Genomic DNA, 57,671 nt, shown 5'->3' with positions numbered 1-57,671 from the left:
CGCGCGCCAGCGAACTGGTCATCGGCGACCGTAAGCTGGAAAACATCGTGGTCGGCGCCAGCCACTACCGCAACACCTGGCAGGCCAGCATCGATTCGACCCAGGCCAACGGCTACCTGACCTGGGCCGAGCCGTCCACCGGCGCCGGCCTCGGCAAGGTGACCGCGCGCCTGTCGTCGCTGGTGATACCGGAATCGGCCTCGAACGAAGTGCAAGACCTGTTGGACGGCAAGAGTGCGGCCGCCACCATCCCGGCGCTGGACGTGGTGGTCGAGCGCTTCGAACTGTTCAACAAACAGCTGGGCCGGCTGGAGCTGCAGGCCAACAACGTGCAACTGGCCAATGCGCGCGAGTGGCGCGTCAGCAAACTGTCGCTGGCCAATCCGGATGGCGCATTGAACGGCAACGGCAAGTGGGTCAGCAAGGACGGCGTGCACAACACCACGCTCGACTTCAACCTCGACATCGTTGACGCCGGCAAGCTGCTGGAACGCTTCGGCTTTGCCGATACGCTCAAGGGCGGCAAGGGCTCGCTCAAAGGCGAGATCGCGTGGAAAGGCGTGCCGTACTCGCTGGACTTGCCGAGCCTGTCGGGCCAGATCACCATGAGTGTGGAGAAGGGCCAGTTCCTCAAGCAGGATCCGGGGGCGGCCAAGCTGCTCGGCGTGCTGAGCCTGCAAGCCCTGCCGCGCCTGCTCAAACTGGACTTCCACGACGTGTTCTCGGAAGGCCTGGCGTTTGACGGCATCACCGCCAGCGCCAACATCAACCGTGGCATCGTCAAGACCGACAACCTGAAGATGCACGGCGTGGCCGCCACCGTGCTGATGGACGGCAGTGCCGACATCGCCAACGAAACGGCCAACCTGCACGTGGTGGTGATTCCGGAAGTGAACCTCGGCACCGCGCCGCTGGTGTATGCATTAGCCGTCAATCCTGTGATCGGTTTGGGGAGTTTTTTAGCGCAACTGTTCCTGAGTGCACCAGTGATGAAGGCCTTGACCTATCATATGCAGGTGACCGGCCCGTGGAAAGCACCGGTGGTCACCAAGCTCGACGCTCCTAAAATAGAACCGACCGCGCCACCGAAAGGATAGCCATGCACACCGTCGCCGCCGTACAAATGATTTCCTCGCCGTCCGTGCCGGACAATATCGCCACCGCGCGCCGCCTCGTGACAGAGGCCGCGCAGGACGGCGCCCAGCTGGTGCTGCTGCCGGAATACTGGGCCATCATGGGCCTGAACGATAGTGACAAGGTGAAAGTGGCGGAGCCGCTGGGCAATGGGCCGATCCAGGACTTCATGGCCGGCCTGGCGCGCGAACTGGGCATCTGGCTGATCGGCGGCACCTTGCCGCTGGCCTCGGACGATCCGGAAAAAGTCATCAACACCACGCTGGTGTACAACCCGCAGGGCGAGCACGTCGGCCGCTACGACAAGATCCACCTGTTCGGCTTCACCAAGGGCAGCGAGTCGTACAACGAATCGAAGACCATCGTGCCGGGAACGCATGTGGGCGCATTCGAGGCGCCGTTCGGCAAGGTCGGCATGTCGGTGTGCTACGACCTGCGCTTCCCGGAACTGTTCCGCGCGCTGGGACCGGTGTCCTTGATTGTGGTGCCGGCCGCCTTCACCTATACCACCGGCATGGCGCACTGGGAAATCCTGCTGCGCGCGCGGGCGATTGAAAACCAGTGCTACGTGCTGGCGGCGGCGCAGGGCGGCACCCATCCGAACGGCCGCCGCACCTGGGGCCACAGCATGCTGATCGACCCGTGGGGCGCGGTCAAGTCGGTGCTGGCCGAAGGCGAGGGCGTGGTGGCCGGCGAGATCGACCTCGGCTACATGCAAGGCGTGCGCGACAGCCTGCCGGCGCTGAAACACCGGACCATGTGATATCCACTACAATGCCGGTAATACCTAACTGAAAGCATCACCATGAAGCCATTTGAACCGAACCTGTCCACCCTGGCCGTAGCGCGCGATATCCTGCTGACGCCGTTCGGGCTGGACGAAGGCAAACTGCTCAAGACGCTGGGCAGCATGTTCACGCACAAGGTCGACTATGCAGACCTGTATTTCCAGTTCACCAAGAACGAGGGCTGGAGCCTGGAAGAGGGCATCGTCAAGACCGGCAGTTTCTCGATCGACCAAGGCGTGGGCGTGCGCGCCGTGTCGGGCGACAAGACGGCGTTTTCGTATTCGGATGAGATTTCCGAAGCTGCGCTGATGGATGCCGCTGCCGCCACCCGCACCATCGCCCGTGCTGGCGCTGGCAAGATCAAGGTAGCCGGCGCAACCAACCATGTCGGCGGCCGTTCGCTGTACCTGCCGCATGACCCGCTGGTGTCGCTCGATGCGACCGCCAAGGTCAAGCTGCTGGAGCGCATCGAGAAAATGGCGCGCGCCAAGGATCCACGCGTGGTGCAAGTAATGGCCAGCCTGGCCGGCGAGTACGACGTGGTGCTGGTGGTGCGCAGCGATGGCGTGCTGGCGGCCGATATCCGTCCGCTGGTGCGCGTGTCGCTGACCGTGATCGTGGAGCAGAATGGTCGCCGAGAAATCGGCTCGTCGGGCGGCGGTGGCCGTTACGACTACGGCTACTTCAGCGACACGCTGCTGGATCAGTACGCAACCGACGCAGTCAACTCGGCGGTGGTGAATCTGGATGCGCGTCCTGCACCGGCCGGCCCGATGACCGTGGTGCTTGGCCCTGGCTGGCCGGGCATCCTGCTGCACGAGGCGATCGGTCACGGTCTGGAGGGCGACTTCAACCGCAAAGGTTCGTCGACCTTTGCCGGCCGCATTGGCGACCGCGTGGCGGCCAAGGGCGTGACCGTGGTGGATGACGGCACGCTGGCGGATCGCCGTGGTTCGCTCAACATCGACGATGAAGGCAATCCAACCCAGTGCACCACGCTGATTGAAGACGGCATCCTGAAAGGCTACATCCAGGACACCATGAACGCGCGCCTGATGAAGATGCCGGTGACCGGCAACGCGCGCCGCGAATCGTTCGCGCACCTGCCGATGCCGCGCATGACCAACACCTACATGCTGGGTGGCGACAAGGATCCGGGCGAGATTCTGGCATCGGTGAAGAATGGTTTGTATGCGGTGAACTTTGGCGGTGGCCAGGTCGATATCACCAACGGCAAATTCGTGTTCTCGGCCAGCGAGGCTTACATGATCGAGAATGGCAAGATCACCTACCCGGTGAAAGGCGCTACGCTGATCGGCAACGGTCCGGAAGTGCTGAACCGCGTATCGATGATCGGCAACGACATGAAGCTGGACCCGGGCGTGGGCGTGTGCGGCAAGGAAGGCCAGAGCGTGCCGGTCGGCGTAGGCCAACCGACACTGCGTATCGACGGCGTCACCGTCGGCGGCACGGCATAAAAAATTCGGGGTCAGGTCCGACAATCGGACACGGCCTCTACCGTAGCGTCGCTACGGTAGAGGCCGTGTCCGATTGTCGGACCTGACCCCGAATTGGTTTAGAACTTGTAGGTCGCCTTCACGAAGAAGGTGCGGCCCAGCGGATCGGTGTAGCGTGGGTCGTAGCCGCTCTGGAAGGTCGTACCTTGGTTGGTGTACGGCGGCGCGCTGTCGAACAGGTTCTTGATGCCGGCCGTCAGGTCGACATTCTTGATGCCGCTGTAACCACCCGACAGCGAGAAGGTCGAATACGCACGCACGTGGTGGTAGTACTGCGCCGCCACGTCATTCTCATCCTCATATCCGCTCAGGTACTTGTTGGCGAAGCTCGCGCTCCATACGCCTTTCTTCCAGTTGATAGTCGCGTTGTGCTTCCAGCGGAACACCGGCGCATTGTCGCCATACACGCCGACATTCTCCACAAACTCGCCCCCCGTCTCATTCTGGTACTTGTAGCTGTGCACCCACGTACCGTCGAACTGGAACGTGAAGTCGCCATACTGGCTGCGCGGCAGCTTCCAGCGCAGGCTGGTATCAATGCCTGAAGTCTTCACCTCACCCAGATTATCCAGCACCGCATTCACGTACTGCAGCGTCTTGCCATCAGCCGAGTACACGAAGTAGCTCTTGTACTTCTCGTAGTTGTCGAAGATGGTCGACTCCGCCACCGTGCCGATCGAGTCGCGGATCTTGATGTTGAAGTAGTCGAACGACACGCTGACCGCATTGGTCGGCTCGAACACCACGCCCAGCGCGAAGGTCTTGGATTTTTCCGGCTTCAGGTTGGCGTTGCCGCCGCTGCGGATGTATTGCTGCTGGTTGCAGGACACGTTCGGATTGGCGCCCGCCGCCGCCGTGCCGCCCGGGCACAGCACCGGATCGTCATACGCATTGCTGGTGAAGGTCGAGGTGGCCGGGCCGTGCAGGTCGTACAGCGTCGGCGCGCGGAAGCCGGTGTTGTACGAGGTGCGGAACATCAGCTGCTTGCTGGCTTCCCAGCGCAGGCCAACCTTCGGATTGAAGCTGCCGCCGACGTCGTTGTAGTGGTCGTAACGCGCTGCGGCAGACAGTTCCAGCGACTTGGTCAGCGGCAGGCTCAGTTCCGAGTACAGCGCGGCGATGTTGCGCTGGCCGGACTGGTCTTTCGCGTCGGCATAGCCGGAGCTCGAGGCTTGCGAAGCCAGTTCGGTGTTCACATCGTAGGTGGCTTTGTCGTGACGGAATTCGGAGCCGATGGCGAAGCCGACGCCGCCTGCCGGCAGCTGATAAATCTCGCGGCTGATCTTGCCGTCGACGCCGACGCTGGTCATCCTGGCGGCCAGGTATTCACCGCGCAGCTGGGCCGCATCGATGTAGGCCTGGCCGGCCGCTGATTGCTCGCCGAACGGATTCAGCACACCGCTCAGTACGCCCGCCTTGATCAGCGAATCGTTGGTGTAGCCGCCGGCGAACGCGCTGGAAGCCTTGCTGACGCCATAGGTCAGGCCGACGTTGTAGTCCCAGCCGGCCACCAAACCCTCCGACGCCAGTACCAGGCGGTCGGAGATCGAGGTGTCGTAGCCCTGGCGCTTGCCGGCTGCTACGGTGCGCCAGTTGATGGTCAGGTTTTCACCGGTCAGGCCAGCCACGGCCGGTACGCCGGCGCTGCCGCCAGGGTAGTACGGGCTGGCCGAGGTCATGGTGATGCCGGTCAACGGCGATGGCGCGATTGCGCTGGCGTTGGTCGAGCGGCTGTGCAGGTACTCGATCGTGGCAATATTGTCTTCGTTGAGCTTGAAGGTGGCCTTGCCCAGCAAGGACTCCTGCTGTGTCTTCGGAATATCCTGGATGTAGGCCACGGTGTTGGTGCGGCAGGTGCCGTTGGCGCTGTTGGCGATCAGGCCTTTGCCGACGCAGCCGCTGGCGTAGTACGGGTTGCCGGTGATGCCGTTGTCCGAGTAGAAGTTGCCCGGCTGCGAGGTGCCGCTGCTGTTGTTCACGCCCTTGTCGGCGCGCACGCTGGTGCTGGAGAAGTCGCGGTCGGCCGCGTCCAGTGCGGTCTGCTTGTGGAAGTCGGCCACGCCGAACACATTCCAGCCATCCTTGTTCAGGTCGCCGTAGCCGCCCGAGATGTTGAGGCGCGATTCGGCGCCGGCGCCGCTCGCTTGCGGCTGATAGCGTTCCACGCTGACCGAGCCGCCTTGCACCGAGCGCTTGGTGATGAAGTTGATCACGCCGCCGATGGCGTCGGTGCCGTAGATGGCCGAGGCGCCGTCGCGCAGCACTTCCACGCGGTCCAGCGCCGATACCGGAATGATGTTCAGGTCAACCGAGGAGCCGTTGAACGGGTGGCTCGCCAGGCGGCGGCCGTTCAGCAGGACCAGGGTCTTGTTGCTGCCCAGGCCGCGCAGGTCGGCGGTGGCGATGCCGCCGGTGCCGGAACCGACCGACTGCGTGCTGCCGGTCGAGCTCTGGTTCATCGACAAGGTGTTCATCACCTCGGCGGCGGTGGTCAGGCCTTGCTTCTCGAAGTCGGATGCCTTGATGCTGGTGATCGGCAGCGCCGTTTCGGTGGCCAGGCGTTTGATGCTGGAACCAGTCACTTCAACGCGCTGGATAGTGCCGTCGTCGGTTTGCGCAACGGCTGCGTGCATGCCAACAACGAGGCCGCCGGCAAACATTACGCGCAGAGATCGGGTAAGAGCTCTTTCAATCATCATGGGTTGGTTACTCCTGATTTTGTTTTGGGGTTTTGGATGCCCATCAAAACATTCAAGTGGCGACTCAGACAATGAACGAAAGATAATTGTGCGGATATCCAACAGTAGCAAACAAACGCACATGTAAAGACGAGTTTTTGTGCAAATGCCCGCCTGCCGCATTTTCAGGGCGGGAAAACGTTACATCCGGTCACAATGGATAAGATGTAAAGACGACTTTGAGGATGTAAAGTTTTGTAGGGAGGCTTTCTGACCGAAAAAAAATCGCTTGCCAAGCCCGGAACTCTGGCGTTATAGTCAATCCATGACCAAATTCTTCTTTACCGGCTGGTTTTACTTTAGCTATCCAACCCTAGGCGGTGGAGTTAGCGGCCGGTGCACGTAGAAGCAAAACGAGTCCCAGCAAATTCCTAAAAAACCGCCTCACACGAGGCGGTTTTTTTTTACCTCAAACTTCTTGGAGAACAGCAATGCCCCGTACCGATGATTTGCGCATCCGCGAGATGAAGGAACTGACGCCACCGTCCCACCTGATCCGCGAGTATGCGTGCACGGAAGCAGCGGAGCAGACGGCCGCCAACGCCCGCGTGGCGCTGCACCGCATCCTGCACGGCCAGGACGACCGCCTGATGGTGGTGATCGGCCCATGCTCGATCCACGACCCGAAAGCGGCAATGGAATATGCGCGCCGCCTGATCACGCTGCGCAAGGAACTGGCCGGCGACCTGGAAATCGTGATGCGCGTGTACTTCGAGAAGCCGCGCACCACGGTGGGCTGGAAGGGCCTGATCAACGATCCGTACATGGACAACAGCTTCCGCATCAACGACGGCCTGCGCATGGCGCGCGAACTGCTGCGCGACATCAACGAGCTGGGCCTGCCGGCCGGCACCGAGTTCCTCGATGTGATCTCGCCGCAGTACATCGCCGACCTGATCTCGTGGGGCGCGATTGGCGCCCGCACCACCGAGTCGCAGGTGCACCGCGAGCTGGCTTCCGGCCTGTCGTGCCCGGTCGGCTTCAAGAACGGCACCGACGGCAATGTGCGCATCGCGGTGGACGCCATCAAGGCGGCGTCGCAGCCGCACCACTTCCTGTCGGTGACCAAGGGCGGCCACTCGGCCATCGTGTCGACCAACGGTAACGAGGATTGCCACATCATCCTGCGCGGCGGCAAGGCGCCCAACTACGACGCGGCCAGCGTGGACGAAGCCTGCAAGGCGATCGCCGCGCAAGGTTTGGCGGCGCGCCTGATGATCGACGCTTCGCACGCCAACAGCTCGAAGAAGCCGGAAAACCAGGTGCCGGTGTGCGCCGACATCGCCGGCCAGGTGGCCGGCGGCGAACAGCGCATCGTTGGTGTGATGGTGGAGTCGCACCTGGTGGCCGGCCGCCAGGACCTGGTGCCGGGCAAGGAGCTGACCTACGGCCAGTCGGTCACCGACGGCTGCATCGACTGGGACAGCAGCGTGCAAGTGCTGCAAGGCCTGGCCGCCGCCGTGCGCCAGCGCCGCATTGCCACGCAAGCGCGCGAAGCCGCCGCCAAGTAAAGGACGTCTCTTCTCGTTGAACCGAATTCCCGGCGCGCTGTCTAAACAGCCGCAGCCGGTGAATTCGAATAACAACGAGGAGATTCGTCATGATGCAAACCAGAGTATGGTCCCGTTCACTGGGACTGGTATTTTCCGTAGCGCTGCCGGCCTGGGCGCAAGATGCACCTGCAGACCAGCCCATGCAGCGGGTGGAGATCACGGGGTCGTCAATCAAGCGCATCCAGCAGGAAGGCGCGTTGCCGGTGCAGGTGCTGACCGCAGCACAGATCAAGCAGACCGGCGCCGCGTCGGCCACCGACCTGATCCAGATGCTGCCGTCGATGCAGGGCTTTGTGCCGTCATCGAGCTCGGTCAACGGCGGCGGCGGCGGCGTGACCACCGCCTCGCTGCACTCGCTGCCGTCCAAGTACACGCTGGTGCTGCTGGATGGCCAGCGCATGGCGCCGAGCGCCATCGGCAACGGGCAGGGCGGCGGCTTTGCGGTCAACCTGTCCAGCATTCCGCTGGAAGCGGTGGAGCGGGTCGAAATCCTGAGCGACGGCGCCTCGGCGCTGTACGGCTCGGACGCGATCGCCGGCGTGGTCAACTTCATACTGAAAAAAAACAAGAACGATGGCGAGGCTTACGCCACCTACGGCCAGCCGCGCAAGAACGGCGGCGCGTGGAGCAGCGCCGGCATCACCAAGGGCTGGGGCGATATCGATAGCCAGGGCTGGAACGTGCTGGCCTCGTACAGCCATGAAGAGCTGGAACGCATCACCGCCTTGCAGCGCGACTTCTCGGCGCGCGGCGCTTTTTTCCGCTTCAACAGCGGCGGCCGGCAGTATTACTTCGACCAGCGCACCGGCAATACCGAGCCGGCCAACATCACCTTCAACGCGCGCCCCATCGGCTCGAGCGGGGACACCGCCGGCTATGCGATCAATCCCTATCTGGCGGCCAACGGCAACTGCGGCAGCGCGCTGGCCGGTCCGCTCGCTACGCAGTGCCGTTTCAACTACGCGGCCACGGTGGAAGATGTGCCGGGCAGCCGGCGCGACAGCGGCCTGCTCAAGGCCAGCATCAAGCTCAACGACAGCACCACGGCCTGGGCCGAGCTGGTGTTGTCGCAGTACGCGATGACGGCGCAGTTCGCGCCGTCGGCACAGCCGATGGGGGTGAATGCGAGCACCCGCTTTCCCGGTTTGTATGCGCGCTATGTGCAACCCTATCTCGCCGCCAACGGCCTGGAGAACCCGAGCGGCAACGCCACGCTGGGCTACCGCTCGGTGCTGATCGGCGGCCGCGCCGACCAGTACCAGACCACTGCGCGCCACTTCGCCGCCGGTATTGACGGCGCGGCCTACGGCTGGACTTACAACGCGTCGCTGATCCTGTCGCAGGCCAGGCTGAAGGACACGGCGGCCGGCGGCTATTCGGACTTCAATCTGCTGAACGAGCTGGTGGCGAGCGACCAGTACGATCCCGTGATCGGGCGCGGCGCCGACCAGCTGAAAGGCGCGCTGCTGAACGGCACGGTATTCTCGCGCACCAGGTCGACCCTGAACACGCTGCACGCCGGCGCCCAGCACGACCTGTTCGCGCTGCCCGGCGGCGCCGCCATCATCTCGGCCGGCGGCGATTATTCGAAGACCAGGTACGTCATCGATTACAACCCGCTGATCCTGGCCAACTCCGGCTTCTCGACCCAGCCGGCGTCGGCCAACTATCCGGTCGGCGGCAGCTACGGCCAGGTGCCGTTCGGCGCGCGGCGCGACAGCTGGGGCGTGTTTACCGAAATGCTGTTCCCGGTGGCCAAAACGCTGGAAGCCACGCTGTCCGGCCGCTACGACAGCTACGACAAGGTGCACAGCGATTACATTTTCGCCAGCGTGCCCGACGCCAGCGGCCTGGTGCCGCAACTGCCCAGCGGCGATATCGGCAATACCGCCAGCGCCGGCACCTACAAGCTCAGCGTGAAATGGACGCCGGCCGACAGCCTGCTGCTGCGGGCTTCCTACGCCAGCGGCTTCAAGGCGCCCAACATCAGCGACATCGCCGGCGCCAACACCTTCAACGGCAGCACGGCCGGCAGCTACGCCTGTCCCTTCCCCGGTTCCACCGGCTGCCTGGTGGGGCAGGCGCAGTACGATTTGCTGATCGGCCCCAACAGCCTGGGCGGCGCCGAAGGCTTGCAGCCGGAGAAGTCGAAACAGTGGACGCTGGGCGGCCGCATCGAACCGCGGCGCGGCCTGTCGCTGGGGCTGGATGTGTGGAATGTGCGGATCCGCAACCAGGTGCTGTCGGCCGGCGTACCGGAGCAGGTCGGCTTTGCCAGTCCGCAGCAGTACCAGCACCTGTTCGTCAATCCGTATCCGGACCCGGCCGGCTACACCACCATCGCCTATCTGCTGGCGCCAATCAACGGCGGCGAGGCCAACTATCGCGGCATCGACTGGGACTTCAGCTATCGCGGCAAGAGCCGCGTTGGCGACTGGCGCGCCGGCTGGGACGGCACTTATATGCTCACGCAGAATTACACCACCACGGCGGGCGGCGCGGTGCAGTCCAACCTCGGCCGCTTCGGCCCCGACAACGGCGTGGTGTTCCGCGTGCAGAGCAACCTGAGCCTGAGCCTCACCACCGGCAAGCTGACCAACACGCTGACGGCGCACTACAAGTCCGGCTATCACGACCAGGCTTATCCGGTCGATACGGCGGTGTTTGCGGTGAACCCGGATGGCAGTGTGGGCGAGTCGGTGGCGTTCGCCGGCTTGTGGACGCCGTCGTACACCACCGTTGACTGGCAGGGCAAATATGAATTCGGCCGCTTCACGCTGACGGCCGGCATCAAGAACCTGTTCGACCGCGATCCGCCGTTCACGCTGCAGAACGCCGGCGGCGGCAACCAGATCGGCTATGACGGCCGCTACGCCGACCCGGCCGGCCGCGCGTTCTACCTGAGCGGCAATGTCAGGTTTTAACCCCCCATGAAAAAAGGGCTCCCGAAGGAGCCCTTTTGCGTCACGCCGTTAACCGATTAGAAGCGGTATTGGGCGGTCAGGTAGAAGGTACGGCCCAGTGGGTCGGCGTAACGGCCGTCGTAGCCCACTTGGTTACCACCACCCGAGTTGCGGATCGAGAACGGTGGATCGCGGTCCAGCAGGTTGCGGATGCCGGCGGTGATGGTCAGGCCTTTCACGTAGTTCAGCTTGGCTTGCCAGTCGAGCGTGGTGTACGAGCTGACGTCGTGGTCGGTCAGGTCGACCACGCCACCGATGGTGCCGTCGGCGTTGACGCTGCGCACAGCGGCGTCGTCGGCGGTCAGCGGCTTGTCGTGGTAGCCCGAACGGTAGTTCACGGTCAGCGAGTTCGACAGCTTATCCGAGCTCTTCAGGGTGAAGATCATGCGGCTGACCACGCGGAACACCACGTCATCGTAGGAGTCGAAGCGGCCGATCGATTGCTCGTTGATCATCTTGCCGGTGATTGGATCCGGGGTTGCCTGTTCAGCTTTCAGCATGTAGGTACCGGTCCAGTTGACGCTGGCCTTGCCGATCGGGGTGGCCGAGCGGAAGGTGGTGTCCCAGTCCAGACCTTGGTAGCGCGACGAAGCCAGATTCTGCGGGCTGCGGATCGCCACCAGCACGTTGCTCTTCTGGATAGGGTCAGCGTACACGGTGATGTACTGTTGGGCCAGCGACGAGTTCTGGTCAAACAGCTGATCCTGCGAGAAGGTGCGGATCTGGTTCTTCAGCTTCACATCCCACCAGTCCAGACCGAACGACAGCGACGAGGTTGGCTCGACGCGGAAGCCCAGGGTCGATTGCTTCGAGGTCTCAGCTTTCAGTGCCTTGGCGCCGGTGTTCGGGTTGCCGCTGTCCAGCAGGCCGTATTCCGACGAACCTGGACGGCACAGTTTCGAACGCGGATCGGTCGGGATGGTGATCGGGCATGGGAACGCGTTCGACGAACCGGCGTTTTTCAGCGGGTCGGCGATGTTGTTCAGGGTCGGGGCCTTGAAGCCGGTACCATACGAACCACGGACCAGTACCGACTGGACCGGGGTCCAGCGTGCAGCCAGCTTGTAGGTGGCTTTGGCGACGTCTTCGCCCAGCTTGCCTGCCTGGGAAGCCTTGCCGGCCGTATCGTAGCTGGTGTTGTGCTTCTCAACCGCGTCGTAGCTGTCGTAACGGACCGCAGCGGTGGTTTCCAGCGTCTTGGTCACTGGCATCAGCAACTCGGCGAACGCGCCCCAGTTCTGGCGGCTGGCGTCCAGCGCTTGCGAGCCGGTACCGCCACCGATTTCGGTGTCGGTGAAACCTGGATTGCCAGGGCCTGGACCCATCGCGATTTTCGATGGGGTGTCCTTGTAGGTTTGCTTGGTGAAGTCGGCGCCGGTACCCAGGGCAGCAGTGCCGCCTGGCAGCTCGAACACTTCACGCGAGGCCTTGACGCTGGCGATGTCGAGCTTCGACTTGATCTCGCCCAGGTCCTGGTGCAGCACGGCGTCAGCCAGCACGGCAGCTGCGCCGGACGCCGAGACGAACGGGTTGTACTTGCCGGTGCGGATCAGTTCTTCGAACTTGTTGCCGCTCATGTAGCCGGCGAGCGCCTTGTCGGTCTGCTTGTTCTGCGAGTGGGTGAACGATGCGCCCAGGTCCCAGCCAGCGTAGTTGCTGTCCACGCCCACCACGAAGTGCAGCGCGTCGGTGCGGTACTCGTCGGTACGGCCGCCGGCGTCGGCGCCGCGGTAGTAGAACAGCGCGTCGGTGACGTCAGCGGCGTTGATGCCCTGGCTGGCCAGCAGCGGCACGACGGCGCTGTTGTAGGCGCCGATGTAGGCCGGGTTGACGGTTTTGACGCCGGTGTCGGCATCGGTGCTGAACACGGTCAGCGGCTGTGCAGCTGGTGCGTAGCGCGCGGTGTTGGTGAACTTGGAAACCACCAGTTCGCTGTACGCGGTGGTGTCTTTGCCCAGTTTCAGCGAGCCGTTGGCGAACACGCTGTCGCGTTTCAGCTCAGGCAGCAGTTGCACGGTGGCGGCGTAGTCGAAACGGCAGGCGCCGCTGCGCGAGAAGGTGTTCTTCTGGGTGCAACCGTTTTTGGTCAGCAGGTCGGTGTTCAGCACGACGTCGTCGTCGGCGGTCACGACTTCGACGTTGGCCGGGGTCGAGTTGATCGAGGTCTGCCAGGTGGCGTACTGCTTGCCCTTGTGGCTGAATTTGTGCACGCCCGATTTGGCGAAATCACGGTCGGTGGCGTTCAGCTCTTTCTGCTCATCGTGGCTGTACGATACCTGGACGTTGAAGCCGTCCGAATCCAGGTTGCCCCAGCCTTTGCTGATCGAGAAGTTGCTCGACTTGCCGCCTTTTTCCTGTGGCGAGTTGAAGGTACCTTCCACCACCAGGTCGGTCTGGTTTTTCTTCAGGATGAAGTTGATTACGCCGGCGATGGCGTCCGAACCGTACAGGGTCGAAGCGCCGTCGGTCAGGATCTCAACGCGCTCAACGGCCGACAGCGGGATGCTGGCCAGGTTGACGGCGCTGCCGGTGCCGTACGGCGCCATGCGGCGGCCGTTCAGCAGCACCAGGGTGTACTGGGTGCCGATAGCGTGGATGGAAGCGGTTTGCACGCCGCCGCCGCCGCCGTTGACCGATGCCGACGAGGTGATGAAACCTTGCATCGATGGCAGCTGGGCGACCAGGTCGGCCACGTTTTGTACGCCGCTTTGCTCGATATCGGCGCGGGACAGGGTCTGCACTGGCAGCGAACCTTCCTTGGCGATACGTTTGATCGACGAACCGGTAATCTCGACACGGGCGACCACATCGGCTTCGGCGGCCTGTTGGGCCATCGCTGCATGCATACCCAAGGCCAGACCGCCAGCGCAGATGATGCGCACGGAACGGGCCATTACTGTTTCAACCATCATTATGTAGCTCCCATTGAAAACGATAAACACGCGAGTGTATTTTTTGTACCGGCAAAGACCGGCGAAGGAAACGTTGGTGTTTCCTTCATTTCCCCATCAAATCACTTGCTGATATTTGCTGTCAATGTGCAAACTTACGTAAAAGTATGTAAAGCGGACAGTTGCTCGGCGTGCCAAATTCGCCCGAAAAACGCTCTAATTTGGTGCAATTGGCCTTGGAGGGATATGAAACATTGATTTGCTATCAAAAAAAAAGCGAAAATATCGTGTCAATGTGGGAATCCTGTCACATTTTGGTGCGTGGCAATTTTCTGAACCTTTCTTAATGGCGATACACGGCGTTACATTTATGCGACAGAAAAACCCGGGCGCGCCAGTGGCGGGCCCGGGTTGGATGGCCTCAGGGAGGCGGGTTTAGAACTTGTACGAGCCGGTCAGGTAGAAGGTGCGGCCCAGCGGGTCGGCGTAGCGGCCATCGTAGCCCGACTGGTTGCCGCCACCAGCGTTGCGGATGGTGAACGGTGGCGCGATGTCGGCCAGGTTCTTGATGCCGGCGGTGAGCGTGAACTGCTTGCCCAGCTGCGCCTTGGTCTGCCAGTCGAAGGTGGTGTAGGAACTGACCTTGCGGCTGATCGGCACGTAGTCGCCCAGCGTACCGTCGGCCAGCACTTCGCGCACCACCGAATCATCCTCGTTGTACACCTGGTCGGTGTAGCCCGAGTGATAGTTGGCGGTCAGCGCGTGGGTGAAGCGGCCGGTGTTGAGCGAGGCGGTCAGCTTCGAGATCCAGCGGAAGGTCACTTCGGCGTAGGAGTTGAAGCGGCCGATGTTCTTTTCCAGCCCGGTGCCCGGGGTTTCCTGTTCCGCCTTGGTCATGAAGGTGCCGGTCCACTGCAGGCTGGCGCGGCCCAGCTTGGTGTTGACCTTGTAGGTGTGGTCCCAGTCGATGCCCTGGTAGTGCGAGCTGGCCAGGTTGAACGGGGTCAGCGCGGCCACCAGCACGTTTTGCTTCTGGATCGGGTCGTAGTAGGTGCGCAGCAGGCTGTCATACACGGCCGGGTTGTTGAACACCAGGTCTTCCGACAGGGTCTGGATCTGGTTGCGCAGTTTCACGTCCCAGAAGTCGAAGCCGAGCGACAGGTTGTTGAACGGCTCGACGCGGATGCCCAACGTGGCTTGTTTCGATTCCTCCGGCTTGAGCGCGCCGTCGCCGGTGGCGGCGTTGCCGCCCGACAGCAGGCCGTATTCCGACGAGCCAGGGTTGCACAGCTTGTAGCGGGCGTCGCTGGCGTTGGTGATCGGGCAGGCGTGGAACTGCGACGAACCGCCGTTCACCAGCGGCTTGACGATGTTGGTCATGCTCGGCGCCTTGAAGCCGGTGCCGTAGGAGCCGCGGATCAGCACCGATTCCACCGGATTCCAGCGCAGCGCCAGCTTGTAGGTGGCCTTGCTGGCCGCCTCGCCCTGTTTGCCCGGCGCGATCAGGTTGCCGTCGGTGTCGAAGTTCTTGTTGTTGGTGACGGCGCTGAAGTCGTCGTAGCGGCCTGACACGGTCAGGTCCATGTTTTTCAGCACTGGCAGCAGCAGCTCGCCGTAGGCGCCCCAGTTCTTGCGGTTGGCGTCGATCGGCAGGGCGCCGGCGCCGCCGCCGACGATGGCGTCGGTGAAGTCCGGCTGCTGCTTGTTCTGGCCCTGCGAGTACGCATCCGGCGCTTCCGAGTAGGCCTGGCGGGTGAAGTCGGCGCCCACGGCCAGCTGGGCGGCGCCGGCCGGCAGGTTGAACACTTCGCCCGAACCGCTGGCCTGGACCATGTCGATCTTCGACTTGGTCACGCTGAAGACATTGTGCAGCACGGCCGAGGCCAGCGCCGCCTGCGAGGTGCCCGGCGCCGCGAACGGATCGAACTTGCCGGCTGCTACCAGCGCATCGAAGGCGTTCAGGCTCATGTAGCCGCCGGCGGCGGTGTCGGTCTGCTTGTTTTCCGAGTGGGTGTAGGCGGCGCGCCAGTCGATGCCCTTGTAGGTGCCGTCGAAGCCGAAGGCGGCGTGCTTGGCGATGGTCTTGTATTCGTCGGCGCGGCCGCCGGCGTCGACCAGACGCAGGTTCATGGTCACGCTGTTGACGGTGGCGTCGGCCGGCACGCCGAGGCGGCTCAGGTAGGGCGTGATGTACTTGGCGTACAGCGGGCTGCTCAGCGACAAGCCCAGCGGCTGCGCCGGCGCCGCGTACTGGGCGGTGTTGGCGAACGACGAGATCAAGCCTTCGGCAAAGAAGTTGAGGTTGTCGTTGATCTTGACGTTGAGCGAGCCGAAGCCGCTGTCGCGTTTCAGGGCAGGCGTGTTTTGCACGGTGGCGGCGTAGTCGTACAGGCAGCGGTTGCCGACCTTGAACAGGTTGGCGCCGTTGCAGGTGCCGGTGGCGAACAGGTTGGGGCTGAAGGCGGCGCTGCTGACGGTGCCGTCGGCCTTGGTGTACTTGACGGTGGCGGTGCCCGGGATCGAGTTCGAGCTCAGTTGATACAGGCTGTAGGCCTTGCCGTTGTTGTAGAACGGGATCACGCCGGATTTGGAGAACTCGCTGTCCTTGGCCCACGAGGCCTTGCTCTCATCGTGCGAGACCGACAGCAGCAGGTTGTAGCCATCCTTCTCGAGGTCGCCCCAGCCCTTGGAAATCGAGGCGGTCGAGGTGGTGCCGCCGCTGCTGCGCGGCTGGCTGTAGGAGGCTTCGACCACGGCGTCCTGCTGGTTTTTCTTCAGGATGAAGTTGACCACGCCGGCAATCGCGTCCGAGCCGTACAAGGTGTTGGCGCCGTCGGTCAGGATCTCGACCCGCTCGACCGCCGCCAGCGGGATGCTGGCCAGGTTGACGGTGGAGCCGGAGGTCGATGGCGCCAGGCGGCGGCCGTTCAGCAGCACCAGGGTGTAGCCTTCGCCGATGGCGTGGATGGAGGCGGTCTGCATGCCGCCGCCGCCGCCGTTGACCGACATCGACGAGGTGGTGAAGCCTTGCATCGACGGCAGCGTGGCGATCAGGTCGGCCACGTTGCTGGCGCCGGACTGCTCGATTTGCAGCTTGGACAGGGTTTGCACTGGCAATGCGCCTTCGGCGGTAATGCGCTTAATGCTCGAACCGGTGATTTCCACGCGCTGGATAGGCGTGTCGGTGCTCTGTGCCATCGCCGCTTGCATGCCGAGCGCGAGGCCACTGGCGCAGATCAGACGTACCGATCGCGACAATACGGTTTCAACCATCATTATTTTTAGCTCCCAATGAAAACGATGAACAACGGGTGTGTTCTTTTCGTTTTTTTATCAAAGCATTCGGCTTAATTGATCGTCAACGCAACGGGAGCGGGCGCAGCGCGCACCAACATGAGGCTAATTTTGTGAAAAGCGGTTTGAAATTGCTGGAAATACTGATTTGCTTGCGAAAAGCTAGTAAATCTACGGATGGCTTGCACCAATTAACGCAAAGCCAACAAGTGTAAATCTGGGTTAATGCTGCCATAGCGTTACTTCCGGGCGACAAATCCGCGCCTGAAAAAAATGCGGCAGTTTGGTATGGATGTTGTATTGTGGATAGTATTTTCGGTGGCGTGAGGATGGGGTATGCAGGGCTTGAAGTGGGTGGCGGCAGCGATGCTGGCGATGAGTTGCGCGACGGCCGCGCCGGTGAAGACCCTGCGCTATATCCTGCCGGCCGCCGAGGCCAGTTTCGACCCGGTACAGGTGCGCGACTATTACACCGGCCACATCACCGAAGCCATCTTCGAAACGCTGTACACCTACGATTACCTGGCGCGCCCGGTGCAACTGGCGCCGGAGACGGCGGCCGCACTGCCGCAAGTGGCGGCCGACGGCAAGACCTACCTGATCCGTTTGAAGCCCGGCAGCTACTTCACGCCCGACCCGGCCTTCGGCGGCAAGCCGCGCGAGCTGACCGTGGCCGATTACGTCTACTCCTGGAAGCGCCTGTTCGATCCGCGCCTGGCCTCGCCCAATGCCTGGCTGTTGGAAGGCAAGGTGGTGGGGCTGGATGCACTGGCCGCGCAGGCGCAGAAGACCGGCCGCTTCGACTACGACGCGCCGGTGGCCGGGCTGGAAATCGTCGACCGCTACACGCTGCGCATCCATCTCACGCACACCGACTTCAACCTCGGCATGATCCTGGCGTACGCGCCGCTGGCGGCGGTGGCGCATGAGGTGGTGGACAAATACGGCGACAGCAAGGGCGAGGTGGCCGGCCATCCGGTCGGCACCGGCGTCTATAAGCTGGGGCAGTGGATACGCGGCAGCCGCATCGTGTTGGAAGAGAATACCGGCCACCTGCCCGAAGTGTGGGACTTCAAGCCGAGTGCACCGGGCGACGAGCGCATCGTGCAGCAGATGCAGGGCAAGAAGATCCCGCAGATCGGCCGCATTGAAATCAGCGTGCAGCTGGAAGACCAGTCGCGCTGGCTGTCCTTTATCAGCGGCGGCGCCGATGTGTTCTGGCTGGAGGGCGCGCTGTCGCCCAAGGCGCTGGTCGATGGCAAGCTGCGGCCGGAGCTGGCGGCGCATGGCGTGCAGCTGTCGCGCATCGTCGATCCTGAGCTCAGCTATTACTACTGGAATATGCGCGACCCGGTGGTGGGCGGTTTTAGCAAGGAGAAGATCGCCTTGCGCCGCGCCATCGCGATGGCACATGACGTCGACGAGGAAATCCGGCTGGTGCTGAACGGCGAGGCGCAGCGCCTGCCGTTCCCGATTCCTTCCGGCGTGGCGGGGCACGATCCGGCTTACCAGCCGCTGCTGCGCTACGACCCGGTGCTGGCCAACCAGCTGCTGGACCGCTACGGCTACAAGAAAGGCGCGGACGGTTGGCGCACCCAGCCGGACGGCAAGCCGCTGGTCATCACTTACACCTCGCGCAACGAGGCCAACGGCGTGCTGATGGCGGAGCTGTGGCGCAAGACCTACAACCGGCTCGGCATCCGCATGGAGAACCAGCGCATGATTTTCAGCGATATGCAGAAGGCGGAAACGCTGTGCAAGATCCCGACGCGCACCTATCAATGGCTGGCCGATTATCCCGATGGCGACAATTTCATGCAGCTGTTCTACGGCGGGAACATCGGCCAGAACAACAACGGCTGCTATCAGGACCCGCAATTCGATGCGTGGTACGAAGCCAGCCACCGCATGCCGCCGGGACCCGAGCGCGATGCGCTGTACCGCAAGATGGCACGCCAGCTGGAAGTGCAGGCGGCGGCCATGCCGGCCTTCTCGCGCTATCGCAATATGCTGGCGCAGCCGCGCGTGCTGGGGTATAAAAAGCATCCCATCCTGCATCAGGAATGGAAGTACATCGACATCAAGGATTAAGAGATGCTGGCTTATATAGTGCGCCGCCTGTGGCAGATGCTGCCGACCATGCTGGGTGTGGTGGTGCTGGTGTTCGTGCTGTTCAATTGGGTGGGCGGCGACCCGGCTTATATTCTGGCCGGGAAGATGGCGAACGCGGACAGCATCGCCAACATCCGCCGCCAGCTCGGCGTGGACCAGCCGTACTACGTGCAGCTGTGGATTTTCATCAAGCAGATCGTGACGGTTGATTTTGGCTTGAGCTGGGCCACCAGCGAGCCGGTGGCCAACATCATCGCCACGCGCCTGGGGCCGTCGTTGACGGTGCTGGTGCCGCTGACGGTGCTGGAGACCTTGATCGGCATTGCGCTGGCGCTGGCGATCGCGTTTGTGCGCGGCTCGCTGACCGATCGCGCGGTGATGATCGCGTGCACGGTGGGCATGTCGGTCAGCATTCTGGTATACATCATCGTGTTCCAGTATGGACTGGCGTACAAGCTGGGCTTGTTTCCGGTGCAGGGCTGGGACGGGCTGCGCTATGCGGTGCTGCCGATTCTGATCGGGCTGGCGGTGTCGCTGGCGCCGACCTTGCGGCTGTTCCGCAGTTTTGTGCTGGATGAGGTCGGGCAGGACTATGTGCGCACCGCGCGCGCCAAGGGCTTGAGCGAGCGGCGCGTGATGTGGGTGCACGTGCTGCGCAATGCGGCAATTCCGATTCTGACTTATGTCATGTCGAATTTGCCGGCGTTGTTGATCGGCGCGTTTTTGCTGGAGCGTTTCTTTGGTATTCCTGGCATTGGGCGTGAGGTGATCCTGGCGGTGGAGCGCAGCGATTTTCCTGTTATTAAAGCGATCACGGTGTACGTGGCGGCGGCGACGATGGTGGCCAATCTGCTGACGGACTTGCTGTATCAGGCGGTGGATCCGAGGGTGAAGCTGTCATGATGGTGCATGGAGCGTGGCGCCGCTTGCGCGCCGACCGGGTGGCGATGGTGTCGCTGGGTGTGGTGCTGGCTTTCCTGCTGACGGTGGCGCTGTCCGCCAGCGGCTTGATCGTGGCCGACTGGGAGAACGAGGTGGGCGTGAATTACGCGCCGCCGTCGTTTGTGGGCGGCGCGGCGGTTGCAGCGGCGCCGGCTGTGGCGCAGCAGGCCTTGCCTGATAATCCCTTCGATCCGATTGCAGACGATATTCGCGCGTTGCGAGCTGGTGGTGTCGAGATGTATGGCGTGGTCGATCCGCTGGCCGGCGATCTGGCGCAGTTGCGGGCGCAGGCGGGCGAGGGCGCTGCGGCGGCCGGCGTGGCGCGCCGCGCGACGCTGCCGTTCGGCGGCGACAAGTGGGGCCATGACGTCATTAAGAAAACCATCAAGGGCAGCGAGACGTCGATTGTGGTCGGGCTGGTGGCGGCCTTGCTGGCGGTCGGGCTGGGCACGCTGTTCGGCGCGGTGTCCGGCTATTGCGGCGGCGTGGTCGACGATTTTTTCAACTGGTTCTACAGCATCTTCACGGCGATCCCCTCCGTGCTGATGATCCTCGCCGTGGCGGCGGTGCTGCAGCAGAAGGGCGTGCTGACCATCGTGCTGATCCTCGGCCTGACCGGCTGGACCGGGCCATACCGCCTGATCCGTGCCGAATACCTCAAACACAAGGCGCGCGAATACGTGCTGGCCGCCGACGCCATCGGCGCCTCGCACTGGCGCAAGATGTTCGGCCACATCTTCCCCAACGTCAGCCACGTGGCGCTGGTGCAGATGTCGATTCTGGTGGTGGGCTTTATCAAGGCCGAGGTGATTCTGAGCTTCCTCGGCTTTGGCGTGCCGGTCGGCGTGGTCTCGTGGGGCAGCATGCTGAACGAGGCGCAGAACGAATTGATCCTCGGCCGCTGGTGGCAGCTGACCGCCGCCGCCGTGGCGATGGCGCTGCTGGTCACCGCCTTCTCCCTGTTTACCGATGCGTTGCGCGACGCGCTGGATCCGAAGGTGAAAGCATGACGCTGCTCGATGTACGCAATCTGCGTGTGGCCTTCCGCCTCGACCGCCAGCACACGGCCGAGGCGGTGAAAGGCGTGTCGTTCAGCGTGCCGCGCAACGCCACGGTGGCGCTGGTGGGCGAGTCCGGCAGCGGTAAATCGGTCAGCTCGCTGGCGGTGATGGGCTTGCTGGATCCGGCATCGGCGATGGTCGAAGGCGGCATTGAGTTCGACGGCCGCGACCTGCTGGCGCTGGATGGCAAACAGCGCCGCGCCATCTGCGGCAAGGAGATCGCGATGATTTTCCAGGAGCCGATGTCGTCGCTGAATCCGGTGTTCACGGTGGGCGCCCAGATTGCGGAAGTGCTGGTGCTGCATATGAAGATGAGCGCGGCGCAGGCGCGCCGGCGCACGCTGGAATTGCTGGAGGAGGTGGGCATACCCGAGCCGGCGGTGAAGATTGATGCGTATCCGGGACAGTTGTCCGGCGGCCAGCAGCAGCGGGTGATGATCGCGATGGCGATTGCCTGCGAGCCCAAGTTGCTGATTGCCGATGAGCCGACCACGGCGCTCGATGTGACGATCCAGAAGCAGATCATGGAGCTGATCGCGCGGCTGCAGAAGCGGCATGCGATGTCGGTGCTGTTCATTACGCATGATCTGGGGCTGGTGGCGCAGATTGCGGATCAGGTGGTGGTGATGCGACATGGCGAGGTGAGGGAGGCCGGGCCGGCGCAGCAAGTGCTGATCGAGCCGCAGGATGCCTACACGCGCGCGCTGCTGGCGTGCAGGCCGAAGCTGGACCAGCGGCCGCACCGGCTGCCGGTGATTGCCGATTTCCTCGATGTCGTTCCGGCGCAGGCCGGAACCCATGCTGAGCATCCCGGCACGCAGCCTATGGGTTCCGGCCTGCGCCGGAACGACGACGGCGGCGGCGGCGGGGCGCCGCTGCTGGAGGTGCGCAATTTAAGCAAGGTCTTCACCCAGCGCCAGGGCTGGTTCGGCAAGCGCGAATTCACCGCCGTGCACGACGTTTCCTTCACCCTCCCACGCGGCAAGACGCTGGGCGTGGTCGGTGAATCCGGCTCCGGCAAAACCACCGTCGGCCTGACCCTGCTGCGCCTGCATCAAGCCAGCAGCGGCAGCGTGCTGTTCGAGGGCCGCGACCTGCTGACCATGTCCGCGCGCGAATTCCAGGCCTACAAGCGCCGCATCCAGATCATCTTCCAGAATCCCTACGCCTCGCTCAACCCGCGCTTCACCGTCGGCGACATCCTGCTCGAACCGATGCGCATCCACCGCATCGGCGCCGACGACCGCGAGCGCACCGCCATCGCCCTTGGCCTGCTCGACAAAGTCGGCCTGCCGGCCGCCGCCTTCAAGCACTATCCACATGAATTCTCGGGCGGCCAGCGGCAGCGCATCGCCATCGCCCGCTGCCTGACCCTGCAACCGGAAATCCTGGTGTGCGACGAATCGGTGTCCGCGCTGGACGTTTCGGTGCAGGCCCAGGTGCTCAACCTTTTGCAGGATTTACAGGACGAGCTGGGCCTGTCATACATCTTCATTTCGCACGACCTGTCGGTGGTGAAGTATTTGGCCGACCAGGTGATGGTGATGCAGCACGGCGCCGTGGTCGAGCTGGCCGACGCGGAGCAGTTGTACCGCAACCCGCAACAGCCCTACACCAAGGCGCTTCTGGCGGCCATCCCCGGCAGCGGTTAAGCGTTTTTTAAGTTAAGATAGACGAATGGCGAATCTCATCCTCCTGCTGCAAGAATATGGTGTCCTGATCGTGTTCGGGATCGTGCTGGTCGAACAGATCGGCTTGCCTATCCCTGCCTTCCCGATTTTGATCGTGGCCGGCGCCATGTCGGTCGATGGCGACACCCACTGGCCCGCCGTGCTGGGCGTGGCCATGATCGCCTGCCTGATCAGCGACTATTTCTGGTTCCGCGCCGGGCGCTACTACGGCAAGCGCATCCTCAAGCTGTTGTGCAAGATCTCGCTGTCGCCAGATTACTGCGTCAGCCAGACCGAAGACAACTTCAACCGCTGGGGCCCGAAAGCGCTGATCGTCGCCAAGTTCATTCCCGGCTTTAACACCATTGCGCCGCCGCTGGCCGGGGCGATGGGCACCCGCACCAGCGTGTTCCTCGGTTTCAGCGTGCTGGGCGGGCTGGTCTGGAGCGGCGCCGGCATCGCCATCGGCGCCTTCTTCCACACCAGCGTCGACCAGGTGCTGGATATCCTGAGCACGATGGGCACCACCGCGCTGATCGTGCTGGGCGTGCTGCTGCTGTTGTTCGTGTCGTTCAAGTACGTGGAGCGCAAGCGTTTCCACCAGTCGGTTGATATCGAGCGTATCAGCATCGACGATCTCAAGCAGTTGCTGGAGCAGGGTAATGAGCCGGTGCTGATCGATGCCCGCAGCGTGACCGCGCAAATGCTGGATCCGGCCGTGCCGGGCGCGCTGCTGTTCAACGGTGGCGACCTGAATGCCGAGATCGTTGCGCTGGACAAGGGGCGCCACATCATCGTCTATTGCAGCTGCCCCAACGACGTCACTGCCGCCCACGTGGCGAAATCCCTGATCGGGCAGGGCTATCACCGCGCCCGTCCGCTGCATGGCGGACTGGAAGCATGGAACGCGGCCTTCCGCACCGAATCGCTCCAGGAAGACAACACCGCCTCCGCCTGATATGTGCCGTCGTCCCGGCGAAGGCCGGAATGACGGTGCTTGTTTTTAGGGTGAGTATGGAATCGATTCCATTTCAATGGCTGGTAGTCATACTACGGACGAAATATCCCGGATTGCAAACTTGTGTAGCAATCTGTACTAAAACTACAAACTCTTCTTGCCTGCAAACGGCAATATACCTTAAGCTTAAGCCTCAACTAATTTCGATCCATCATGACAGCTCAGTCCGTACAAACGCCTCCCTCCCTGACCACTGCTCTCCCTGGTGGCCCGCGTCTGCTGGCGGATATCGGCGGCACCAACGCGCGCTTCGCGCTGGAAACCGCTCCGGGCAAGATTGAGGCGATCGAAGTGCTGGCGTGCGCCGCTTACCCGACCTTGGCCGCCGCCCTGGTCGCGTACCTGGCCTCGCCAACCGTCGCCCAGGCCGGCGTCACCGGCATCCGGAATGGCGCGATTGCAATCGCCAACCCGGTCACCGGCGACATGGTGAGCATGACCAATCACCACTGGGCATTCTCGATTGAAGCGCTGCGCCGCGAAGTCAACTTCGACACCCTGGTGGTGGTGAACGACTTCACCGCGCTGGCCAGCTCGCTGCCGCAACTGTCGGCAACGCAAAAACACCAGGTCGGCGGCGGCGTCGGCGTGCCGGGCACCCCGCTGGGCCTGATCGGCGCCGGCACCGGCCTCGGCGTCTCCGGCCTGATTCCGGGCAAGGATGGCTGGACTGCGCTGCTGAGCGAAGGCGGCCACGTGACCTTCTCGCCGGCCAACCCGACCGAAGTGGCGATCCTGCAATTCGCCTGGAAAGAATTCGAACACGTGTCGGCCGAACGCCTGATGTCCGGCGCCGGTATCGAACTGATCTACCGCGCCCTGGCCGACCACAACGACCTGCCGGCGGAAAAACTGAGCGCGGCCGACATCTCGCGCCGCGCGCTGGCCGGCGAATGCTCGCTGTGCGACGACGCCATCGAAGCCTTCTGCTGCATGCTGGGCACCATCGCCGGCAATATCGCCGTGACGCTGGGTGCGCAGGGCGGCATCTACATCGGCGGCGGCATCGTGCCGAAACTGGGCGACCGTTTCGACCGTTCCGGCTTCCGCGCCCGCTTTGAGGCCAAGGGCCGTTTCAATAAATACCTGTCGGCGGTGCCGACCTGGGTGATCACCGCAGAATACCCGGCCTTCGTTGGCGTTTCGGCAATCTTGTCGGAGAGACTTGCTGCCGCGTAAGCTCAGTTACATTTCGATGACGTCGAAATGCGCGTTTTGCAGTTTTATCAGGTACAATTCGCGGTGTTGGATGAAACGTCTGGCTTCCTGCCCACGTTTCACGTAGAAAGCAACGGTTTCGGCCGTTGCCGGCATGTCCCTCTCTCCCGCCAGGTGCGCATAGGCCTTGGCGTCGGAAAAGCAGCTTCAGTGAGTACTCCCACCAGCCTCGCTGAATGTGATTGATTTCTTTCATTTTTGCTTATGGATAATCTTGAGGCTAAAAAAGTCCTCGAAACCGCCTTGCTATGCGCTCGTGAGCCGTTATCGATCCACAGTCTGAAAAAGCTGTTTGTCGAACTGGACGATCAGGACCGACCGCGCGGCCCCGGCATCGGCGCCGACACGATCAAGGAATTGCTGGAAGAATTGCGGCTCGATTGGGCCGGCAAGGGCGTGGAAGTGATTAGCCTGGCAACCGGTTGGCGCTTCCAGAGCCGCCCGGAAATGAAGTTGTACCTGGATCGCCTGAATCCGGAAAAGCCGCCCAAGTACACGCGGGCGACGCTGGAGACGCTGGCCATCATTGCCTATCGCCAGCCGGTCACGCGGGGCGATATCGAAGAGATACGCGGCGTAGCCGTTAATTCGCAGACGATCAAGATGCTGGAAGATCGTGGCTGGGTGGACGCCGTCGGTTATCGCGATGTCGTCGGCCGCCCGGCCTTACTGGGCACCACCAAGCAGTTTTTGGATGATTTGGGCTTGAATTCGCTGTCCCAGCTGCCTCCCTTGCAGCAAATCAGCGATGGTCAGAACGCGATGGAAACCCTGGAAGCGGCTCTGCAAGAGAACTTTGAGAAAGCTGCGCAGCAAGATAGTGCTGAGCAAGCAGTTGAGCAAGAAACCGGCCCCGCGCCAGATTTAACGGTTGACGCTGAGCACAACCAAGAAACGAATAATGAACAAACCTGATACCCCTGAGACCGTCTCCGACGCAGTAGCGACCGAAGTTGCCGCCAAGCCTAAGCGCCGCACCAAAGCGCAGATCGAGGCCGACAACGCCGCCATCGCAGCGGGCGAAGCGCCTGCTGCCAAGCCTAAGGCGCCGCGCAAGACCAAGGCTGCCGCCGCCGGCGAAGCCGAAGCTGCTGTACCGGCCGTCGCCGATGCACCCGCCAGCCTGTCGGCCGCTTCCCTGAAGAAACCGCGCGCCAAGAAGGCCGACGCTGCTGTTGCGGTCGCCGAGGGTGACGCGCCAGCCGCCAAGCCGGTCAAGCCGCGCGCCAAAAAGGCTGCTGCACCGGCTGCTGAAGTGGCCGTCGAGGCGCCAGTTGCCGCGCCGGCTTCTGCCGCTGCGCCGGCTGTGGCTGCTGCCCCGGCCGAAGGTGATCAAGGTGTGGTTCGCGGCCAGCGTCCACGCGGTCCGCGCCAGATGCGCGAGCAGCGCGCACTGCGCGAAGCGACGATGCCGCGTCCTGAGCCGGTGGTCGCCGCCGAAGGCGTCGCCGCAGCTGCGGAAGAGGGTGTTGCCGCGCCGGTGGCCCGCGACGGCAAGCCGCGCCATGAGCAGCGCAATAATCAGAATCAGCGCAACGGCAAGAAGAACAAGAACGGCAAGCAGCGTGGCGGCCAGAACGCCGGTGGTGCCAAGGCCAACGACGCCGATGCCGCGTTCTCGTACGTCACGTCGGATGCTTTCGATAGCGAAGAGCAGGGCAAGGGCCGTCAGCAGTCGAAGGCTGCGCGCCGCGACCTGACCTCGGACGACGACGCGCCGAAGCTGCACAAGGTGCTGGCCGAAGCCGGTCTCGGCTCGCGCCGCGATATGGAAGAACTGATTGTGTCCGGCCGCGTGTCGGTCAACGGCGAGCCGGCCCACATCGGCCAGCGCATCCTGCCGACCGATGCGGTACGCATCAACGGCAAGCTGATCCAGCGCCGCGTGAGCAAGAAGCCGCCGCGCGTGCTGATCTATCACAAGCCAGCCGGCGAAATCGTCTCGATGGACGATCCGGATGGCCGTCCATCGGTGTTCGATCGCCTGCCGACCATGAAGGCCGGCAAATGGCTGGCCGTCGGCCGCCTGGACTTCAACACCGAAGGCCTGCTGCTGTTCACCACTTCCGGTGACCTGGCCAACCGCCTGATGCACCCGCGCTACGGCATCGACCGTGAATACGCAGTGCGTACGCTGGGCGTGCTGGAAGAGGGCATGCGCCAGAAGCTGCTGGCCGGCGTGGAGCTGGAAGACGGCGTGGCGCAGTTCTCCAAGATCGCCGACGGTGGCGGCGAGGGCATCAACAAGTGGTACCGCGTGATCATCGGCGAAGGCCGTAACCGCGAGGTGCGCCGCATGTTCGAGGCGATCGGCCTGACCGTGTCGCGCCTGATCCGTACCCGCTACGGTGCCATGACCCTGCCGAGCAGCCTGAAACGCGGCCGCTGGGAAGAGATGGAAGAAAATGCAGTACGCGGCCTGATGGCGGCCTACAGCATCGAGAAAAAAGGCGGCGATGGCGCCAAGCCGCAGCAGCCGGCTGCGGGCAAGTCGCCGCAGCCAGCCAAGCCGGCCCAGAACAAGGGTCCGGAAAAGCGCGGCCGCAACGGCAACCGCGACCAGCACGCCGAGCGCGCCGACCGTCGCGATGAGCGTGATTTCGACGATGACGACGAGGACGACGAAAACGAGCCGAACTTCAACCGTGCCGACCTGAGCAACGCCAACGCGCTGCCTTTCGCCAAGCAGCCGCGTAGCGGCGGCCGTGGCCAGGGTGGTTTCGGCGGCAACGGCGGCGGCAATGGCAACCGTGGCGGCAAAGGCCGTCCGGGCGGCCAGGGTGGCCAGGGGCAAACCTCGAGCCGTCCGGGCGGTCGTCCGCAGGGGATTGGTGCTTATGCCGGCGGCCGTCCGCTGGGCGAGGCGCCGGGTCCGCGCGGCCAGGGCCAGGGCGGCCGTCCGCAAGGTCAGGGGCAAGGCGGTCAAGGCCGTGGCGGCCAGGGGCGCGACCAGCAAGCCAAAGGTCCGAGCCGTGGTCCGCGCCAGCCTGATCCGCTGCAAACCACCTTCGGTTTTGGTGCCGCAAGCGGCGCGCCGCGCCGTGGCCAGCAGCCGCGTGGCGGCGCCGCCGATCACGGCATGCCGCGCCGCCGCAAGGGCTAATCAAGTATCTTAAACCTTGTTGTAAGTCTGCCATGCCGCCCGTGCGGCATTGCAGCGAAGTTCATATAAGGTTATAATATCCAGCCTAGTAGAAGTTCTGAATCGCACTCTTGCTGCGGAACTCTTCATCTGGCTAGGTGTTTTAAGAAGATGGGCAGATGCCCATTTTTTTTTTGTTGAACCGTTTTAACAGGCTTGTTTTATGCCTCTGCATAAACAGGTCTTGAACTGGAGAATTTTCTTGCAGCTGCCGGAATTAATTGAAAAGACCGTCGCCGGTCTGGGCTATGAGCTGGTTGATGTCGAACGGGCCGAGCGCGGACTGCTGCGCGTGTTTATCGATTTCAGCGCAGAAGATGCCGAAGAAAAAGGTCCGATCACCGTGGAAGATTGCGCCACGGTCAGCCACCAGCTGTCGCACTTGCTGACGGTCGAGAACATTCCTTACGAGCGTCTCGAAATCTCGTCGCCGGGGCTGGATCGTCCGCTGCGCAAGCTGTCGGATTTTGCACGTTTTGCCGGTTGCGAAGTCGTCATTAAACTGCGCGCAGCCATGCCGGGTACGAACAACCGGAAATCGTTCACGGGGGTCCTGCTGGAACCCGAGGGCGAGAATTTGTCGTTGGAATTTGAAAGCAATGAAGGTCCGGCGCAGTTGGATTTCACACTCGCCGATGTGGATAAGGCACGCTTGGTGCCGCAGGTGGATTTTAAGGGACGCAAAGCATGAGTCGCGAAGTTTTGTTATTGGTAGACGCGCTGGCGCGTGAAAAGAACGTCGATAAAGATGTGGTTTTCGGCGCACTGGAGTTCGCGTTGGCGCAAGCCACGAAGAAACGCTATGAGGGTGAAGTCGACATCCGCGTTTCGATCGATCGCGAGTCGGGTGAGTTCGAATCCTTCCGTCGCTGGCACGTGGTGCCTGATGAAGCGGGCCTGCAGCTGCCGGACCAGGAAATCCTGCACTTCGAAGCGAAAGAACAGATCGCCGATATCGAAGTGGACGACTACATCGAAGAGCCGATTGAATCGGTGGAATTCGGCCGCCGCTTCGCGCAAGACACCAAGCAAGTGGTGCTGCAGCGCGTGCGCGACGCCGAGCGCGAACAGATCCTGGCCGACTTCCTGGAACGCGGCGATTCGCTGGTCACCGGCACCATCAAGCGCATGGAACGTGGCGACGCCATCGTGGAATCGGGCAAGATCGAAGCCCGCCTGCCGCGCGACCAGATGATCCCGAAAGAGAACCTGCGTATCGGCGACCGCGTCCGTGCTTACATCCTGCGCGTTGACCGCAATATGCGCGGCCCGCAAGTGATCCTGTCGCGCACCGCGCCAGAGTTCATCATGAAGCTGTTCGAACTGGAAGTGCCGGAAATCGAACAAGGCATGCTGGAAATTAAATCGGCCGCCCGCGACGCCGGCGTACGCGCCAAGATTGCCGTCTACACCGCCGACAAGCGTATCGATCCGATCGGTACCTGCGTGGGCATGCGCGGTTCGCGCGTGCAAGCCGTGACCGGCGAGCTGGGCGGCGAGCGCGTGGACATCGTGCTGTGGTCGGAAGATCCGGCCCAGTTCGTGATCGGCGCGCTGGCCCCGGCCAACGTGTCCTCGATCGTCGTCGACGAAGAGAAGCACGCGATGGACGTGGTGGTGGACGAAGAAAACCTGGCGATCGCCATCGGCCGCTCCGGCCAGAACGTACGCCTGGCTTCCGACCTGACCGGCTGGAAGATCAACATCATGACGGCCGAGGAATCGGCCGACAAGGCAGCCCAGGAAACCGCCGCGATCCGCGCGCTGTTCATGGAAAAACTGGACGTCGACCAGGAAGTGGCCGACATCCTGGTGGAAGAAGGCTTTGCCAGCCTGGAAGAAATCGCTTACGTGCCAATCTCGGAAATGCTGGAGATTGAATCGTTCGACGAAGATACCGTCAACGAACTGCGCACCCGCGCCCGTGACGCCCTGGTCACCGAAGCCATCGCTTCGGAAGAAGGCCTGGAAGGCATGGACGAGGCGCTGGTCGGTCTGGAAGGCATGGACCGCATCACCGCCGGCAAGCTGGGCCTGGCTGGTATCAAAACGGTAGAGGCTTTTGCCGGCCTGGCTTATGACGAGTTCGGTGCCATTCTGGCCCTGTCGTCTGACCGTGCACGAGCACTGATTACGAGTGAATTTGAAGATGTGACCGACGATGAGATGAAGTTGGTTGATGCGAAGTACGACGACCGCGCCAAAGGCTTGCAAGCCAAGGCCTGGAGTCTCACTGAATCTGCAAAGGCTTAATTTGAGTATTTTTATCATCTCCGCGACACATAGAAAAGAGGACTGAATGGCGAGTAACAACGTAGCCCAATTTGCCACCGAACTGAAGATGCCTGCAGACTTGCTGCTGACGCAGCTGCGTTCTGCCGGCGTCGAAAAAAGTTCGACGTCAGATCCATTGTCGAAAGATGATAAGGATAAGCTGCTCGACCACCTGCGCCGTACCCACGGCGCCGGTGCTGAAGAGAAGAAGAAAATTACGCTGACGCGCAAGGAAACCACCGAGATCAAGCAGGCCGACGCCAATGGCAAGGCCCGCACCATCCAGGTCGCCGTCAAGAAAACCCGCACCTTCGTGCAGCGCGACGAACCGCTGACCACCACCGCAGCCGCGCCGGCCGCGCCGGTGATCGACGCGGCTGAAGCCGCACGCCGCGAAGAAGAGGCCCGCAAGCAAGCGGAGCTGATCGCACGCCAGGAAGCCGAGCTGCGCGAGAAGCAGGAACGCCTGGCCAAGCTGGAAGCGGATAAAGCCGCCCAGGCCAAGGCCACCGCCGAAGCCGAAGCCGCCGCCAAGCGCGAAGCCGAAGAGGAAGCGAAGAAAGCCGCTGCCGCCAAGGCCGCTGCCGCCGCTGCGCCGGCTGCCGCGCCGACCGTGGACGCCGCTGCTGAAGAAGCCAAGCAAAAAGCCGCCGACGAAGCCAAGAAGAAGGTCGCCGCCGCCGCCAAGGAAGCCGCTGAACAAGCCGCTGCCACCGAGCGCGCACGCCAGGCCGTGGCTGACGAGGTAGCCCAGATCAAGGCCATGATGAACGCGCCGCGCCGCGCCATCAAAGCACCTGAGCCGGCACCGGCTCCGGTCAAGCCGAAAGTTGCCGAAGGCACGCTGCACAAGCCGGCTACCGCCGCCAATGCAGCCAAGCCGGGCGAGAAGAAAGACGACAAGAAGCCAGCCGTGGGCGGCGCCGACAAGAAGTCGATCAAATCGGCCAATGTCTCGTCGACCTGGCAGGACGACGCCAAGAAGCGCGGTGCGCCGGGCGGTGGCAAAGGCCGTGGCGCCAGCACCGGCCCAAGCACCGGCCGCGACAGCTGGCGCGGTGGCAAGGGTGGTCGTCGCCATCATCAATCGGATGATCGCGAAACCAACTTCCAGGCCCCGACCGAAGCCATCGTCAAGGATGTGCACGTTCCTGAAACCATCACCGTGGCCGAACTGGCGCACAAGATGTCGGTCAAGGCATCCGAGGTCATCAAGCAGCTGATGAAGCTGGGCCAGATGTGCACCATCAACCAGGTGCTGGACCAGGAAACCGCGATGATCGTGGTGGAAGAGATGGGCCACAAGGCGTTTGCCGCCGAGATGGACGATCCGGAAGCGATCCTGGCAGACCAGGGCGAGCACGCGCACTACGAAGCCGTATCGCGGGCACCGGTGGTGACCGTCATGGGTCACGTCGACCACGGTAAAACCTCGCTGCTGGACTACATCCGCCGCGCCAAAGTGGCGTCGGGCGAAGCTGGCGGCATTACCCAGCACATCGGCGCCTACCACGTGGAAACCCCGCGCGGCATCGTCACCTTCCTGGATACGCCGGGTCACGAAGCCTTTACGGCGATGCGTGCCCGCGGTGCGAAAGCCACCGACATCGTTATTCTGGTGGTGGCAGCCGACGACGGCGTGATGCCGCAAACCAAAGAAGCTATCGCTCACGCGAAAGCGGCCGGCGTACCACTGGTGGTGGCGATCAACAAGATCGACAAACCGGGTGGCAACGTCGACCGTGTCACGCAAGAGCTGGTTGCCGAGAGCGTGGTGCCGGAAGAATACGGTGGCGAATCGCCATTCGTGCCGGTATCGGCCAAGACCGGCGAAGGCATCGACAACCTGCTGGAGCAAGTGCTGCTGCAAGCCGAGGTGCTGGAACTGAAAGCACCGGTCGATGCACCGGCGCGCGGCCTGGTGGTTGAAGGCCGTCTGGACAAGGGTAAGGGCCCGGTGGCCACCATCCTGGTTCAGTCCGGTACGCTGAAGCGCGGCGACGTGGTGCTGGCGGGTTCGTCCTACGGTCGCGTTCGTGCGATGCTGGACGAGAACGGCAAGCCTATCGCTGAAGCCGGTCCTTCGATCCCGGTCGAAATCCAGGGTCTGACCGAAGTGCCGCAAGCCGGTGAAGAAGTCATGGTCATGGCGGACGAGCGTAAAGCCCGTGAGATCGGCCTGTTCCGTCAAGGTAAGTTCCGCGACGTGAAACTGGCCAAGCAGCAAGCGGCGAAACTGGAAAACATGTTCGACCAGATGGCCGAAGGCGAAGTGAAAAACCTGCCGCTGATCATCAAGACCGACGTGCAAGGTTCGCAGGAAGCGCTGGTGGGCTCGCTGCAGAAACTGTCGACCTCGGAAGTGCGCGTACAAGTTGTGCACGCTGCCGTTGGTGGCATCACCGAGTCGGACGTCAACCTGGCAGTCGCTTCGAAAGCGGTCATCATCGGCTTCAACGCCCGTGCTGATGCTCAGGCGCGCAAGCTGGCCGAATCGAACGGCGTGGACATCCGCTACTACAACATCATCTACGACGCGATCGAAGAGGTGAAAGCAGCACTGTCCGGCATGCTGGCGCCAGAGAAGCGCGAAACCGTCACCGGCCAGGTGGAAGTGCGCCAGGTTATCCTGGTGTCCAAAGTTGGCGCGATCGCCGGCTGCCTGGTTACCGATGGTGTGGTCAAGCGTACCTCGTCGGTTCGCCTGCTGCGCAACAACATCGTGGTCTGGACTGGCGAGATCGACTCGCTCAAACGCTTCAAGGACGATGCGAAAGAAGTACGCGCCGGTCTGGAGTGCGGCCTGTCGCTGAAGGCTTACAACGACATCCAGGTGGGTGATACGCTGGAAGTGTTCGAAGTGCAGGAAATCGCGCGTACCCTGTAATTTCGGGACGCACAGCAGTATCTGGTAAAGTGGACGGGCCTTCCCGTCCACTTGCCGTTTATGGAATCATCATGGCAAAACATAGCAAAAACATCCCACAGCGCGGCCAGCGCGTGGCCGATCAGATCCAGAAGGATTTGTCTGAACTGATCGTATTCGAACTGAAAGACCCGCGCGTCGGCATGATCACGCTGGCCGAAGTGCAGCTGACCCCGGACTACGCCCACGCCAAGATCTACTTCACCATGCTGAAGGACGACGCGGAAACCGTGAAGAACACGCTGGCCGGCCTGAACGCCGCCTCCGGCTACCTGCGCAACCAGCTGGGCAAGCGCCTGCACATCCACACGCTGCCGCAACTGCACTTCGTGCACGACACCTCGGCCGCGCGCGGCATGGCCATGTCGGCGCTGATCGACCAGGCCAACAGCACCCGCTCGCTCGACGACGGCGAGGAATAATTGGGCTCCGGCCTGCGCCGGAGCGACGGTCGTTCCGGCGTAGGCCGGGACCCAATCCTGAAGCGACTATGAAGCAATCCCATCCAAAAAAAGTCCGCGACCTGGTGGACGGCGTGCTGCTGCTCGACAAGCCGGTTGGCTTTTCCAGCAACGATGCGCTGATCAAGGCCAAGCGCGTGCTGAACGCCAAGAAGGCCGGCCACACCGGCACCCTCGATCCGTTCGCCACCGGCCTGCTGCCGCTGTGCTTTGGCGAAGCCACCAAGTTCTCGCAGGACTTGCTGGAAGCCGACAAGACCTACGAAACCATCGTCCACCTGGGCCAGACCACCGACACCGGCGACACCGAAGGCGAAGTGGTGGAGACGCGCGACGTCCACGTTACGCTGGAGCAGATCCACGCCGTGCTGGAAAAATTCCGCGGCCCGATCGCCCAAGTGCCGCCGATGTACTCGGCCCTGAAGCGCGACGGCAAGCCGCTGTACGAATACGCCCGCGCCGGTATCACGCTGGAGCGCGAAGCGCGCAACGTCATCATCCACCAGCTGGAACTGATCTCGTACGAGGCGCCGTTCCTCAAGCTGTCGGTCACCTGCAGCAAGGGCACTTACATCCGCGTGCTGGGCCAGGACATCGGCGAGGCGCTCGGCTGCGGCGCCCACCTGAACGCCCTGCGCCGCACCCAAGTCGGCGCGCTGACGATGGAGCACATGGTCACGCTCGACCAACTGGTGGCGCATGAGGCGCCGCTGTCGCTGCTGTCGCCGGTCGACGCCTTGCTGGCGAGCTTCCCGGCGGTGCAGCTCAACGCCGAGCTGGCCAAGCGCTTCCTCAATGGCCAGCGCCTGCCGCTGGGCAAGGAGCCGACGATCACCGTGCCGCAGGAGCAGGGCAGGGTGCGCGTCTACCTGGACGACAAATTGCTGGGCACCGCCATCCTCGGCGAATACAGCATTCTGGCGCCCGAACGTTTAATCGCATTTACGCCGCAATAAAGCGCTAGAGTTGCATCGCAACATGCTATACTAGAGGGCTTCGTGTGCCTCGAAGGTACTCACTCGCAGTTTTTCGCAAATATACAAACCATGTCTACTACTAAACGCGCAATTCGCAATATTGCAATCATCGCCCACGTTGACCACGGCAAAACCACCCTGGTTGACCAACTGCTGCGCCAGTCCGGCACCTTCCGTGAAAACCAAGCGGTTGATACCCGTGTGATGGACTCGAACGACCTCGAAAAAGAGCGCGGCATTACGATTCTGTCGAAGAACTGCGCGGTTGAGTACGAAGGCACCCACATCAACATCGTCGACACCCCAGGCCACGCCGACTTCGGCGGCGAAGTGGAACGTGTGCTGTCGATGGTTGACTCGGTTCTGCTGCTGGTGGACGCGCAAGAAGGCCCAATGCCACAGACCCGTTTCGTGACCCGTAAAGCGCTGGCCCTGGGCCTGAAGCCGATCGTCGTCGTGAACAAGGTTGACCGTCCGGGCGCGCGCGCCGACTGGGCCATCAACCAGACCTTCGAACTGTTCGACAAGCTGGGCGCAACCGACGAGCAGCTGGACTTCCCTATCGTGTACGCATCGGGTCTGAACGGCTATGCCGGCCTGACCGAAGACGTGCGCTCGGGCGACATGAAGCCGCTGTTCGACGCCATCCTGGAACACGTGCCAGTCCGTGACGACAATCCAGACGGCCCGCTGCAGATGCAAATCACCTCGCTGGACTACTCGTCGTACGTGGGCAAGATCGGCATTGGCCGTATCAACCGCGGCCGTGTGAAAACCGGCCAGGACGTGGTGGTAATGAACGGCCCTGACGCGACCCCGATCAAAGGCCGCATCAACCAGGTGCTGAACTTCAAGGGCCTGGAGCGCGTGCTGGTTGAAGACGCTGTTGCCGGCGACATCGTGCTGATCAACGGTATCGAAGAAATCGGCATCGGTTCGACCGTGTGCGCACCGGACACCCCGGAAGCGCTGCCGATGCTGACCGTCGACGAACCGACCCTGACCATGAACTTCATGGTCAACAACTCGCCGCTGGCTGGCCGCGAAGGCAAGTTCGTGACCTCGCGCCAGCTGCGCGACCGTCTGGAAAAAGAATTGAAGGCCAACGTGGCGCTGCGTGTCGCGCCGACCGAAGACGACACCACCTTCGAAGTATCGGGCCGTGGCGAGCTGCACCTGACCATCCTGATCGAAAACATGCGTCGTGAAGGTTTCGAGCTGGCCGTATCGCGTCCGCGCGTGGTGTTCAAGATGGTCGATGGCGTGCGCCATGAGCCGTACGAGCAACTGTCGGTGGACGTCGAGGAAGCCAACCAGGGCGGCGTGATGGAAGAACTCGGCCGTCGTCGTGGCGACCTGCAAAACATGGAATCGGACGGCAAAGGCCGGGTGCGTCTGGAATACCGTATTCCAGCCCGTGGCCTGATCGGCTTCCAGGGCGAGTTCATGACCCTGACCCGTGGTACCGGCCTGATGTCGCACGTGTTTGATGCATACGCACCGGTCGACAATACCAAGGGCGGCGAACTGGGCGGCCGTCGCAACGGCGTGCTGATTTCGCAAGACGACGGCGCCGCTGTTGCTTACGCGATCTGGAAACTGCAAGATCGCGGCCGTATGTTCGTGGTCCACAACGACCCAGTGTACGAAGGCATGATCATCGGTATCCACTCGCGCGACAACGATCTGGTGGTCAACCCGATCAAGGGCAAGCAGCTGACCAACGTGCGTTCGTCGGGTACCGACGAAGCGGTGCGCCTGGTGCCGCCGATCCAGATGTCGCTGGAATACGCAGTTGAATTCATCAACGACGACGAACTGGTGGAAATCACCCCGAAATCGATCCGCCTGCGCAAGCGTCACCTGAAAGAGCACGAGCGTAAAAAGGCCTCCCGCGAAGCGTAATTCGCCGGTCGCTGTCACAGCAAGAAGCCGCCTTCGGGCGGCTTTTTTCATTTGCGTTTTCCCTTCTCCTGCGGTACTTTGGTGCGTGGCAACATAACGCAACGGAGGATGATGTGAATTGGTTCAGTAATCCCTTCAACCTTGCCCAGCAGGCAACCGACTACTGGATCGACGCCGCCCAGCGCTCCATCCTGTTCATGGACGTGTTGCGTGAGCGCGGCGACGAGCGCAACCATCGCGCCGAGCAGACCGCGCCCCATGTCCTGACTTTCCAATTCGAAGTGGTGATGGATGGCCGTCACCTCGAGCGTCCCGTCAACTATGGCCTGCTGCACATCCTGCAGCCGGATGGCATCCAGCCCGACGCCACCAAGCGTCCCTTCATCGTGTTCGACCCGCGCGCCGGCCACGGTCCCGGCATCGGCGGCATGAAGCATGACAGTGAAATCGGCGTGGTGCTGAAGGCCGGCCATCCGTGCTATTTCGTCGGCTTCCTGCCCCATCCGGTGCCGGGCCAAACGATTGAAGACGTGTGCCGCGCCGAAGCGCTGTTTATCGCCAAGGTGGCCGAGCTGCATCCCGAGGCCGACGGCAAGCCTGCGCTGATCGGCAACTGCCAGGCCGGCTGGCAAATCATGATGACCAGCGCCCTGAATCCCGACCTGGTCGGGCCGCTGGTGCTGGCCGGCGCGCCGCTGTCGTACTGGGCCGGCGTGCGCGGCAAGAATCCCTTGCGCTACCTCGGCGGCATCCTTGGCGGCACCTGGATGACGGCGCTGGCGGGCGACCTTGGCAACGGCATCTTCGACGGCGCGCAACTGGTCGCCAACTTCGAGAAGATGAATCCATCGAATACCTTCTGGTCCAAGAACTACAACGTCTACTCCAAGATCGACACCGAGGCGCAGCGCTTCCTGGAGTTTGAAAAATGGTGGGGCAACCCGGTGCTGCTGAACGCCGGCGAGATGCAGTACATCGCCGACTCGCTGTTCGTCGGCAACCGCCTGAGCGACGCCGCGCTGCTCGACAGCGCCGGCCACCGCATCGACCTGCGCAACATCAAATCGCCGATCGTGGTGTTCTGCTCGTGGGGCGACGACATCACGCCGCCGCAGCAGGCGCTGGGCTGGGTGCTGGACCTGTACGAGGACGACGCGGCGCTGGTGGCCGGCGGCCAGACCATCATCTATTCCATGCACCAGAGCATAGGCCACCTTGGCATCTTCGTCTCGGCCTCGGTGGCCAACAAGGAGCACGAGGAATTCACGGCGGCGATGGACATGATCGACATCATGCCGCCCGGCCTGTACGAGGCGGTGTTCCTCGACAAGGACGAGGAAATGCTGCAAGCGGAAATCGCCGCCGGCGACCTGGCGGCCGGCGATTATGTGATGCGTTTCGAGCGCCGCAGCCTGGAGGCGCTGCGCGCGCTGGGCGGCAACGATGTGGAAGACGAGCGCCGCTTCGCCACGGTGGCGCGGCTGTCGGAAATCAACAAGAATTTGTACCAGACCTTCGCCAGCCCGATCGTGAAAAGCATGGTGACCGAGGCCAGTGCGGAACGTTTGCGCGAGTCGCATCCGCTGCGCATGCGCTACACCATGTTCTCGAGTAAAAATCCGCTGCTGAACCAGATCCCGGCGCTGGCCGAAAAGGTGCGCGCGGAACGCCGGCCGGTCGGCCAGGACAATGTGTTCCTGCAAATGCAGGAGGCATGGAGCAAGCAGATCGTCGATGCGCTGGACCGCTACCGCGATGCGCGCGACCAGGCCACCGAGCAGGTCTTCCTTGGCGTGTATGGTTCACCGCTGCTGCAGGCGCTGGTGGGACTGAACAGTGACGGCGGCAAGCCGCGCCGCATTGGCCGCGATATCGCACGCGAGGCGGCCACCAATGCCCAGCGCGCGGCGTTGGCGCTGCGTACGAAAGAGGGCGGTGTGACCGAGGGCATCATTCGCGGCTTGCTGTACATCTTCCGCAGTCCGGAGATGAGCGCGGCCGACGAGCGCGCCTTTGCGGCCATCCGCCAGCTGCGCTTGCGCACCTCGGACAACAAGGTGATGAGCGTGACTTTGCTGAAGAAGATCCTGCGCGAGCAATACCTGATGCTGCAGGTGAACGAGGAAGCGGCGCTCAACGATTTGCCGCTGTTGCTGCCGGAAGAGCCGGACGCGCGCCAGCAGGCGCTGGGCATCGTGCGGCAAGTGGCGGGCGCGACCGGCACGCTGACCGGTGATGCGGCCGCGCGGCTGGAGCGCATCGCCGTCATCTTCGGGCCGCAAGCGCCGTCGCTGGCGGTGGTGCGCAAGAAGAAGGGCGCGTCGACGGCGGCTTAGCCCAGGGTCTTGCGCATGAACACGCTGAGCGGATCGTCCGGATAATCGCCGTACGGTCCGCAGCGCTCGAAGCCGTGGCGCGCGTACAGGGCCAGCGCTTCCGGGTTTTCCGGCCCGGTTTCCAGCACCAGCTGCGGGCAACCGGCCGTGCGCGCCGTCTCTTCCAACAAACCCATCAACTGGCGTGCGGTGCCGGCGCCACGCGCAGCCGGGCGCACATACATGCGCTTGATTTCGCCATACTCCCCGCTCAGCACGATGGCGCCGCAGCCGACCGCCGCGCCCTGCGCATCGCGCGCCACGGCAAAACGGATATTGGGTTGCAGCAGTGTCTGTACATCCAGCGCGTACACGGCTTCCGGCGGGTAGAGCGCCAGCAGGTAGGCATCCAGCTCGGCGATCAGTGCGTGGACTTCGGGCTGGTCGGGCGTTTCAAAGGCGATGGGCATGATCTGACGTTTTGTTGGATGAAAAATCCAGTATAATGGATTTCATGGATATCAATCAACTTATTGCTGGCCGTGTGCTGACCTTGCGCAATGCGCGCGGCTTGTCGCTGGCGGCGCTGGCCGAGCGTAGCGGCGTCAGCCGCTCCAACATTTCCCTGATCGAGCGCGGCGAAAGCAGCGCCACCGCCACCGTGCTGGACAAGCTGGCCAATGCGCTGGGCGTGACGCTGGCTTCGCTGTTCGAAGCCGACGATGCCGCGCCGTCGCCGCTGAGCACGCGCGCCCAGCAGCCGGTGTGGACCGATCCCGATTCCGGCTACACGCGGCGCCAGCTGTCGCCTGGACTGCGCTCGCCGATGCAGCTGGTGGAAGTAGTGTTCCCGCCGCGCCGGCGCGTATCGTACGACCAGCCGTCGCACAGCGCCGACATCCACCAGCAAGTATGGCTGCTGGAAGGCGAGATCATCGTCACCGCCGGCGAGCAGCAGTGGCACTTGCAAGCCGGCGACTGCGTCGCCTTCCGCGAAGGCCAGCACATCGCCTACGAAAACCCCGGCCCCACGCCGGCCCGCTACCTGGTCAGCCTGGTGACCCTGCCTTTTGCGCTATAATGTTGACCCTCCCGCGACTTCAATAGCGTAGCCACCATGACCATCCTCACCTCGCCGACCGCCGACCAAGCACCTGTAGTGCCTAGCCGCCGCCTGTCCGTTGCGCCGATGATGGACTGAACTGAAAATGTAGTGTTTATGCGACTCTTGGCGGTGTTGTGTGCAAATGGTGTGCACAGAGGCAAGCTTTCTACTTCCACCAGATGGTTAGTATCTGGCGGTTGAACGGGTTGGCGAGAGCTGGTTGAAACACGCCCGGAACGGTGATTTGCTACTTGTATTTGGCAAAGTAGCAGGCCAACGCAACCCGGCCAGCGACCTGCTCTATCGTTTCTTCCGGGTGCATCACGGCTTCGCTGTAGCCATCTATGAAGGATTGCTTCATTTGATTTTTCATCGCAGCAGTCATTTTCTTGCGCTTGGCCTTAACAAGTTCTGCATCGATGTTCTTTGCTGACTTCTCGATTGCGGCAATCGCGTCCGCCAGCGGGACTTTGTCCCGTGCTAGTTGAGCGCCATAGGTCGCATCAGTGTTCACACCTGTGCAACCGGGCTGCTCTGCTGCAAGCGCTGGAAAAGCGGCCTGAGTAAGCGATATGCCAAGCACAGCGCTTCGCAGGAAGGTGATGACGATCTGGCTGGTCATCGTACACAGTCCTTCTTATTTCCCCAGTAGCACGACTCTCGCTTCGCGTTTTCTAGGTCGTCGTTCAATGCCTTCGTCTTCGCCTTTGCCCGTGCATCGTCGTCTGCGTTAGCCTGTCGTACCGCATCACGCCGGTCGAGGGCGCGTTCACGTTCTTGCTGGCGTTCGTCCATCTCATCAAGCTTCGCAGCGACCTCGCTCATACCCTTGCGTCGCTCTGCTCGTTCAGCTTTAGCTACCGCAAGCGCTTTGTCATCGGCGTCGCGGAAGGCGCGAATTTCCTGTTTAACCATTTCATCACAAGCGGCAAACTCGGCCTTTGGCATATCGTCAAGACACCGATGCGCCGTGTTAAGCATGCTGTATTCATTGTGGGCACTGGCGGCACTGGCAAAAGCTCAGTGCTGGATGTAATCGAAACTGCGCTCGCCGGGAAGCACGTCAACCGATCATCGACTTACTCGGAAATATTCGACAAGTTCTCTGAAACGCTGGTGAACAACCGTGTGGTCGGCATCGAGGATAAGGCCATCGCACGCGGCCATGATACCAATGTGTACACGAACTTGAAGCAGATCATCGACTACAACCAGCGTACCGTCAGTATTAAGCACCAACAACGCTCAGTAGTGCGAGAAATGTACAGCCAAGCCAAGGCACGAGAGGCAGGCAAGCACATGGGCCGTAGCGCCAAGCTGGACAAGGCCACGCAAGAGCAGGTGCGCAAGGAAGCAGCAGCCGGTGCAAATAAGGCCAAGCTGGCAAAGGATAACGGAATCAGCCGTGCTACGCTGTACGCTATCCTAAAAGCTACCACCTGACCATGCCAAACGAAACCCGGTTCCGAAACAGCCATCCCCGGCTCGCCTACATCATTCATCGAATGGGCTTGGCGATGTATCGCATCGACACCGGGGAGACACCGCAGGCCCGTACTCAAGCTTCCAAGTGGGCTGTTGCTTGGGGCATCGCAGGCGACGCGGAAGCACCACGACAGATGAAGTTACGGAAGCGATAGGACGCCAGTACAGGCCCGTAGCGGCCTTCATCATCCGTGGGCATTGCAATCCTGCCTACCAACTCCGCAAGCCCGTACAGATATTTTGGAAAGCGCTGCGATGATTGTTTACGTGGCCCCAGCCGCATTAAGCCAACCGCTCGACCTTTCACCATTCCTGGCCACTATCCACACCCGTAGATATCTTTACGGCGAGCAGCGACGATTTCTACCCGGATGGCAGCATGCTAAGATTGCCCCTCGACCTTGCAAAATTTTTTTAGGATTTTGGGGCTACAGTAGCTTCGTCAGCTTACACACTGCTCCACCGCGCTGCTATTTCCTCGCCAGCAGCAGCAAGGTCACTAAGACGCTTCTTGTTTGCCGTTGGTGCGGAAGACACTGTGCCGGTCGGAACATCTACGACGTAGCACAATGCCGGATCGACACTTTTGGGATCGTCTGCATTGGCCTCAAGGTGGGCACGCAGCGCCGTAGCCACATACTGCCCAGCCTGCTCAAGAATGGGAGCCGATTTTGAGAAGTTCAGCTTTACGCAACCAACCACGTCGCCGGTTTCCTTGTTCTTTAATATCGCGTCTGGCCGCATTGATACCTTCGTACCACCAAAGTCCATCGTTTCAGAAGCGAAAGCATAGCCTGCCTGAACGGACACATCCGCCACCTCCAATTCTTCCGCAAGCGGGAGGAAGTCTTCGATTGCTTCCGCCGACAGTTGGCGATCCTGAACAGTAAAGTCTGTCCCGGACGTGTCGGCCCGTAATTCTGCGGCCCTAGCTAACGGCGCTCCGTCATCAACCATGCCGCTTTCGATATAGTCGACAATTGCTTCTCGTGCAGCCTTATAACGTGCCGCCTTAAACACAGGGGGAGTCTTCTGGTCGCGGACAATCTGCCTGCGTCGCGCAGGAGTGGCAGTCATGTACTCGCCAAGCTTGTTGATCGAAATTTTTGGTTCTTCGTTCATATCGCTTCCTTCTTAAAGATGCAAAACTGAAGTTGATTTCCAAAAAACAACAAACACAATATCTAGTAAATTTAAGTAATAGACATACCGATTGTAGTAGCAGGATAGCCCAAAGGCAAGGCAAACTCTTTGTACAAAGTAAGATTTTCTTATTGACTATGCAAAAGACCTTCCGGCACGCCTATATGCCCTAATCGCTCGCTTTCCGCTGTAAGCGCGTACCCCCCAAGATGGTGTCTAAGGCGTCAGAAGAAGTCTGTAGCAGTATCATCCAGCGAAGATATAAGCAACCCGCGAATGGGCTTGCTGAAGGCTGACAAAACCGAATTGGGAGGTGGCGTCATCGCTCTTTCATAGCAACGGCTAACACTGCCTGCTTATCAGCTTCTGGAAGACGATGGTAGGCGGTTAGTAGCGCGGCTTCGTCGTCATCTACTGCAAAGAAGTAGGCCAATGGAAGGTTCAGCACCTTGCCGATGCGCTCCAGTAATTCAACTGACGGCACCCGTGTACCGCGCTCATATCGGTTCATTCGTGCGCTGGCGCTTTCAACCTCCAGACCGGCGTTAAGCCCAAGCTGCTCTTGCGATAACCCAGTGCCAAGTCGCGCAGCCTTCAAGCGTTTGCCGATAATCGCCATCTCTATCTTCCGTGACTTCAAAGACAAAGATGTTGCAAGTTTCAACTTGATTTCATACTACCGAATCGGTAGGATTTGCCATTTCATTACCAACTGGAAATCACGATGAAGTCAATAAAACGCGCTACTTTGGTTCTGTTGGTGAGCCTTCCCGCTCTCAGCAACGCAGGCATACTAGACGACGCCAAGGCACAGATACGGCAAGAAAGCGAAGCGAAAGCAATTGCATCGCTGGGCAACGGCTATATTCAGGAAATTGAGCGGTACAAAGCGAACCCTAACCGAGTCGGCCCCAAGTGCTACCTATCCGCAAGTGAGAAATGGTCTGCATGGTCTGGTAGTCGTAAGTATCTGCTTCTTGATTAAAGCTCTCGTTAGCAGCATCAAAGCGCTGCTTCGCCGCACGGTATTGGCTGCATTCCGTGCTGTATGCTCGGTATAGAATGAAGTTGCGCAGGTCTTTCAGTTTGACCACTTCGCAAGCAATACCGCGTAGCCGGGCAACTTCTAGTGCGGTGTCGGATTCGACCACTACAACAATTTCTGTCGAATTGCTTACAGTCGGGAAATTGCCGGTCTGCAAATCTGGCGAATAATGGAAATACAAATCCATCTTGCTATGAAAGTAGTCCAAGCCTCGCGTGTTGACCATCATTTGGGTGCAGCCTACTGCGATGAATTGAGCGTTGATTTCCGAAGTAATGTGTTGGTTCATTTTTTGATCCTTTATAACAGTGTTTAAGTCCTTTCAGGCGTGGCTCCGCCCACCAAGGGCAGTGCTCGGTACGTCAAGGTAATAAGAAAGTGTTGGGCGTAATCGCCCGAGCGTTACAGCAGCACGCGCTTTGAGACGGAACTGGTGCGTGCTCGGACTCCCGCGCCGCAACCAACGGCTCCATAAGGTCAGCCAAATAAAACTGCTCGAACAGATTTAATACTCGCTGACGTTGCGCGTTATACCTTTCCGTGGCTGCTCGTGTGATGGATTTTTTTACGCGAACAGTCAATGGTGGATGCCAAACGCGATTACGTGGCCTTTCTTTCTCAATTAGTTCCCGTAGGGTAAGCATCTCTTCGTACATTGGGCGTGTTCGATCGGTAAGCTTTGACTTCATTTCGTGTAGAAGAGGGGCCATGAAAACCACGAAGTCACCGGGACTTTTGAAGTAAGGTGCACTCTTTACGAGAGATGTGTAGTAGCTTTCGTTCGGAGGGGTGTAATTCCTGAGGCGACGGGGTCTTGAGTTGTCCAGTTTGTTATTTATTGAGCTATTCATGCTGCCTTTGTCATCGAGGTCGTGAAAGATGCAATTGCTGCATGCACGTCTTCTGGCTTAGTGTGTGTATATCGTTTCAATTGAGTCCAAGTCTTGTGTCCAGTTAATACGGCGACTTGCGGAATCGACAGGCCCATGCGGAATAGATCGCTGGTTGCCTTGTGCCGCAGGTCATGGAATCGCAAGTCATCAATCTTAAGCTTTGTGCAAGCTCTCGTGAAGGCGGTACTTACGCTGCCGGAGTCGTAGGGGAAAACCCTCCCTACCATGCTCTCAGGCAACAATGGCTCGATGATTGTCCATGCTGCGGGAAGTAGGGGGACAATTTGATCGTTGCCGTTCTTCTTGCGCGGGTCTTTGCGGTCACGAATGATAACCGTGCGCTTCGCAGTATCAACGTCTTCCCACCGGATCGAGCAGATTTCGTTCTGACGCATTGCCGTTGCGAGCGCAAACGCGCACAGTGTTGCCATCGGGATAACTTGTCGCTTGTTGTTCTTCCAGAGCTTGAACAAGTCCGTAAGTTCCTTCTCTGTCGGCTCCCTATCCCGTTCGACGCTACGGGTATGTATCTTGCGTGCAGAGAGGTCGCGGCGTGCGTTCAAGGCCAGATCGGTTGGCAGGTCGAGCCGACGAGAATGTTTTCCCCATTTTAGTATGGCACCGAAGAATGAAAGGTCGGCAGCTATGGTGACGCCACCGGCACCTTCGGCTAATCGGGAATCGATGAAATCGCGTAGATGTATACTATTAAGGCGTTTGAGCGGAATCTCGCCCAACTCGCGTTTCAACTTGTCGTGAGTCAACTGCTTTGTGCGGCCGCCCATGTTACACTCTTGCCCGTACCCATCTATCAAATCGCCTACGCTGTAGTTATCCGGGATTGGCTGATAACCATTCGCCGCTACGTGTTCAACTTGTACCTCCACCTGACGTGCCCAAGATTCGGCATCACGTTTGAACTCGAAGGTTGCATTCCGATAGATTCCACTCTTGCGTACTTGCGCGCGCCACTTGCCGCTTTTCAGTTTTGTAAACGTAGCCATCCGTGTGCAATTCTTGTGTGTTGAGTAAGGCCCGGATTATGCACCAGACGATAACCTTATGTGCACCTCGTGTGCACTGATAGCTGCACATAGTGAAAATGAACGAAAATAAATCCAATAAAAACAAGCGCTTAGTGAGTGTTGCCCCGATGATGGACTGGTCGGACCGCCATTGCCGCATGTTCCATCGCCATATCAGCAAGCACACCTGGCTGTACACCGAGATGGTGACCACCGGCGCGCTGGTCTATGGCGATGTCGAGCGTCATCTGCGCTTCAACGAGGAAGAGCATCCGGTGGCGCTGCAGCTCGGCGGCAGCGACCCGGCCGATCTCGCCACCAGCGCCAGGCTGGGCGAGAAGTGGGGCTACGACGAGATCAACCTCAACTGCGGTTGCCCGTCCGAGCGCGTGCAGAAGGGCGCGTTCGGCGCCTGCCTGATGGCCGAGCCGCAACTGGTGGCCGACTGCGTAAAAGCCATGCGCGACGCCGTCTCGATCGATGTCACGGTCAAGCACCGCATCGGCATCGACGATGAGCAAAGCTATGATTTCGTGCGTGACTTCGTCGGCAAAGTGGCCGAGGCCGGCTGCACGACCTTCATCGTGCACGCCCGCAATGCCATCCTCAAAGGCTTGTCGCCGAAAGAGAACCGCGAAATCCCGCCGCTGAAGTACGAGTACGCCTATCAGCTCAAGCGCGATTTCCCTGACTTCGAAATCATCATCAACGGCGGCATCAAGACCGAAGCCGAGATCGATGAGCACCTCAAGCACCTGGACGGCGTCATGCTGGGCCGCGAGGCCTATCACAATCCCTACGTGATGGCGAGCTTCGACCAGCGTTACTACGGCGACAGCAGCGCGCCCAAGACCCGCGAACAGGTGCTGGAAGCCATGATTCCCTACATTCAAGCCCAACTGGCCCAGTACGGCCCGCTCGGCCTGAAGCTCAATTCCATCACCCGCCACATGCTGGGCATCATGACCGGCCTGCCCGGCGCCCGCGCCTTCCGCCAAACTTTGTCCGATTCCAAAAAGCTCGCCCTCGGCGACGCCCAATTGCTGCTCGAAGCCGCAGCCCGCTTGCGTATTACTGCGTAGAAAATCCGCTTTTGCTAAACTTTCAACGGGTGTGGTGGAATTTCCACGCAGAAAGTTCGTTTGCGCATTTTTCAGGCAGTATTTGCTTGCTGTGAGGCAAAATTTGCATCTATAATTCCTGAATATACACACATATCCACCGTCTTTCGTGGTGTATTGCGGTCCGAAAAAACCACATGCTGGCTGCTGGTGGAGCTGCAAATTTTTGCATTCGCAGTCATTGTTTGCTACTGTCATAGCTTATTACTTAGCAGCAAGGGTTTTGTTTGGATGGCATGACCACAAGATGTGTCGTCCAGGGCAACTTCATCAACAGTGTCACTTAAGAAGAAGACGAAATGAATTTAGCAAAAATGAAAGTCGGTACGCGCCTGGGCCTCGGATTCGCCCTCGTGCTGTTGTTCCTGGTGGCCGTGACTGCCGTTGGTATCGTGCGCATGGCGCAGATTCAGGATCGCCTGGACCACGTGATTAGTGTGAACAATGTCGTGTCCCGCCTGGTGGTGGACATGCGCAACAACGTCGGCGAACGCATCAACTCGCTGCGCGTGCTGACCATGATTTCTGATCCGGCCGACATGGAAGCGGACATGAATCGTATCAAGGAACTGTCGGGCAAATACGCCGACTTCCAGAACAAGCTGACCGCGCAATTCGCCAAGGAAGCCAGCCCGGAAGAAAAAGCCCTGCTGGCAACCGTGAAGGAAAGCGAAGCGCTGGCCATGCCGGCCATCGCCAAGGCCTCGGAGCTGTGGCTGGCGGGCAAGCCTGAAGAGGCGACCCGCGTGCTGGTCAAGGAAATCCGTCCAGCCCAGAAAAAATGGACCACCGCGCTGGATCAACTGGGCGCGCTGGAAGACAAGATGAATGCGCAGATGCAGGTCGATGCCGCCAATGGCTTCGCCAGCGCACGTACTTTCATGATCATCATGGGCCTGCTGGCCGTGGCAATCTCGGTCGCCGCCGCACTGGTCATCACCCGTGGCCTGCTGAAGCAGCTGGGCGGCGAGCCTGACTACACCGCCTCGATCGCCGGCAGCATCGCCGCCGGCGACCTGTCGATCTCGATCGACACCTCGGGCGCCGACAAGGACAGCCTGGTGTTCGAAATGCGTGAAATGCGCAACAGCCTGCGCGACATCGTGAGCCAGGTGCGCACCGGTACCGAAACCATCGGCACCGCCTCGCGTGAAATCGCCGCCGGCAACGTCGACCTGTCGTCGCGTACCGAAATGCAAGCGTCGTCGCTGGAAAAAACCGCGTCGGCAATGGATGAGCTGACCTCGACCGTTAAGCAGAACGCCGACAACGCCCGTGAAGCCAACCAGCTGGCATCGGCTGCATCGGATGTGGCAGTCAAGGGCGGCGAAGTGGTGTCGCAAGTGGTTGACACCATGAGCTCGATCGACGCTTCGGCCAAGAAGATTGTGGACATCATCGGCGTGATCGATGGCATCGCCTTCCAGACCAACATCCTGGCGCTGAACGCTGCGGTGGAAGCGGCGCGTGCCGGTGAGCAAGGCCGCGGCTTCGCCGTGGTGGCGTCGGAAGTGCGTAACCTGGCCCAGCGTTCGGCTGGCGCCGCCAAAGAAATCAAGATGCTGATCGATGACTCGGTCGAAAAAGTCGGTGCCGGCACCAAGCTGGTCGGCCAGGCTGGCGTGACGATGGAAGAAGTGGTGTCCTCGGTGCGTCGCGTTACCGACATCATGAGCGAAATCGCCAACGCCAGCCAGGAGCAGAGTGCTGGTATTGCCCAGGTCAACCAGTCCATCATCGAGATGGACAGCATGACCCAACAGAATGCCGCGCTGGTGGAAGAAGCCGCTGCCGCCGCACAAAGCTTGCAAGACCAGGCCGGCGAGCTGTCTCGCGTGGTCAGCATCTTCAAGCTGGTCGAAGGTGAAGAACGCGCCGCTGTTGCTGCGCCGGCTTTCGCCGCCAAGGCAGCCGTGGTCAAGCCGATCACGACCGCCCGCGCTCCGGTGAAGAAACTGGCCGCCAAACCGGCGCCAGCACCTGCACCGGCAGCCAAACCGAAAAAAGTCGCCGCGGCCACCGCCGGCAGCGATGAGTGGGAAGAGTTTTAAGCAGTTCTTTTATTGCCGCAGTCTGCCGTCCGCCCTTGTGGACACATGGCCCGCTGTGGAGTTCGTTTAACCAGTTGTTAATAACAATTTATTGGGAAATCGCATTATGAACAAGTCTGTATTCGCCGCCGTCATCCTGTCCGTTGCTTCGACCGCCTTCGCCGGTGAAGTGCCTGCTTCGCTGAACGACAAGAACTGCAAAGCAGAATATCCAAAAGCCTCGCTGATGAACGAAGAGCAGGGCGATGTAACGATGGCCTTCCTGGTCGGCACCGACGGCAACGTGGTCGAGTCCAAAGTGGAAAAATCGAGCGGCTTCAAGAACCTGGACAAAGCTGCCCTGAAAGCCCTGAGCGCTTGCAAATTCAAACCTGGCACCAAGGATGGCGCGATTGCCCAGACCTGGACCAAGGTCGACTATAGCTGGAAGCTGTAATTAGTCTCAAACAGGCCATGTTCTTGCATGGCCTGCGTGCCGGATAAGATACTTACACTTTGGGGAAATCAGATGTTTACAAATAAGCGTTGGTTGGGTGTGGTTGCAGCAGTGCTCGTGTCGAGCGCACCGGCAGTGTTTGCCGCCGAAGTTCCTGCCAGTTTCGATGCCAAGAACTGCAAGGCTGAATACCCCAAAGCATCCCTGATGAATGAAGAGCAGGGTACTGTATCGATGTCCTTCCTGGTGAAGGCGGACGGCAGCGTGGCTGATTCCAAGGTCGAGAAAAGCAGCGGCTTCAAGAATCTGGACAAGGCCGCCATCAAGGCCCTGAGCGCTTGCAAGTTCAAGCCGGGCACCAAGGATGGTGCACCGGCCGAAACCTGGACCAAGGTCGACTACGCCTGGAAACTGGACTGATCCGGCATCTGCCCCCGTAAAAAAGGAACCGCCTGCGGTTCCTTTTTTTTCGCGTGTATAACTTGTATGGCGAGTGTAATAAACTGTAATGGCAAGGGAACGGTGCTGCGCTTCCTTATATAGTACGATCTGGAATGAGGAGAACCGCCATGAAAACTATCGTTGTTGCAGTTGCCGCGCTGGCGGCGCTGACTGGCTGCGCCACGCAGCGTCCAGGCTACTATGCGGCCGCCCCTGCGCGGGTACAGGATCCGTACCAGTGGCATACGGTGGAAGTGCTGCCGGCCGGCGCTCAGGTACAGTCGGGCACCTGGACGGAAGAATTGCCGGCCCAGCCATCACGCGTCACCTACAGCACGCAGCCGGCTTATACCACGAGCACCACGTACGTCAGCCAGCCGGTCTACTACGCGCCGGCACCGGTGTACTACGCGCCTGCGCCGGCTTATTACTACCCGCCGGTATCGATCGGTCTTGATTTTTCGTTTGGCCGCTGGTGCTGTGGCAGCCGCTGGGGTGGGCGTGGCCATTATCGCCACCGCTGATTTTTCAGCGCAGCACGTAGATCGAAGCCTGGTTCAGGATATTCTCTGAGCACAGTTCATAAGCGGAAGCGCCTGCCACCATGATGAGCAATGCGCCAAACGCGATGTGTAGATAGCGTGCCATAACGGGCTCCTGGAGTGGGGACTGCAGATGTCTCCAGCATAGTCCAGGGCCCGGGATGTCGACATCAGCCAAATGTCCGACGCCATGTAGGACAAATACCCGTCTCTATCTTTTCACCAACTTTATTTGGTTTTCCACAGCGTGATCGGGCTGGCTGGCGCGGTATCCAGCGCGTTGGCGCGTTCCAGCCATTGCTCCAGTCGTTCCGGTTGCTTGAGGTGGATGCCCATGCCATCGATGATGCCGATCTGTTCCAGCATGCTGGCGTTGATCTTGGCCTTGGAGACGGTCGGCGCGCCGGCCACCATGCGGTCGTAGGCCTTGCGGGCCTTGTTTTCCCATTTATGCAGGCTGGTCTCGTCGAAGCGGTTGCTCTCGAAATAGACCGTCAGCGTACCGTCCGGATTGCCGAAGCCGACAATGCCGGCGCCCAGGCGGATGTTGGCGTTGTTGGCAGCGTCAAAGCTGGACGTCGGCACGAATACGGCGGCGCGGCCATCGGTGTCGGGGCGGCCTACGGGCGTATCTTTGCCATAGGTGTTGACTTCGGAAATCGGTTTTTCTTGTGACATAGACTTGTGCGAATTCAGGGGATAAGCGAGCTGATGCGGTTTTGCATGGGAATGCAAAAGACATGTCATTGTAGCGGTAATCTAGTTCCAACGGGCAATGTGCTGATGCAAAAAGTTGTAACCGAGTGCATAGGTGTGAGCATTAAGTTATAGTCGACGGCATGCCAGCCACGGGAGAATCTCATGCCGGAGCACCACGGACTTCGCGTTTTTATCATCGACGACAATGAGATGACGCGCGGCTTGCTGCGCGTGATTATCCAGGGTGACGACTACGATGTGGTGGGCGATGCGGCCACGGCGGAATCGGCGCGTTTGCGGCTGCGTTCTATCCGTGCCGACATCATCTGCCTTGACGTGGTGATGCCCGATGGCGACGGCCTGACCTTGCTCAACTGGATACGCGAGAGGCAGCCGAAAGCGGCGGTGCTGATGGTCACCGCCAGTACCGACCGCACCACGGTCGAGCAGTCGCTGCGCAACGGCGCCAAGGCCTACATCGTCAAACCCTTCAACCCTGGGACCGTGAAGGACACGCTGGACAAGCTCGCCGTCCAGATCAAAGCGCAGCGCGCTGCGGCGCGCACTTAAAGATAGCGCGCTGAGCCGATAATCGCGGTGATCAGGACGACGGTGAATCCTGCCATTCGCCAGGTCATCTGATGCACAACATTGGTCACCTCCGCTTTGGTAGCGAAGGTCTGCAAGGCGTGCGTCTGGAAGGTCTGCAAACTCAAGCAAGCTCATGGGGCACATGGCGGCCTCCTCTCTGCACATTGGGACCAGCGTAGCTCTTCAATCAGCGCGCGATTAGATCTGCATCAAATGTGCGGGCTTGCAAACGCAAAAAGCCCAGTCAGAGACTGGGCTTTTCACTTAATTCTTGGGGTGGCTGATGGGGCTCGAACCCACGACAACAGGAATCACAATCCTGGACTCTACCAACTGAGCTACAGCCACCGCTGTTTTGTTATTCAACTACTGCTGAACAACGAGCCAGAATTATACAAGCCGATTCCGATTCCTGCAAATTTAATTGCAGCATTTTTTTCGAAACCTGCCGATGGTCTAAACATCAACCTTTTCGACCGCCGGCTGCAGGCCCAGCAAATCGGCAAACGCTTGCGCCAGTGCCACCGCATCGCCGGTGGTGTAGCCGCGCAGCACGCTGGCGCCGGACGCACGCAGCAAGCCGCCCGCTTCCAGCAAACGGACCAGCTGGCGCGCCACCGCATCGCCGGTATCGATCAGCGTGACATCGTCGCGCGCATGCTCGCGCAGTACACGCTCGATGCCGTCGCGGACGAACGGGTAGTGGGTGCAGCCGAGCACCAGCGTATCGGCCCCCTGGTCGAGCAGCGGCGCCACGTAGCGCTCCAGCATGTCGGCGATCGCCGGCGAGTGCAGGTCGCCTTTTTCGATTTCATTGACGAGACCTACAGCCGGCTGCAGCAGGAACTCGGCCTGGGTGGCCGCGCTGATCTGCTCACGCAGTTGCAGGAATTTCTCGCCCTTGAGCGTGCGCGCCGTCGCCAGCACGCCGACCTTGCCGCTGCGCGTGGCGGCGGCGGCCGGCTTGAGGCCAGGCTCAACGCCGACCACCGGCAGCTCGGGATAGCGCGCCCGCACCGCCTTGATGGCCGCCACGGTGGCGGTATTGCAGGCCACCACCAGCGCCTTGGCGCCGTGCGACAGCAGGAAGGCCGTCACCGCCAGCGCGCGCTCAACCACATACTCTTCGGTCTTGTCGCCATACGGCGCGTGGCCAGAGTCGGCGAAGTACAGCACCTCCTCATGCGGCAGCTGCGCGCAGATATGGCGCAGCACCGACAGCCCGCCCACGCCGGAATCGAAGACGCCTATCGGCGCGCCGGGAGAGCGGGCCACTGGCATCAGGCAGTCACGACAGGAACGTTGAGCTGCTCGATGCGCGCCTTCCATTCCGCCGGGCCGGTGTTGTGCACCGAGCTGCCTTGCGAATCCACCGCCACGGTGACTGGCATGTCGACCACTTCAAACTCGTAGATCGCTTCCATGCCCATGTCGGCAAAGCCCAGCACCTTCGATTGCTTGATGGCTTTCGACACCAGATAGGCCGAGCCGCCCACCGCCATCAGGTAAGCCGATTTGTGCTTCTTGATCGACTCGATCGCAGCAGGGCCGCGTTCGGCTTTACCGATCATCGCGATCAGGCCGGTTTGTTCCAGCATCATGTCGGTGAACTTGTCCATGCGGGTGGCGGTGGTTGGGCCGGCTGGGCCGACCACTTCATCGCGCACTGGATCGACCGGACCGACGTAGTAGATCACGCGGTTCTTGAAGTCCACCGGCAGCGGTTCGCCCTTGGCCAGCATGTCCTGGATGCGTTTGTGCGCGGCGTCGCGGCCGGTCAGCATCTTGCCGTTCAACAGCAGGGTCTGGCCCGGCGTCCACGAGGCGACTTCTTCCTTGGTCAGGGTGTCCAGATTCACGCGCTTCGATTTCTCGGTGTCCGGCGCCCACGACACATCAGGCCAGGTCGACAGCGGTGGCGGGGTCATGTAGGCAGGACCGGAGCCGTCCAGCACGAAGTGGCCGTGACGGGTGGCGGCGCAGTTCGGGATCATGGCGACCGGCTTCGATGCAGCGTGGGTCGGGTGCATCATGATCTTCACGTCCAGCACCGTGGTCAGGCCGCCCAGGCCTTGGGCGCCGATGCCCAGCGCATTGATCTTGTCGCACAGTTCGATACGCAGTTCTTCCAGCTTGTTCTGCGGGCCGCGCTGCTTCAGTTCGAACATGTCGATGTCTTCCATCAGCACTTCTTTTGCCATCAGCATGGCCTTCTCGGCGGTGCCGCCGATGCCGATGCCCAGCATGCCAGGCGGGCACCAGCCGGCGCCCATCGTTGGCACGGTTTTCAGTACCCAGTCGATCAGCGAATCGGAAGGATTCATCATGATCATCTTGGATTTATTTTCCGAGCCGCCGCCTTTGGCTGCGACCTTCACGTCGACGGTATTGCCTTCCACCAGCTCCATGTGGACCACGGCTGGCGTGTTGTCCTTGGTGTTCTTGCGGTCGAAGTGCGGGTCGGCCACGATCGACGCGCGCAGCTTGTTGTCGTCGTAGTTGTAGGCGCGGCGCACGCCCTCGTTGACCGCGTCGGTGACGGTGCCGCTGAAGCCTTCAAAGCGCACACCCATGCCGATCTTCAGGAAGACGTTGACGATGCCGGTATCCTGGCAGATCGGACGCTTGCCCTCGGCGCACATGCGCGAGTTGGTCAGGATCTGCGCGATGGCGTCTTTCGCGGCCGGGCTCTGCTCGTGCTCGTAGGCGCGGGCCAAGTGCTCGATGTAATCAGCAGGGTGGTAGTAGCTGATGTACTGCAGCGCGGCGGCGACGGATTCGATCAGGTCTTCTTGCTTTATGATGGTCATGATGTTCTCGCGTGGGTTAGTGTTTGGAATCGTGGTGCGTCAGCGTGGTGATGCGGTCGGTGTACGAAATCGCCAGGGCCGACAGCAGGAACACGACGTGAATAATGGTTTGCGCAGCGATCACCTCGGGCTTGTACGAAGCGGCGTTGATAAAAGTTTTCAGCAGGTGGATCGAGGAAATGCCGATGATCGCCATTGCCAGCTTGGTCTTCAGCACGGAAGCGTTCACGTGCGACAGCCACTCCGGCTGGTCTGGATGGGTATCGAGATTCATGCGCGAGATAAAGGTCTCGTAGCCGCCGATGATGACCATCACCAGCAGATTGGAAATCATCACCACGTCGATCAGGCCGAGCACTACCAGCATGATGGTGGTTTCATTGAGCTTCTCCGGCAGCGGCGCGCCGGGCACGGCAACGGCTTGCAGGATGTGTTTGAGCGCGTCTTCGTTGCCGAGCGCGGCGCCGATCAGGTCCTTGAGCTCGACCCAGAAATGGAACACATAGACGCACTGCGCCAGGATCAGGCCGAGGTAGAGCGGCAGTTGCAGCCAGCGGGACATGAAAATAAAAGCGGGCAGGGGGCGCAGCTTCTGATTAGGCTCGGTCATTGGGGCAAAACTCCTGAAAATGAGGCAGACTACGAAGACGTGCCGATATTCTACACGTGCTGCCGGGCGACCGCATCGGTAGGGCATCATGAAAAATTGGTAAAATTGTCCGGCATGCCATCCTCCGCCGGGGAGGTGTGCGGCTGTAAGGGCGCAGTAAGCGATCACGTTTAATGTTGATAGCAAACGATTACTACATTTGGAGACACCATGAGCAGCACGACAACCCAAGGTCCACAAGAATCCCGTATCTTCGCGCCACCGGCGGCGTTCGCATCCCAGGCCGCAGTTTCCGGCATGGATGCCTACAACGCGCTGTGCGCAGAGGCGGCGGCCGACTACGAAGGTTTCTGGTCGCGTTTAGCGAAAGAACACATCGAATGGCAAACGCCATTCACCCGCACCCTGAACGAAGACGACGCGCCGTTCTACAAATGGTTCGAAGGCGGCAAGCTGAACGTCTCGTACAACTGCCTGGACCGCAACCTGAAAAACGGCAACGCCGACAAGACCGCCATCATCTTTGAAGCGGACGACGGCAAGGCCACGCGCGTGTCGTACCGCGAGCTGCACGAAAAAGTCTGCAAATTCGCCAACGGCCTGAAAGCGCGCGGCATCAAAAAAGGCGACCGCGTCATCATCTACATGTCGATGTCGGTGGAAGGTGTGGCGGCGATGCAAGCCTGCGCGCGCATCGGTGCGACCCACTCGGTGGTGTTTGGCGGCTTCTCGGCCAAATCGCTGCAAGAGCGCATCATCGATGCCGGCGCGGTGGCCGTGATCACCGCCGACGAGCAACTGCGCGGCGGCAAACAGCTGCCGTTGAAAGCCATCGTTGACGAAGCGCTGGCACTGGGCGGCTGCGACACCATCAAGGACGTGATCGTCTACAAGCGCACCGGCGGCGCGATTGCGTTTAAAGAAGGCCGCGACCTGTGGCTGCACGAGCTGGTGGCAAACCAGTCGGCCGAGTGCGAGCCGGAGTGGGTGGATGCCGAGCATCCGCTGTTCATCCTCTACACCTCGGGCTCGACCGGCACACCGAAAGGCGTACAGCACTCGAGTGGCGGCTACCTGCTGTGGGCGGCGCTGACCATGAAATGGTCGTTCGACATCAAGCCGTCCGACGTGTACTGGTGCACGGCCGACATCGGCTGGGTGACTGGCCACAGCTACATCGCGTATGGCCCGACTGCGGTGGGCGCGACGCAGGTAGTGTTCGAAGGCATTCCGACCTTCCCGAATGCGGGGCGCTTCTGGGAGACCATCGCCAAGCACAAGGTCAACATCTTCTACACCGCGCCGACCGCGATTCGTTCGCTGATCAAAGCGTCGGATGTGGATCCGAAAGTACATCCGAAAAATTACGACCTGTCGTCGCTGCGCCTGCTGGGCACGGTGGGTGAACCGATCAATCCGGAAGCGTGGATGTGGTACTACACGCAGGTGGGCGGCGAGAAGTGCCCGATCGTCGATACCTTCTGGCAGACCGAGACCGGCGGCCACATGATCACCCCGCTGCCGGGCGCGACGCCGATGGTGCCGGGCTCGTGCACCTTGCCGCTGCCGGGCATCATGGCGGCGATTGTGGATGAGTCGGGCCATGATGTGCCGAACGGGCAGGGCGGTATTCTGGTGGTCAAGCGTCCTTGGCCTTCGATGATCCGCACCATCTGGAATAACCCGGACCGCTTCAAGACTTCGTACTTCCCGGAAGAGCTGGGAGGCAAGATGTACCTGGCGGGCGATGGCGCGATCCGTAACAAGGATACTGGCTACTTCACGATTACCGGACGTATCGATGACGTGTTGAACGTGTCGGGTCACCGCATGGGCACGATGGAGATCGAGTCGGCGCTGGTGGCGAACCCGCTGGTGGCTGAGGCTGCGGTGGTGGGCAAGCCGGATGATACGACGGGTGAATCGATTTGCGCGTTTGTGGTGCTGAAGCAGGCGCGTCCTACGGGGGATGAGGCCAAGAAGCTTGCGCTGGAGCTGCGGAACTGGGTGGCCAAGGAAATTGGTCCGATCGCCAAGCCGAAAGAGATTCGTTTTGGGGATAATCTGCCGAAGACGCGTTCGGGCAAGATCATGCGGCGTTTGTTGCGTGTCTTGGCCAAGGGCGAGGTGATTACGCAGGATGTGTCGACGTTGGAAAATCCGGCGATTCTGGAGCAATTGAAAGAGGCTTCCTGAGAAGTTTTGTACTATTGGGAATCTTTGCTATAATTCGGCGCTTCCCGAGGATTGGGAAGACCTGGAGAGGTGGATGAGTGGTTGAAGTCGCACGCCTGGAAAGCGTGTATAGGGTCAAACCTATCGGGGGTTCGAATCCCCCTCTCTCCGCCAGAATTGAAAAAAGCCGCCTTCGGGCGGCTTTTTGCATTTCTGGCAGAGAGAAGCAGAGCCCCTGCGGGCTCTGCGCGGGGGATTCGAAGGCATCGCCCCTACCGGGGCGAGCCGCTCCGAATCGTCCATCTGCCACCGCTACGCGGTGGCGCGCCGGAGGCGCCGCGCGTAGCGCCACAAAAAAATTCCCACAAGCACCATTTCCCTCTACATCCCGAACAGCTCTTCTTCGATGGCGAGGCGCGAGCGTTGAGCGGTCGCTGAGCTGATGCTGGAATCACTCAGAAAACTGGCTTCCGCTAGAATGACGGAATGTCAAAAACTCCCAAGTTCCCCGGTCCGCTGACCGCGCGCGGCGCCGTGCTGGCGGTGCTGCTGTCGGATGCCGACCAGACCGGCGCCGAGCCGTTGCAGGGGCGTACCTCG

45 protein-coding genes and 2 tRNA genes (2 of these 47 only partly in view) are annotated in these 57,671 nt (G+C 61.1%); 31 read left to right on the top strand and 16 right to left on the bottom strand.

Features of this window, described 5'->3' with window-relative positions; all coding sequences use genetic code 11:
• The 3 genes in view from BMZ70_RS19840 to tldD are tightly spaced (at most 42 nt apart) and all read left to right on the top strand, a layout consistent with a single transcriptional unit that may run on beyond the window.
• Positions 1-1,097: the final stretch of a YhdP family protein gene (locus tag BMZ70_RS19840; RefSeq protein WP_092278630.1), read on the top strand. Its footprint begins 3,088 nt before the window's first position; only the last 1,097 of its 4,185 coding nucleotides appear in the window; the start codon falls outside the window, past its left edge; its stop codon occupies positions 1,095-1,097.
• Between the two features lie 2 nt (positions 1,098-1,099).
• Complete coding sequence (locus BMZ70_RS19835; protein ID WP_092278629.1) at positions 1,100-1,897, top strand: carbon-nitrogen hydrolase family protein; 798 nt, start codon at positions 1,100-1,102, stop codon at positions 1,895-1,897.
• 42 nt (positions 1,898-1,939) lie between these two features.
• The gene (gene tldD / locus BMZ70_RS19830) at positions 1,940-3,400 is read left to right on the top strand and encodes a metalloprotease TldD (RefSeq protein ID WP_092278627.1); all 1,461 of its coding nucleotides are present in this window, start codon (positions 1,940-1,942) and stop codon (positions 3,398-3,400) included.
• 98 nt (positions 3,401-3,498) lie between these two features.
• Here the strand turns inward: tldD and BMZ70_RS19825 are convergent, their stop codons facing one another.
• Positions 3,499-6,072, bottom strand: a complete 2,574-nt coding sequence (locus tag BMZ70_RS19825) for a TonB-dependent receptor (RefSeq protein WP_229205511.1) — start codon at positions 6,070-6,072, stop codon at positions 3,499-3,501.
• A gap of 536 nt (positions 6,073-6,608) precedes the next feature.
• Here BMZ70_RS19825 and aroG point away from each other — a divergent pair.
• Together aroG and BMZ70_RS19815 are read left to right on the top strand one after the other, a co-directional pair.
• Positions 6,609-7,688, top strand: coding sequence for a 3-deoxy-7-phosphoheptulonate synthase AroG (aroG, locus tag BMZ70_RS19820; RefSeq protein ID WP_092278623.1), 1,080 nt, complete (start codon positions 6,609-6,611; stop codon positions 7,686-7,688).
• Between the two features lie 89 nt (positions 7,689-7,777).
• Entirely contained in the window at positions 7,778-10,654 is a 2,877-nt protein-coding gene (locus BMZ70_RS19815; protein WP_092278621.1) for a TonB-dependent receptor domain-containing protein, read from the top strand.
• 56 nt (positions 10,655-10,710) lie between these two features.
• Here the strand turns inward: BMZ70_RS19815 and BMZ70_RS19810 are convergent, their stop codons facing one another.
• Together BMZ70_RS19810 and BMZ70_RS19805 are read right to left on the bottom strand one after the other, a co-directional pair.
• Complete coding sequence (locus tag BMZ70_RS19810; RefSeq protein ID WP_229205510.1) at positions 10,711-13,587, bottom strand: TonB-dependent receptor domain-containing protein; 2,877 nt, start codon at positions 13,585-13,587, stop codon at positions 10,711-10,713.
• Positions 13,588-14,019: 432 nt separating this feature from the next.
• Positions 14,020-16,860 carry a TonB-dependent receptor domain-containing protein gene (locus BMZ70_RS19805; protein ID WP_092278617.1) on the bottom strand — a complete coding sequence of 947 codons (2,841 nt, stop codon included), beginning with the start codon at positions 16,858-16,860 and terminating at the stop codon, positions 14,020-14,022.
• A gap of 354 nt (positions 16,861-17,214) precedes the next feature.
• On the opposite strand from BMZ70_RS19805, the gene BMZ70_RS19800 reads away from it, so the two are divergent.
• The 6 genes from BMZ70_RS19800 to BMZ70_RS19775 all read left to right on the top strand — a co-directional run bounded on the left by BMZ70_RS19800 (position 17,215) and on the right by BMZ70_RS19775 (position 24,860).
• A complete protein-coding gene (locus tag BMZ70_RS19800; RefSeq protein WP_092278615.1) occupies positions 17,215-18,969 on the top strand; it encodes an ABC transporter substrate-binding protein in 1,755 nt (584 codons plus the stop codon).
• Positions 18,970-18,972: 3 nt separating this feature from the next.
• Entirely contained in the window at positions 18,973-19,893 is a 921-nt protein-coding gene (locus tag BMZ70_RS19795) for an ABC transporter permease (RefSeq protein WP_092278613.1), read from the top strand.
• Complete coding sequence (locus tag BMZ70_RS19790) at positions 19,893-20,942, top strand: ABC transporter permease (RefSeq protein WP_092279532.1); 1,050 nt, start codon at positions 19,893-19,895, stop codon at positions 20,940-20,942. The genes BMZ70_RS19795 and BMZ70_RS19790 overlap by 1 nt, the downstream gene beginning before the upstream one ends.
• Positions 20,939-22,645 carry an ABC transporter ATP-binding protein gene (locus BMZ70_RS19785; protein ID WP_092278611.1) on the top strand — a complete coding sequence of 569 codons (1,707 nt, stop codon included), beginning with the start codon at positions 20,939-20,941 and terminating at the stop codon, positions 22,643-22,645. Before BMZ70_RS19790 ends, BMZ70_RS19785 begins: the two co-directional genes overlap by 4 nt.
• A 25-nt stretch (positions 22,646-22,670) precedes the next feature.
• Positions 22,671-23,621, top strand: a complete 951-nt coding sequence (locus tag BMZ70_RS19780; protein ID WP_092278609.1) for a VTT domain-containing protein — start codon at positions 22,671-22,673, stop codon at positions 23,619-23,621.
• A 213-nt stretch (positions 23,622-23,834) separates the two neighbouring features.
• The gene (locus BMZ70_RS19775; RefSeq protein ID WP_092278607.1) at positions 23,835-24,860 is read left to right on the top strand and encodes a glucokinase; all 1,026 of its coding nucleotides are present in this window, start codon (positions 23,835-23,837) and stop codon (positions 24,858-24,860) included.
• A 6-nt stretch (positions 24,861-24,866) separates the two neighbouring features.
• Here the strand turns inward: BMZ70_RS19775 and BMZ70_RS29120 are convergent, their stop codons facing one another.
• A complete protein-coding gene (locus BMZ70_RS29120) occupies positions 24,867-24,995 on the bottom strand; it encodes a hypothetical protein (protein ID WP_255372222.1) in 129 nt (42 codons plus the stop codon).
• 108 nt (positions 24,996-25,103) lie between these two features.
• Here BMZ70_RS29120 and scpB point away from each other — a divergent pair, with 108 nt between their 5' ends.
• The 9 genes from scpB (at position 25,104) to BMZ70_RS19730 (ending at position 38,920) form a co-directional block, all read left to right on the top strand.
• On the top strand, positions 25,104-25,814 hold the full coding sequence (scpB, locus tag BMZ70_RS19770) for an SMC-Scp complex subunit ScpB (RefSeq protein ID WP_092278605.1): 711 nt from the start codon (positions 25,104-25,106) through the stop codon (positions 25,812-25,814).
• Entirely contained in the window at positions 25,801-28,002 is a 2,202-nt protein-coding gene (locus BMZ70_RS19765) for a pseudouridine synthase (RefSeq protein WP_092278603.1), read from the top strand. The genes scpB and BMZ70_RS19765 overlap by 14 nt, the downstream gene beginning before the upstream one ends.
• Positions 28,003-28,243: 241 nt before the next feature.
• Positions 28,244-28,732, top strand: coding sequence for a ribosome maturation factor RimP (gene rimP / locus BMZ70_RS19760; protein WP_092278601.1), 489 nt, complete (start codon positions 28,244-28,246; stop codon positions 28,730-28,732).
• Positions 28,729-30,294 carry a transcription termination factor NusA gene (gene nusA, locus BMZ70_RS19755; RefSeq protein ID WP_092278599.1) on the top strand — a complete coding sequence of 522 codons (1,566 nt, stop codon included), beginning with the start codon at positions 28,729-28,731 and terminating at the stop codon, positions 30,292-30,294. Before rimP ends, nusA begins: the two co-directional genes overlap by 4 nt.
• Positions 30,295-30,340: 46 nt before the next feature.
• Complete coding sequence (gene infB, locus BMZ70_RS19750) at positions 30,341-33,202, top strand: translation initiation factor IF-2 (protein ID WP_092278597.1); 2,862 nt, start codon at positions 30,341-30,343, stop codon at positions 33,200-33,202.
• Positions 33,203-33,273: 71 nt separating this feature from the next.
• Positions 33,274-33,663, top strand: a complete 390-nt coding sequence (gene rbfA / locus BMZ70_RS19745; RefSeq protein WP_092278595.1) for a 30S ribosome-binding factor RbfA — start codon at positions 33,274-33,276, stop codon at positions 33,661-33,663.
• A gap of 68 nt (positions 33,664-33,731) precedes the next feature.
• Positions 33,732-34,658, top strand: a complete 927-nt coding sequence (gene truB, locus BMZ70_RS19740) for a tRNA pseudouridine(55) synthase TruB (RefSeq protein ID WP_092278593.1) — start codon at positions 33,732-33,734, stop codon at positions 34,656-34,658.
• 90 nt (positions 34,659-34,748) lie between these two features.
• A complete protein-coding gene (gene typA, locus BMZ70_RS19735) occupies positions 34,749-36,584 on the top strand; it encodes a translational GTPase TypA (protein ID WP_092278591.1) in 1,836 nt (611 codons plus the stop codon).
• 113 nt (positions 36,585-36,697) lie between these two features.
• The gene (locus BMZ70_RS19730) at positions 36,698-38,920 is read left to right on the top strand and encodes a DUF3141 domain-containing protein (RefSeq protein ID WP_092278589.1); all 2,223 of its coding nucleotides are present in this window, start codon (positions 36,698-36,700) and stop codon (positions 38,918-38,920) included.
• Here the strand turns inward: BMZ70_RS19730 and BMZ70_RS19725 are convergent.
• Positions 38,917-39,369, bottom strand: coding sequence for a GNAT family N-acetyltransferase (locus BMZ70_RS19725; RefSeq protein ID WP_092278587.1), 453 nt, complete (start codon positions 39,367-39,369; stop codon positions 38,917-38,919). The genes BMZ70_RS19730 and BMZ70_RS19725 overlap by 4 nt on opposite strands.
• 44 nt (positions 39,370-39,413) lie before the next feature.
• On the opposite strand from BMZ70_RS19725, the gene BMZ70_RS19720 reads away from it, so the two are divergent.
• Positions 39,414-39,980, top strand: a complete 567-nt coding sequence (locus BMZ70_RS19720) for a helix-turn-helix domain-containing protein (protein WP_092279530.1) — start codon at positions 39,414-39,416, stop codon at positions 39,978-39,980.
• Positions 39,981-40,251: 271 nt separating this feature from the next.
• Here BMZ70_RS19720 and BMZ70_RS28400 read toward each other — a convergent pair whose 3' ends face one another.
• Positions 40,252-40,626, bottom strand: a complete 375-nt coding sequence (locus tag BMZ70_RS28400) for a hypothetical protein (protein ID WP_092278585.1) — start codon at positions 40,624-40,626, stop codon at positions 40,252-40,254.
• A gap of 155 nt (positions 40,627-40,781) precedes the next feature.
• On the opposite strand from BMZ70_RS28400, the gene BMZ70_RS19705 reads away from it, so the two are divergent.
• Positions 40,782-41,447, top strand: coding sequence for a DUF5906 domain-containing protein (locus BMZ70_RS19705; RefSeq protein ID WP_130301099.1), 666 nt, complete (start codon positions 40,782-40,784; stop codon positions 41,445-41,447).
• A 489-nt stretch (positions 41,448-41,936) separates the two neighbouring features.
• On the opposite strand, the gene BMZ70_RS19700 is transcribed toward BMZ70_RS19705, so the two are convergent.
• From BMZ70_RS19700 to BMZ70_RS19685, 4 genes are all read right to left on the bottom strand, one after another.
• Positions 41,937-42,611, bottom strand: coding sequence for a hypothetical protein (locus tag BMZ70_RS19700; protein WP_092278579.1), 675 nt, complete (start codon positions 42,609-42,611; stop codon positions 41,937-41,939).
• Between the two features lie 340 nt (positions 42,612-42,951).
• Positions 42,952-43,296: a helix-turn-helix domain-containing protein gene (locus BMZ70_RS19695; RefSeq protein WP_229205509.1), complete on the bottom strand. Its 345-nt coding sequence runs from the start codon at positions 43,294-43,296 to the stop codon at positions 42,952-42,954.
• Positions 43,297-43,528: 232 nt separating this feature from the next.
• Positions 43,529-43,966: a hypothetical protein gene (locus tag BMZ70_RS19690; protein ID WP_092278576.1), complete on the bottom strand. Its 438-nt coding sequence runs from the start codon at positions 43,964-43,966 to the stop codon at positions 43,529-43,531.
• A gap of 558 nt (positions 43,967-44,524) precedes the next feature.
• Positions 44,525-45,574: a site-specific integrase gene (locus tag BMZ70_RS19685; RefSeq protein ID WP_092278563.1), complete on the bottom strand. Its 1,050-nt coding sequence runs from the start codon at positions 45,572-45,574 to the stop codon at positions 44,525-44,527.
• Positions 45,575-45,672: 98 nt separating this feature from the next.
• On the opposite strand from BMZ70_RS19685, the gene dusA reads away from it, so the two are divergent.
• The 5 genes from dusA to BMZ70_RS19660 all read left to right on the top strand — a co-directional run bounded on the left by dusA (position 45,673) and on the right by BMZ70_RS19660 (position 50,168).
• A complete protein-coding gene (gene dusA / locus BMZ70_RS19680; protein ID WP_092278561.1) occupies positions 45,673-46,677 on the top strand; it encodes a tRNA dihydrouridine(20/20a) synthase DusA in 1,005 nt (334 codons plus the stop codon).
• Between the two features lie 338 nt (positions 46,678-47,015).
• On the top strand, positions 47,016-48,767 hold the full coding sequence (locus tag BMZ70_RS19675) for a methyl-accepting chemotaxis protein (protein ID WP_207231581.1): 1,752 nt from the start codon (positions 47,016-47,018) through the stop codon (positions 48,765-48,767).
• 106 nt (positions 48,768-48,873) lie between these two features.
• Entirely contained in the window at positions 48,874-49,203 is a 330-nt protein-coding gene (locus tag BMZ70_RS19670) for an energy transducer TonB (RefSeq protein WP_092278557.1), read from the top strand.
• A gap of 72 nt (positions 49,204-49,275) precedes the next feature.
• A complete protein-coding gene (locus BMZ70_RS19665) occupies positions 49,276-49,623 on the top strand; it encodes an energy transducer TonB (RefSeq protein ID WP_092278555.1) in 348 nt (115 codons plus the stop codon).
• 149 nt (positions 49,624-49,772) lie between these two features.
• A complete protein-coding gene (locus BMZ70_RS19660; RefSeq protein ID WP_092278553.1) occupies positions 49,773-50,168 on the top strand; it encodes a hypothetical protein in 396 nt (131 codons plus the stop codon).
• A gap of 246 nt (positions 50,169-50,414) precedes the next feature.
• Here BMZ70_RS19660 and BMZ70_RS19655 read toward each other — a convergent pair whose 3' ends face one another.
• Complete coding sequence (locus BMZ70_RS19655) at positions 50,415-50,864, bottom strand: hypothetical protein (protein ID WP_092278551.1); 450 nt, start codon at positions 50,862-50,864, stop codon at positions 50,415-50,417.
• A gap of 183 nt (positions 50,865-51,047) precedes the next feature.
• Between BMZ70_RS19655 and BMZ70_RS19650 the strand changes: the two genes are divergently transcribed.
• Entirely contained in the window at positions 51,048-51,455 is a 408-nt protein-coding gene (locus BMZ70_RS19650) for a response regulator (protein WP_092278549.1), read from the top strand.
• Here BMZ70_RS19650 and BMZ70_RS28395 read toward each other — a convergent pair.
• The 5 genes from BMZ70_RS28395 to BMZ70_RS19630 all read right to left on the bottom strand — a co-directional run bounded on the left by BMZ70_RS28395 (position 51,452) and on the right by BMZ70_RS19630 (position 54,896).
• Complete coding sequence (locus BMZ70_RS28395) at positions 51,452-51,601, bottom strand: hypothetical protein (RefSeq protein ID WP_165403613.1); 150 nt, start codon at positions 51,599-51,601, stop codon at positions 51,452-51,454. The genes BMZ70_RS19650 and BMZ70_RS28395 overlap by 4 nt on opposite strands.
• A 147-nt stretch (positions 51,602-51,748) precedes the next feature.
• Positions 51,749-51,824: transfer RNA gene (locus tag BMZ70_RS19645), tRNA-His, on the bottom strand.
• A gap of 108 nt (positions 51,825-51,932) precedes the next feature.
• Positions 51,933-52,757: a glutamate racemase gene (murI, locus tag BMZ70_RS19640; protein WP_092278547.1), complete on the bottom strand. Its 825-nt coding sequence runs from the start codon at positions 52,755-52,757 to the stop codon at positions 51,933-51,935.
• A complete protein-coding gene (locus BMZ70_RS19635; protein ID WP_092278544.1) occupies positions 52,757-54,286 on the bottom strand; it encodes a fumarate hydratase in 1,530 nt (509 codons plus the stop codon). The genes murI and BMZ70_RS19635 overlap by 1 nt, the downstream gene beginning before the upstream one ends.
• A 16-nt stretch (positions 54,287-54,302) precedes the next feature.
• Positions 54,303-54,896, bottom strand: a complete 594-nt coding sequence (locus BMZ70_RS19630; RefSeq protein ID WP_092278542.1) for a YqhA family protein — start codon at positions 54,894-54,896, stop codon at positions 54,303-54,305.
• A gap of 210 nt (positions 54,897-55,106) precedes the next feature.
• Between BMZ70_RS19630 and acs the strand changes: the two genes are divergently transcribed.
• The 3 genes from acs to BMZ70_RS19615 all read left to right on the top strand — a co-directional run.
• Complete coding sequence (gene acs, locus BMZ70_RS19625; RefSeq protein WP_092278540.1) at positions 55,107-57,092, top strand: acetate--CoA ligase; 1,986 nt, start codon at positions 55,107-55,109, stop codon at positions 57,090-57,092.
• Between the two features lie 63 nt (positions 57,093-57,155).
• Positions 57,156-57,245, top strand: a tRNA-Ser gene (locus tag BMZ70_RS19620).
• Between the two features lie 312 nt (positions 57,246-57,557).
• Positions 57,558-57,671, top strand: the 5' end (the start) of a protein-coding gene (locus tag BMZ70_RS19615; protein WP_092278538.1) for a hypothetical protein. The gene runs 192 nt beyond the window's last position; only the first 114 of its 306 coding nucleotides appear in the window; its start codon is at positions 57,558-57,560; its stop codon lies off the right edge, out of view.

Origin of the sequence: Duganella sp. CF402, assembly GCF_900109645.1 — a bacterium.
Lineage (GTDB): Bacteria > Pseudomonadota > Gammaproteobacteria > Burkholderiales > Burkholderiaceae_D > Rugamonas.
This window is presented reverse-complemented; position numbering and strand designations above follow the sequence as displayed.

Bases quoted from the DNA above. Each gene is read 5' to 3' on its own strand.
- BMZ70_RS19835 (WP_092278629.1), top strand. From the start codon at position 1,100: ATGCACACCGTCGCCGCCGTACAAATGATTTCCTCGCCGTCCGTGCCG.
- tldD (WP_092278627.1), top strand. From the start codon at position 1,940: ATGAAGCCATTTGAACCGAACCTGTCCACCCTGGCCGTAGCGCGCGAT.
- BMZ70_RS19825 (WP_229205511.1), bottom strand. From the start codon at position 6,072: ATGCACGCAGCCGTTGCGCAAACCGACGACGGCACTATCCAGCGCGTT.
- aroG (WP_092278623.1), top strand. From the start codon at position 6,609: ATGCCCCGTACCGATGATTTGCGCATCCGCGAGATGAAGGAACTGACG.
- BMZ70_RS19815 (WP_092278621.1), top strand. From the start codon at position 7,778: ATGATGCAAACCAGAGTATGGTCCCGTTCACTGGGACTGGTATTTTCC.
- BMZ70_RS19810 (WP_229205510.1), bottom strand. From the start codon at position 13,587: ATGGCCCGTTCCGTGCGCATCATCTGCGCTGGCGGTCTGGCCTTGGGT.
- BMZ70_RS19805 (WP_092278617.1), bottom strand. From the start codon at position 16,860: ATGATGGTTGAAACCGTATTGTCGCGATCGGTACGTCTGATCTGCGCC.
- BMZ70_RS19800 (WP_092278615.1), top strand. From the start codon at position 17,215: ATGCAGGGCTTGAAGTGGGTGGCGGCAGCGATGCTGGCGATGAGTTGC.
- BMZ70_RS19795 (WP_092278613.1), top strand. From the start codon at position 18,973: ATGCTGGCTTATATAGTGCGCCGCCTGTGGCAGATGCTGCCGACCATG.
- BMZ70_RS19790 (WP_092279532.1), top strand. From the start codon at position 19,893: ATGGTGCATGGAGCGTGGCGCCGCTTGCGCGCCGACCGGGTGGCGATG.
- BMZ70_RS19785 (WP_092278611.1), top strand. From the start codon at position 20,939: ATGACGCTGCTCGATGTACGCAATCTGCGTGTGGCCTTCCGCCTCGAC.
- BMZ70_RS19780 (WP_092278609.1), top strand. From the start codon at position 22,671: ATGGCGAATCTCATCCTCCTGCTGCAAGAATATGGTGTCCTGATCGTG.
- BMZ70_RS19775 (WP_092278607.1), top strand. From the start codon at position 23,835: ATGACAGCTCAGTCCGTACAAACGCCTCCCTCCCTGACCACTGCTCTC.
- BMZ70_RS29120 (WP_255372222.1), bottom strand. From the start codon at position 24,995: ATGCCGGCAACGGCCGAAACCGTTGCTTTCTACGTGAAACGTGGGCAG.
- scpB (WP_092278605.1), top strand. From the start codon at position 25,104: ATGGATAATCTTGAGGCTAAAAAAGTCCTCGAAACCGCCTTGCTATGC.
- BMZ70_RS19765 (WP_092278603.1), top strand. From the start codon at position 25,801: ATGAACAAACCTGATACCCCTGAGACCGTCTCCGACGCAGTAGCGACC.
- nusA (WP_092278599.1), top strand. From the start codon at position 28,729: ATGAGTCGCGAAGTTTTGTTATTGGTAGACGCGCTGGCGCGTGAAAAG.
- infB (WP_092278597.1), top strand. From the start codon at position 30,341: ATGGCGAGTAACAACGTAGCCCAATTTGCCACCGAACTGAAGATGCCT.
- rbfA (WP_092278595.1), top strand. From the start codon at position 33,274: ATGGCAAAACATAGCAAAAACATCCCACAGCGCGGCCAGCGCGTGGCC.
- truB (WP_092278593.1), top strand. From the start codon at position 33,732: ATGAAGCAATCCCATCCAAAAAAAGTCCGCGACCTGGTGGACGGCGTG.
- typA (WP_092278591.1), top strand. From the start codon at position 34,749: ATGTCTACTACTAAACGCGCAATTCGCAATATTGCAATCATCGCCCAC.
- BMZ70_RS19725 (WP_092278587.1), bottom strand. From the start codon at position 39,369: ATGCCCATCGCCTTTGAAACGCCCGACCAGCCCGAAGTCCACGCACTG.
- BMZ70_RS19720 (WP_092279530.1), top strand. From the start codon at position 39,414: ATGGATATCAATCAACTTATTGCTGGCCGTGTGCTGACCTTGCGCAAT.
- BMZ70_RS28400 (WP_092278585.1), bottom strand. From the start codon at position 40,626: ATGACCAGCCAGATCGTCATCACCTTCCTGCGAAGCGCTGTGCTTGGC.
- BMZ70_RS19700 (WP_092278579.1), bottom strand. From the start codon at position 42,611: ATGAACGAAGAACCAAAAATTTCGATCAACAAGCTTGGCGAGTACATG.
- BMZ70_RS19690 (WP_092278576.1), bottom strand. From the start codon at position 43,966: ATGAACCAACACATTACTTCGGAAATCAACGCTCAATTCATCGCAGTA.
- BMZ70_RS19685 (WP_092278563.1), bottom strand. From the start codon at position 45,574: ATGGCTACGTTTACAAAACTGAAAAGCGGCAAGTGGCGCGCGCAAGTA.
- dusA (WP_092278561.1), top strand. From the start codon at position 45,673: ATGAACGAAAATAAATCCAATAAAAACAAGCGCTTAGTGAGTGTTGCC.
- BMZ70_RS19675 (WP_207231581.1), top strand. From the start codon at position 47,016: ATGAATTTAGCAAAAATGAAAGTCGGTACGCGCCTGGGCCTCGGATTC.
- BMZ70_RS19670 (WP_092278557.1), top strand. From the start codon at position 48,874: ATGAACAAGTCTGTATTCGCCGCCGTCATCCTGTCCGTTGCTTCGACC.
- BMZ70_RS19665 (WP_092278555.1), top strand. From the start codon at position 49,276: ATGTTTACAAATAAGCGTTGGTTGGGTGTGGTTGCAGCAGTGCTCGTG.
- BMZ70_RS19660 (WP_092278553.1), top strand. From the start codon at position 49,773: ATGAAAACTATCGTTGTTGCAGTTGCCGCGCTGGCGGCGCTGACTGGC.
- BMZ70_RS19655 (WP_092278551.1), bottom strand. From the start codon at position 50,864: ATGTCACAAGAAAAACCGATTTCCGAAGTCAACACCTATGGCAAAGAT.
- BMZ70_RS19650 (WP_092278549.1), top strand. From the start codon at position 51,048: ATGCCGGAGCACCACGGACTTCGCGTTTTTATCATCGACGACAATGAG.
- murI (WP_092278547.1), bottom strand. From the start codon at position 52,757: ATGCCAGTGGCCCGCTCTCCCGGCGCGCCGATAGGCGTCTTCGATTCC.
- BMZ70_RS19635 (WP_092278544.1), bottom strand. From the start codon at position 54,286: ATGACCATCATAAAGCAAGAAGACCTGATCGAATCCGTCGCCGCCGCG.
- BMZ70_RS19630 (WP_092278542.1), bottom strand. From the start codon at position 54,896: ATGACCGAGCCTAATCAGAAGCTGCGCCCCCTGCCCGCTTTTATTTTC.
- acs (WP_092278540.1), top strand. From the start codon at position 55,107: ATGAGCAGCACGACAACCCAAGGTCCACAAGAATCCCGTATCTTCGCG.